Source organism: Chungangia koreensis (assembly GCF_042651785.1).
GTDB classification, from domain to species: domain Bacteria; phylum Bacillota; class Bacilli; order Bacillales_A; family Planococcaceae; genus Chungangia; species Chungangia koreensis.
Window position 1 is genome coordinate 531,346 of record NZ_JBHSEC010000019.1, and the last position, 57,113, is coordinate 588,458.

Here is a 57,113-nt window from a genome sequence, read left to right on the forward strand (position 1 = left end):
GAGTTAATCTCCAATATGGATGCTGTCCCGGAAGATATCCGTACAGCAGTTCGAAATAATGGTGGCGGTCACGCGAACCACTCATTCTTCTGGCAAATCCTTTCTCCTAATGGAGGCGGAAATCCTTCTGGTGCTTTAGCTGAAGCAATCAACAGCAAGTTCGGCAGTTTTGAAGCATTCCAAGAAGAGTTTGCAAAAGCTGCAGCTGGCCGTTTCGGTTCAGGTTGGGCATGGTTAGTAGTCGACAATGGCGAATTAGCGATTACTTCTACACCAAACCAAGACTCTCCATTAATGGAAGGTAAAACTCCAGTTCTTGGCCTGGATGTTTGGGAGCATGCTTACTACCTGAACTATCAAAACCGCCGTCCAGACTACGTAAAAGCGTTCTGGAACGTGGTAAACTGGGAAGAAGTCGGCAAACGTTACGAATCAGCAAAATAAGGAAATCTATGCAACAAAGCACACGCCTTTTACGTCATAAAGGTGTGTGCTTTTTTCATGGAGATGGTATACTACAATTTGTGTAATCTAAGGAGGTGGGTAGGCTGAGAAAGTCAACGAAGAAACGAAAAAGCCTAAAAGCAAAACAAAGACAGCATATCGCATTCCGGATGAATATATTATTCTTCTCGATCTTCATTCTATTCTCGCTTCTTATATTCCGCTTAGGATACTTACAGATTGTAAAAGGTGAAGACTATGTAAGAGCATTGGAACGGACGGAAGAAATCCCAGTTAACACCAGCGTTCCTCGAGGAAGAATTTATGATAAATATGGCCGGATTTTAGTGGATAATGAACCGAAAAATGCCATTACATATACGAAAATGCAAGATACGAAGCAGACAGATATGCTTGAAATCGCAAAGAAACTTGCAAAGTTAATCGACCTGAAGTCTGATCGTGTTACATTGCGGGATAAGCAGGATTTCTGGATTACGAATAATCGGGATGCTGCTTACGAAAAAGTTCCAGAAGATGAACAAAAGGAAATTCAGGCAATTGAGGATTTATCAGAAAAAGAGGTACAACAGGAAATAGATAAACGGGTACGCGAACGGATTACTCAAGAAGAACTTGATACTCTAACTGAAACTGATCTTGAAGTGCTAGCTATATACCGTGAGATGCTTTCTGGATACGCCTTAGCTCCACAAATTATCAAGAGTGATGTAGAGCCTGCCGAATTTGCCCGTGTATCTGAACGATTGGGAGAGCTTCCGGGAGTTAATACTACAACTGACTGGGAACGGGTCAAAAATGTACCGAAGGGAACAGTAGCAATATTAGGAGGTACAACTACCCCTCAAAAAGGGATACCTGCAGATAAGCTCGATTATTTCCTGGCCCGGGGATATTCACGTAATGACCGTGTAGGCACAAGCTATTTGGAATTCCAATACGAAGAAGTACTCCAAGGACAAAAAACAGTCGTCAAGAACTTGACCAATAGTAAAGGGCAAGTTGTGGATACCGTTCCTGTAATTGAAGGGAAACCTGGGAAGGATCTCGTATTGACGATTGATAGTGAATTACAGTTGGAAGTTGAAAAGATTGTAGAAAAAAACTTATTGGATGCTAAAAAGAAGCCGGGTACTAAATATTTGGATCGTGCATTCATCATCATGATGGATCCGAAAACTGGTGATGTACTATCAATGGTAGGAAAGCAATTATACAAAGACGAAGCAGGGAAAACTCAATTTTTAGATTACTCTTATGGAAGTTTTACAACCGCGTACGAAGCGGGTTCTGTTGTAAAACCTGCCACGATTTTAACGGCTTATCAAAATGATATTATAGAACCTGGAACAACACTAATTGACGAACCGATTAAATTGGCGGGTACGAATGGAACGAAGAGTTCTGTATTTAACCGGAGTGGCCGGATTCCTGTAAACGATTTATACGCAATTGAGCGGTCCTCAAACGTTTATATGTTCAAGATCGCCCTGTTATCAGCCGGTTTGCAATATACTCCGAATATGCCATTACGGGTGATGCCGGAGAAGCTTAACTTATTTAGAAGCGGCTTTTCACAGTTTGGTTTAGGGGTGAACACAGGAATAGACTTACCAAATGAAGTAACAGGTGTCCAAAGTGATTTAAAAGATGGTGGTAATCTGCTTGACTATACCATTGGCCAGTTTGACACATATACTCCGCTTCAATTAGCTCAGTATGTTTCAACTATTGCAAATGGTGGATATCGGATTCAGCCTCATATTGTAAAAGAGATCAGGGAACCTTCAGAAGATGGAGTTTCCATGGGACCAGTTATTCAAGAAATAGGTCCAGTCATTTTAAATAGGGTCAATAATTCTGATAATGAAATTAACCGGATTAAAGAAGGGATGAAACGGGTCTATTATGGAGACCGTGGTTCTGCCCGATCTTGGTTCAAGGACACGGATTATGTCGCAGCAGGTAAGACGGGAACAGCCCAGTCATTCGCTTATGATGAAAAGGAAAAAAAGGTTCATGAAACGTTGAATGTATCTCATATCGGATTTGCGCCATTTGATAATCCGGAAGTGGCCTATGCGATCGTTGTTCCATATGTAACGACAGATGATGATCATACTACGTATGTAAACAATATGATTGCCCGCCAAGCACTTGATAAGTATTTTGAACTAAAAGAAAAGAACATGAAAAATGGATTAATGGAAGAAGCTGTTCCACAACCCATCAAACCTTCCATTACGGATGTACGAATTCAAGAGACAGAAGAAGAAGAGGAAACTATTACGACAAATCCAGAAAACTAATGAAGAACCTGCCATTTGCAGGTTCTTTTTTTATCTTTAAAAAAGGTAATGGATGGAGAGTAGATTTATAAATAAGACTTTACAAACGTGACCCATGGTTTACAAACCCTTAACATTCCCTTTATACACCCTCAATATAAACACTTTATAGTAAGGATTGTAGTAAAAATCACACTCTATCAGGGGGTAAAACAGAATGAAATTGTTCAAGGGATTTTTAATGACATCTGTACTTGGCGGTGCACTTCTTCTTGGTGCATGCGGTAGTGACGGAGCAGCAACTGATGGCGATAAAAACAACGGAGATGGCGGTAAGGATGCTGCACAACTTTCCGGTCAAGTAAATGGTGATGGATCTTCTACTGTAGCTCCAATCATGGAAGCAGTAGTTGAAGAATACGCAGGTGAACAACCGGATGTAAAAGTTTCCGTTGGGGTTTCCGGTACAGGTGGAGGATTTGAGAAGTTCATCGCTGGAGAAACTGATTTCTCAAATGCATCTCGCCCGATTAAAGACGAAGAAGCTCAAAAGTTGGCTGATGCAGGAATTGAATATACTGAGTTGCAAGTTGCCTACGATGGTCTGACAGTGGTTGTAAATCCTGAGAACGACTGGGCTGCAGAATTGACTGTAGATCAATTGAAAAAAATCTGGGTCGAAGATGGCACTACAAAGAAATGGTCTGACATCGATCCGTCTTGGCCTGATGAGGAAATCGTTTTCTATTCCCCAGGTACTGATTCTGGAACGTATGACTATTTCGATGAAGTCATTCTTGATGGTGAAGACCTTGTGAAAAACGCTACTCTTTCTGAAGATGACAACATGCTTGTACAAGGTGTAGCTGGTGATAAAAACGCAATCGGATTCTTCGGTTATGCATACTACCTTGAAAACCAAGATAGTTTACAAGCTGTAACAATCGATGGAGTAGAACCGAATAATGAAACAATTGAATCCGGTGAATATACTCCACTTTCCCGTCCTTTGTTCGTCTATGTAAGCAACAAAGCTTATGCTGAAGATGAAGCCGTTAAAAACTTCATCGATTACTCAATCGATGTTGCGGGAGATATGGCTGAAGCAGTAGGTTATGTTCGATTGCCTGACGAAGAGTACGATAAAGCACGTGAAGCATTATCTTCAATTAAATAATACGGTTGAGATGATTGTGATGGGGAGAGTATTTCTTCCCGTCATTTCATCCGTTTTTGAAAGGAGTACTAAGGATGGCCATTAATCAAAACTCTCAGAGACCTTCTGTTCAAGATCTGATAGCTGATGCGAAAAGTAAAAGAAAAATAAAAAACGGTGAAAAGTTGGTCCCAGTCATCTTGTTATTAGTAACATTAGTGTCAATCCTAACAACGGTTGGAATTGTTTTAACTCTTATCTTTGAAACAGGCATATTCTTTTCTGAAGTACCCATCAAGGAATATTTGTTCGGAACCGAATGGTATCCTTTCTCGGGTAAAGAACCTCAGTTTGGAGTTTTACCTTTAATCGCAGGTACATTGAAAGTCACATTCATTGCTGTCCTTTTTGCAGTACCACTTGGTTTAGCGGCTGCTATTTACTTGAGTGAGTATGCGAATGACAAAACAAAACGCGTGTTAAAACCCGTATTAGAAGTTTTGGCAGGAGTCCCGACAATCGTCTATGGTTTCTTCGCTTTGACATTTGTTACTCCATTACTTCAACAAATTATCCCTTCGCTTAAAATCTTCAATGCACTTAGTGCAGGTCTTGTTGTAGGGATTATGATCCTGCCAATGATTGTTTCATTGTCAGAAGATGCTCTTTCCGCTGTACCAGAGTCGTTACGGGAAGGTGCTTATGCGTTAGGGGCAACAAAATTCGAAACATCAATTAAAATTGTTCTTCCAGCAGCTATTTCAGGTGTCGTCGCTTCGATAGTTTTAGCATCCTCCCGTGCTATTGGTGAGACAATGATCGTATCTTTGGCCGCTGGTTCGACACCGACGTGGGATATGAATATTACGGGATCAATACAGACCATGACTTCCTACATCGTTCAAGTGTCATCTGGAGATGCCGGTTATGGAACGACCATTTACTATTCTATTTATGCAGTCGGTTTTACATTGTTCCTGTTCACACTCTTGATGAACTTTATCGCAGCAAGAATTTCAAAAAGGTTCAGGGAGGAGTATTAAGATGGCCAATATCCCATTACGAACAACACCGAAACGGATTCAGACCCGAATCTTTATAAATAATTTCATTAAATTTTTATTTTTATCATCCGTTTTATTTGCTTGTGTATTATTAGGGGTTCTATTTTTCCGAATCATTTCAGAAGGGGCTGGATATTTATCTGCTGACTTCTTTCAAAATTTCGGTTCTCGATTCCCTGAAAAAGCAGGGGTTAAGGCGGCACTAATTGGATCAATCTACTTGATGCTTATAGTCGCACCTGTTTCTATGTTCATTGGAATTTGTTCTGCCATCTATTTGGAAGAATATGCAACTAAAAATAAATTCACCGACTTTTTACGTATGAACATTAGTAACTTAGCCGGGGTACCTTCAGTCGTTTTCGGTCTCTTGGGTTTGACAATCTTTGTACGGGCGTTGGCCATGGGGAATAGTCTCCTTGCAGCTGGACTTACAATGAGTCTACTGATCTTACCGGTCATCATTGTCTCCTCCCAAGAAGCGATCCGTTCAGTACCGAAAGAAATTCGTGAAGCTTCCTATGGAATGGGTGCAACGAAATGGCAGACAATTTACAGAGTTGTCCTTCCTTATGCTATCCCGGCAATCTTGACAGGTAGCATTTTGGCTCTTTCCCGTGCGGTGGGGGAAACAGCGCCGTTAGTTGTTTTGGGTATTCCGGTGATCGTGCAGTTTCTTCCTGATGGATTACTCAGCCAGTTCACTGCACTGCCTATGCAAATTTACGATTGGGCAAAACGGCCTCAAGAAGCGTTCATGTACGTTGCTTCAGCGGGAATTATTGTCTTGCTCGCTTTGTTAATCATCATGAACTCAATCGCGATCTTCTTGCGGAATAAGTATTCGAAAAGGGTATAGGGGGTATACAAATGGTACAGGTATTGGAAAGAAAACCTGAATTGATAATTGTGAGGGATCTTATGCCACATCAAGAAAATAATATTGAAAAGTCTACGGTTTATGAGACGAATAAATTGAATCTTTGGTATGGCACTCACCATGCCTTGAAAAATATCGATTTAACGTTCAAAGAACAAGAGGTAACAGCAATTATCGGTCCTTCTGGATGCGGTAAATCCACATACATTAAAACATTGAACCGAATGGTTGAATTGGTGCCTGGTGTAAAAACATCCGGAGAAATCAATTACCGTGGTCGAAATATCTTAAGTAAATCTTATGCACCGGAAGAATTGAGAACGAAGGTCGGGATGGTCTTCCAGAAGCCAAATCCGTTCCCTAAATCCATTTACGAAAATATCGCTTACGGTCCAAAAATTCATGGCATTCGTAACAAAGGGATTTTGGATGAAATTGTTGAACGCAGCTTACGTCAAGCGGCAGTGTGGGATGAAGTAAAAGACCGTCTCCATAAAAATGCATATGGGCTTTCCGGTGGACAACAACAACGGATTTGTATCGCCCGAAGTTTGGCAATTGATCCGGATGTATTGTTGATGGACGAACCAACATCAGCTCTTGACCCGATTTCAACGATGAAAATTGAGGAATTGGTTGCTGAATTGAAAAAAGACGTTTCCATCATCATTGTTACGCACAACATGCAGCAAGCAGCACGTATCTCTGAAAAAACGGCATTCTTCTTAAATGGGGAAGTGGTAGAATTCGATGATACAAATGTTGTATTCTCTAAACCAGCTGATCAGCGTACAGAAGACTACGTAAACGGAAGATTCGGTTAAGATTAACAGATGTAAAAGGGCTTACCCGTGGTAAAACGGGTGAGCCCTTATTTCATTTATTTAGTTATTGCTTCAGCAATTTCTGAAAGTGTCATTTTAGGTGTAATGGTGTATTGGCCAACCTGGATTTTTGACGATAAATCATGGTCTTCTAAATAGTTGATAAAATCTCGTTCATTTGAAAGGATTTTAGCCTTCTTTAAATTCTGGCTGATCGTGACTGGGTTTGCTCCCTTTTCGATGATAAGAAGGAAATTCCCGGCCGGGGTTTCCTCCTTTTTTGATGATGTCTTTTCCAAAGATTTTTCCGACTGTGCTTGATTTAAACTAAGTTGTACTGCTGCAAGTTCTTCTTTAGCCGTCTTCAGTTCAGCTCTTAACTCTTTCAACTCATCTTTGCTAACAAGTTCATACCCCGGTTTTGACGAAGAGGAGGTACCTGATGCTCCATTTGTATTCTGCCCATAAACGAAAACGAACGCACCTGATAAGAAGATACCGATTCCTAAAGCTCTGATCATCTTTTTCATTGTTTTACGCCTCTCGTTTCCAATACTTCGATTACTAACTCTTCAGGCATGGAAGAACGCTTGCTAATTTCATTGATACGATATCCTTGTTTATGGAGGGCAAGGATTTGATTGACGATGATTTCGTGAACTGGTTTTTTAGCTGCTGGCTTATTTGGGATTATGCTCTTGGAAACAATCGTCTGTGTATCAATCATTAGTTCTTCTTCGACAATCTTTAGGCGCCGATTCAATTTGTTTGTCTCTTCATAAAGATTAATGGATAGTTCTTCGACATCTTTTTCAACACGATTCCGGTCTTTTATGAAAAAGGATAAGGCTATAAGTATAACGCCGATTGTTAGTAATATAATTGCGATGTCTAACATAATGTCACCCCGATATTCAGTGAGAGTCTTTTTTATATTCTATCATAAGGGAAAAATTTCTTCCTTCTATTTATGGACATAGCGGACAATTATGTTATAATAGGTTAGTCGTATAAATCATGCTCAAAAAATGATAAAAGTAATCCTGTTAAGAGTGGGAGGGAATCAAATGCGCGTTAATATCACTTTGGCTTGCACAGATTGTGGTGAACGTAACTACATCTCTAAGAAAAACAAGCGTAACAACCCTGAACGTCTTGAATTGAAAAAATATTGCTCTCGTGAAAAGAAATACACTTTGCACCGTGAGACAAAATAATTGATAAAAGCCAAAGCCTTCCGGGTTTTGGTTTTTTATTTAATGGAAGGTGGACAGCAATTATGTCAAAAAAGCAGTTAAGAAAAGAAATGTTGAAACAATTGCAGCAAATGAGTGATGACCAATATTGGGATTCATCAAAATGCATTCAAACGCGTTTTTTAACTGAAGTTGATTTTTGTCCATCTGATCTAATCGGTGTAACGATTTCAAGAAAACCTGAAGTAGATACAACAGAACTGATTAAACAATTATGGGATACAGGTATCAGTGTTGCAGCTCCTAAATGCGATCCGATTTCCCGGACTATGCAATTTTATCGTATTTCCTCTTTTAACGAACTGGAGACTGTGTATATGGATTTAAAGGAACCTGATCCTAAACGAGCTGAAATGGTGGACGTTTCTGAGTTGACCTTTTTAATCGTTCCGGGTGTAGTGTTTTCACCAAGCGGTTACCGAATCGGTTTCGGTGGTGGATACTATGATCGCTTTTTGACAAAATACACTGGTCCGACGGCATCATTAGCATTCGACTTTCAATTGGTAGACAATGTTCCTTTTGAAAATCACGATATACCAGTAGATCGGTTATACACTGAAAAAAGAATAATTGATAGCAAGGGCGAATGGTAATGAGGACTGTCTATGATGTTCAACAGTTATTAAGAGCGTACGGAATTATCGTCTATACCGGCGACCGTAAAGATGATCTTCTTCTGATGGAGATGGAAGTGTTAGATTTATATCATTCAAAGTTTATTGACGGTGAAACTATGAAAAAAGCTGTCATGATCTTAAGGATGGGGTCTTAATTCGACCTAATTTGTGAAGAAATGGTGACAACGAATTTAAGTTTCGTTGTTTTTTTCATTAAAAAGGAACCATTTAAGGTTTATTCCGTCTTATAAAAGGTAAAGGTATTTTTAATGTGGAGTAAACTCTATGTAAAGCTATGGATTTTACTTGCACCAATGACTTGAAACACTTACTATATAATTTGTCTCTTAATTAAAATATGACGATTGTGGATGAGTCGAGACAAACAGGAGGATGTTAGGAATGAAAAAGATAAACAAATGGCCTAATCATTCCGTTCTATTGATTGCGATCATAGCAACTTGGATTAAAACGTATGTAGTTTACAAAACGAGCTTCAATATTAAAATTGAAAATGGCATGCAGGAATTTATTCTATTCTTAAACCCTTTGGCATTCATATTATTTGCCTATGGAATCTCGTTATACTTTAAAAGCGAAAAGGGTAGAAACCGATATTTGATCACAATCAGTTCGATTATGGCGTTCGTCTTGTATGCAAACGTTGTATTTTATCGGTTCTTTAACGACTTCATTACCTTGCCGGTATTATTCCAAACAACCAACTTTGGGGATTTAGGTTCATCAGTATTCGAAAGCATTTACATCTATGACATACTATATTTCATCGATATCGCGATTATTGTCGCAGCGATTAAATGGTTGCCAAATGCAGTACAATCTGTATCAAAATCATTATTCAGACGTTTATATTTTGTCTCCGTAATTGCTGTCCTATTCATGAACTTAGGTTTGGCGGAAGCTGAACGCCCTCAATTACTAACACGGATTTTTGACCGTGAAATGCTTGTGAAGAATCTTGGAATGTACAATTATCATCTTTTTGATGTGTATGTCCAATCCAAATCACATGCTCAACGTGTTTTGGCAGATGGCAGTGAGCTTGTTGAAGTGAATAACTACATCCGTGCGAACCAAGCGGAACCAAATCCGGAGCTGTATGGAATGGCAGAAGGCCGGAACTTAATAATGATCTCATTGGAATCGCTACAAAGCTTTGTAATTAATAATGAGATGAATGGTGAGGTAATTACACCATTCTTGAACGAACTCACAAAAGATCCAAACACTTATTACTTCTCGAACTTTTATCATCAAACAGGTCTTGGTAAAACATCCGATTCCGAGTTTATTTTAGAAAACTCGCTTTATCCGCTAAATGGTGCTGCTGTCTTTACAACAAATAGCGGTAACACATTCAATGGTATGGCACAGCGCTTGAGTGATAAGGGATATTACACAAACGTGTTACATGCGAATAACAAAAGTTTTTGGAACCGTGACATGATGTATCCGAAGCTCGGATATGACAAATATTATGATCAGGACAGCTTTGTTGTGGAAGAAGGCGAAGCGGTCAACTGGGGCATGAAAGATATTCCGTTTATGGAGCAATCGGTTGATCTCATGCAAGAGATGCCACAGCCATTCTATTCACGCATGATCACTTTGACAAACCACTATCCATTTACTCTGGATGAAGAAGACAAAATGATTCAGGAGTATGATTCGAATTCAGGAACGTTGAATCGTTATTTCCAAACCGTACGTTACATGGACGAAGCGGTTAAAGTGTTCTTTGAAGATTTGAAGGAAAGTGGGCTATATGAAAACTCTATCATTGTGATGTACGGAGACCACTACGGAATCTCTGAAAACCATAATGATGCCATGAGCAGATACATGGGAAAAGAAATCACACCATTTGAAAGTGCTCAGCTTCAAAGGGTTCCGTTATTCATCCATATTCCTGGTTACGAAGGCGGTAAAGTAATTGACGAAGTATCCGGACAGTTAGACCTGCGTCCTACGATTCTGCATATGCTTGGAATCAAAACTGATCGTGATATGCAGTTTGGTGCAGATATCTTCTCCGAAGAGCATGAAGAATTTGTTGTATTCCGCGATGGTGGATTTGTAACAGACGAAGTGGTATATACGAAAAATACTTGCTACGATAAGGCTACAGGTATTGAAATTGACGGAGCTGCGTGTGAGAAAGATACAGAGCGTGCTCAAAAAGAACTAAAGTACTCAGATCAGATTATTAATGGGGATTTACTCAGATTTTATGACAATAAAACAGGCAACCTCATTAAGCCTGATTCGGAATAAGCTATGTAAAAGAGTCATCCCGACTTCCATCTTTGGTGTCGGGATGACTCTTTTTTGTTTTTCATCATTTTCCTTTCAGAAATTTGTCGTTTTTATGAAACAAAAAAGGGAATAGTACGTACTAATAAATAGGATGTATTGGGAGGGATGACATGCGGAATTTTACACTTTTAATAATTGGGCTCATATTAGTGCTTACTGGTTGCCAACCTGAAGAGACAGAGCCGACTGATGTCATCCCGGTTCCAAATCAGCAAGTTAGCAGCGATTTAGGTGAACAGGAGAAAGAGGAGTGGGTGGCCTACACCGCCAATCCTGATTCGTTTTACCAAACATATGGCTGGTTATCTGACTCGGAAATTTTGATTGCCGAAATCGAAGAAGGAAATTACATACTAAGAAGCTATAATTTTAAAAACGGAGAGAAAAAGGATATTTTCAAAGAGAGCATGATGGTCATCAATACGAAAATTCATTCTTCAAAAGAATTTATTGCACTTCATATTTCTGAATCTCCAGCTTCAGCTATTATTAAGATTATTAAACCTGATGGCACATTAGTTGAAGAAGTTAAGGTAGAATCATCGGAATTGTATATTGACTGGAATGATGAGGATGCTTCGTTAATGATGATCACTGCATTCTATGAAGATTGGTCGTTTGATACGTTCGTCTTTGACATGAACACAAAAAATCTGACTCTTTTCGAGTCTTCAGATCCATTTGTAAAGTGGTTGAACGGGGATACTCTTTTATCTTTACAATGGTCTGAACATGCACTCAGTGGAGGGCAAATTGTTAAAATCCACTGGCGTACCGGCGAAAGCGAATTGACCGATTTGTCGAATGTTGTATTTTTTGATGCCTATAGGGGTAATCTTTTGGCGGTCCATCCGAAAGAGGATGAAAAAGAGATGATTTATAAGATTGTCGGAAGTAATGGAGAGATCGTTACGGAGTGGTCAGCACCTGCTTTGAGCAACTATTCACAATGGTTTATACCAGAAGTACAATGGCTGGTAGATGGATCGATGATTACGTTGTTACCTGTGAATCAAGGGCTGATTGATGAAACTGCACCAGAATTTCAATATGTTAAAGTGCAAAACGGGGCAGTGGAAGTTTTTGAGGAAAAAGTGGCTGAAGCAGCATTCAACTGCTCTCCGGACGGATCACTATGTCTTAGCGGATATGAGTCTGACCATATCATTCAATTTGATCCCTTCAAAGTATGGAAGTGGCTTGAGGTATAAATCGTAGTAAATAAAAAAGCTGGGCCATATCGGCTCCAGCTTTTTTATTAATGCAATTTTGGCGGATATCCTTGGTAGATGATCGTCATTACAGTGAACCAGCCGAAGATCGCCAAAGCGGCGAAATTGAAGATGATTCCCAAAACGTTCTTTTCCTTGAAGGATTGGAATGTGCCGACAGCACCAAGCACCGCGATAAGTCCTGTGATTACCATTAATAAGTTCATGGTTCAGACACTCCTTTCGACAATCAGAAAATGAATGCCGTTACTACATATACCTATTCTATTGTAAGATGATTTCTATGTTTTGTCGAGGAATAATCATGTCGTTTCTGTGAATATCGGGCAAAATGAATATGATATACTCGAATAGAGGTGATACGCATGTTAAACGTACATAGTTTACCACTTGGTCCAGTTCAAGCGAACTGTTATCTTGTTATGAATGAACGGAAAGAGAGTCTCATTATAGATCCTGGCGGTGAAGGGGAAAAGCTGATACGAAAAATCTCTTCAATTGGAGCAAAGCCTCAGGCGATCCTTCTCACGCATGCTCATTTTGACCATATCGAAGCGGTGGATCATGTTAGAGAAAAATACGGGATTCCCGTATGGATTCACGAAAGGGAAGCGAACTGGTTAACGGATCCCATGTTAAACGGATCGAAAAAGTATATCGATTTACCGAACATTAGTGTTAAGAAGGCTGACCACCTCTTTAGGAAAGAAGGACAGATGGAAGTGTCGGGATTCACATTTAATCTGCTTCATACGCCCGGACATTCACCGGGGAGTGTATCGTTTCATTTTAGTGAAGACCAAATTGCGATTGTGGGAGATACGCTATTTCAAGGGGGAGTTGGGAGAACTGACTTAGTCCAAGGGAATGAGGATCAATTGATGGAATCCATTACAAGCAAACTTTTGACGTTGGCTGATGATACCATCATCTATCCAGGTCACGGTTCTTGGACGACGCCAATGGAAGAGAGAAAGACAAATCCCTTTTTACGAACATAAAAAAACAGCCGATAAACGGCTGTTTTTTTTTTGGATCAATGTCCAGCGCCAGGAACGTGGATAAACGTTGTATAGTACGTAAATCCGACGAAGAATACTGTTAAGTAAGCAGCGAAAATATACATATACATACGTTCAGTAAGGTTCAAGAAGCCCAATAATAGGAATAAACCTGTGTTCGCCACAAAGATTAAACTCACTTCTGTCATATCACCTAAATAAAACATAACTGCAAAAATCGCTGTCCAGAAGCCCATAACCTTATACATATTGCCCATGCGTAAGCCCCTCCTTTGCAACAACACCATATTCAATATCTCCCATTCATTATAAATGATTTTTCCTGGACATGTAAACTGCTATCTATCGGAATTGTGACAAACCGGTGGAATTTCAATTTTAAACACGAAAATCACACAAAATCTGCAAAAAAGGGTTCAAAATGAATTTTTAACCCATTAATCAAAGATAAAAAACAAAGATGACAAAAGCTATTCCTTTTCTTTTAGAACCATCGTATACTCAATGCGTCGGAAGTCAGCGGTCGGTTCCGTCTCGATCAGTTGGAAAGAGGTGTTCCATGGATCAATTGGAAAGTACAGTGGAGAGAAAGAGTTTCCGTTTGCTCGAACGGGCAATTCATGCGGGAGCAAGTGACCTACATATTCTACCGGGGTACGACGAATACACACTACTTTTCAGAAGTCATACGGAAACAGTGAAGGCAGGACGACTACCTTTACTAATCGGCGATCGTGTTATTACATTCTTCAAATTTCTCTCTTCCTTAGATATAAGTGAAAAACGAAAACCCCAGAGCGGTTCATTTCAACATCAGTTTGGCGAACAGTTCTTCTCGTTCCGTGTCTCTACACTCCCTTCGGTCTATTTGAAGGAAAGTTTAGTGATCAGACTTATGCTAAGGGATTCGGCAATCCCACTCCCATCATTAACGTACAACAGCGAATCGGCAAATGTACTGCAGACGTTGTCCTCATTTAAACAAGGCTTACTTTGTTTCACCGGTCCGACCGGTTCGGGCAAAACCACCACCCTTTATTCCTTAACCAATTATTGTGTTCAACAAATGAAAAGACATGTAATTTCGTTAGAAGATCCCGTAGAGAATAGCCAATCACATTTGTTACAGATTCAAGTCAATGAAAAATCAGGTGTTTCATATGCGGCGGGACTTAAGGCGATTTTGAGGCATTCTCCAGACGTGATCATGATTGGCGAAATCAGAGACGCAGAAACGGCGAAAGCGGCTGTACAAGCAGCCCTAACAGGTCATCTTGTGATGACAACAGTACACTCAAAGGATTCCGTCGGATGTTTGTATCGACTCATGGATCTCGGTGTTAGTGCTGAAGAACTCAATCAGGTGATGATCGGGATTGCTGCACAGCGTATTGTCCAATTCCGCAACACGGCTGGAAGAGCTGATTTCGCATCCGTTTATGAAATCTTGCATGGTGATAATTTATCGGACGCTTTAGCTGATTTGTTGGCGGGAAAAGCATACCGCTTCCCGGAATATTTGACGTTGGAACATCAAATTAGAGAAGGAATTCGTAATGGCACGATTCTTTCTTAAACACTTCACATTACGAAGAATTCAAATGATAGGTCAAGAAGGTGATTTTTTAAGTCGTATTTCAGAGTTATTGGATGAAGGCTATACCATCCATGACGCTATTATGATTTTATTGCCCCACCATACTACAGAACTCCAGAAGGCTCGAAATATTACACAGGAAACGTTCAGGAATGGAAAAGGTACAGCAGAAGTTCTTGAAGCGTTTGGAATAAATCAGCATCGTTTGCTTCCAATCGCGATTGCAGAAGAGCATGGGAGGCTTGCGTCAGCTGTTAAAGCGGTTGCTGAACAGCTCAAAAGACAAGAAGTACTGAAGACCAAAGCTAAAAAGTTATTGGCGTATCCCATTATTTTGTTCATATTTATGGCTATTTTGTTCTCTATGTTTAGAATTTTTTTCCTTCCTAATATGAGGCAGCTTGGCGAGAGCAGAAGTTCAACTGGCGTGGATGATTTCGCAACGATTTCAGAAATGCTGCTAAAGGTACCGGATATCCTAATTCTAACCATGATTTTCTCTGTTAGCATTTCGTTGCTGTCATGGAAATGGTTAAACACAAAAAGTGCAAAAGAGCGCTTAAAAACCCTTTTGATGATTCCAGGTGTTTCGTATTGGGTGAAAATGTTGATCACATCCTCCTTCGCAAGGGAAGTAGGAACGATGATTCAATCCGGTATGTCTTTGCAGGATTCGTTGGAGACATTACGAAGACAAATGAATCAAACGTTTTTGCAAGTGGTTTCAGAGAAAGTAAGAAGGAAAATCGTGGAGGGGGAGAAATTGAGTAAGGCAGTTCAAATGGAGGCATTTGTTTCGGATTTCCATTCCTTTATAGAACACGGGGAATATGGTGGTCATTTAGGAAAAGAAATGATCATCTATAGTCAGCTATTGGAAGAAAAAATGGAACAAGTGAGCTTAAGGATCCTGGGCATTCTTCAACCCTTACTTTTTTCCATCCTGGCTATTTGCATCCTGTCTGCCTATTTAGCGATTCTCCTTCCAATGTACGAATTACTTAATACCATTTGATAGGGAGATGAAAGTATGAATAGAAAATTGGGGGAAGAAGGATTTACTCTTATAGAGATGATGATCGTGCTTTTAGTCATTTCCGTTTTAATTCTAATTGCCATCCCGAACGTTACAAAACATTCTGAAACGATTGATGCAAGGGGTTGTGAGGCATATATCAAAATGCTTGAAGGACAGGTGGAAGCTTATAAAGTTGATAAAAAGAAAACACCCACATCAATAGAATTATCCGGTTATATAAGAAATGATGAAAATATTTCAGTGAATAATTTAGAGTGTCCAAACGGTGAAAAATTGGAAATAAAAGATGGTAAAGTAATAAAAGTGAAAGATACTCCAATTGAAAACACTTAATAATAGAGGGTTCACATTTACGGAGTTGCTTATAGTCTTAACTATTACCTTCACCATCAGCACCGCCATTATCTTTATAGGAAAGAAATATAATGATAAAGAAATGGTTGATGGCTTCCTCAGGCAATTCACTTTAGACCTATATGCTGTCCAAAGTCATGCATTTAATGAAGGGACAAGCACGCAACTGCAATTTGTTTCAGGCGGAACTGAATATGTCGCCTTGGGAAACTCACGAAAACTCATTTTCAGAAGATCAATACCAAAAGGAGTCAAGCTGTCAGCTAATAGTCCTATGCAGGAAATCTCCTATAACAAGAATGGAACGATCGTTCACTTTGGAACCATTCAGTTCGTTACAGATCAAGGAGATATCATTTCGCTTAAACTCCAATTTGGCAGGGGGAGGGTGGCTCTACCTGAATACTAAAGGTAACTCCTTCCCGGAGACGATGTTGACGATAGCCATTCTGTTCATGATTTCAGGTGGACTGATTCCAGTCTTAGTAGATATGCAAATACAGTTAGAAGATAAAAAGCGGTCGATGCATGCGGCTGAAACCGCATACCAAGCAGTGTTAAAATTATCCGATAGAGGTGAGCGTGAAATAGATGGAACTCTTTATTCGTGGATGCTGGGGGAGGAACGGATTTGTGTTTACTACCTGACCCACAAACAAAAAGAAGAAAGTGTTTGTGTAGAAATTTCACCTTAAACGGAGAATCTGGTTATACGATGTTAGAATCCTTGCTACAACTTTCCGCTTTTCTCTTGTTCGCGCACCTTTCGTTTATCATTTTATTAACAGCAGGTAAACTGACTTCTACTGTGGGTGACGTAGAAGAAATCGAATGGGAACTTTTTTCTGCTGAACTGCTTAATATGTTATCCGGTACTGAATCAGTAAGTGTTCAACCGAACAACAGAGGAATCCTTTGTACGTTAGATGGTGATCAGTATGAAGTCACTTATTATACGGGCATGATCAGAAGACAGAAAGAAGGTAAAGGGCATGAGCCATTGCTGCTTTCTGTGCGTGATGTTCACTTCTTGATGGATGACCAGACATTATTTCTATCTGTACAATTTAAGAGCGGGAAGAAAAAGGAGAGGTCCTATGCAGTACCTTCAGGATGAGAAAGGTGTTATGTTACCTGCTGCAGTTATCCTTCTGATTGTCATTTCGGTGATTCTCCTGAATTTTTCAGTGTATTTTGATTCAAGATACCGAACGTACGATTCGTTGGAATCTCATTATCTTCGTGCTACTATAAATGAAATTAGGAAGAATTGAGTTGGATCGCCAGCAATGGTCAGATTGCAGTTAGCAGGTGGATAGATGTACAAAGTATACTTGGTCGGATATATGGGGAGCGGAAAGAGCGCAATTGGCAGAAGACTAAGCTTTGCGCTGAAGCTTCCTTATTACGACATGGATAAAGAGATTGAAAAACAGATGAATATGTCAATAAGTGAAATCTTTGCTACTTATGGCGAAGAGTACTTTCGCGATTTGGAGACGAAGTTTTTAAAAGAGTTCCGGGATGAACAGTGCATAATTTCTACTGGCGGCGGAGTCGCCATGCGTGAAGAAAATAGAAGGATCATGAAAAGAACAGGTCTTGTTTTTCATTTATGCGCTTCTTTTCCGTTTATCTGGGTTCGCATTGCCAAGGACAAAAGGAGACCCATTGTCCAGCGGTCAACTAAGGAAGAGTTGGAATCTCTCTATTACTATAGAAGGAAATATTATTTCCAAGCAGCACATATTAATATAAAAACGGACGGAATGACCTTGCGGCAAGTGACTGAAACGTTAGCATTTCATTACAAAAGGCTTAAATCCGAATGATTTGTTCATATTTTTTAAAAACGTACGTTTATATGACTTTGTTTTAAAAAAGATTGCGCTTTCTCTTAGTTGAATGTTAGGATATACTCAAGAAGTGAGATAAATCTAAACATACAACGCGGATGATGATATGGGGAGAGAACGCTTCAATGCGTCGCCGAAGGAGCAAATAACAGGTGTTATGAATCTCTCAGGCAAAAAGACTCGTATCGGACGCATCTCTGGAGAGAGCCGGTTAATCGCCGGCCACCAAAGGGGAAAGCCGGAATTATTTCGGTAAACTTTCAGGTGCCAGGACAGAGAACCCACTAACCAAGGGGGACTCTGTCTTTTTTTAATGGAAGAATGAGGGAGGAATCAGAATGGGTGAAGAATTAAAACGGACTCCACTATTTTGCTTATATAGCAATTATGGTGGGAAAACAATTGATTTTGGCGGATGGGAACTGCCGGTTCAATTCTCAAGTATTAAGGATGAACATGAAGCTGTTCGAACGCGTGCTGGTCTCTTCGACGTATCCCATATGGGAGAAATATTCGTTGAAGGTCCTGATAGCCTGAATTATTTACAAAAGCTTGTAACCAATGATGTTTCCAAGTTAACAGAGGGAAGAGCCCAATATACTGCTATGTGCTACCCTGATGGAGGCACAGTGGATGATCTACTGATTTATAAATTTAATGATGAGCGTTATTTACTTGTAGTCAACGCCTCTAACATTGAAAAAGATTTTGAGTGGATGAACAATCACGCAGAAGGTAATGTGACGATTACAAATCGCTCAGCAGAATTTGCCCTACTTGCTTTACAAGGTCCTAAGGCAGAGGGGATTTTGCAAAAAATGACGGACGTTGATTTATCAGAAGTTAAACCTTTTCGATTTGTCGAAAAAGTAGATGTGTCTGGCAGTTCCGTTTTGTTGTCCCGGACAGGATACACCGGAGAAGACGGTTTTGAACTTTATACTACTCCTGAAGCAGCCGTACGATTATGGTCGAAAATTTTAGAAGTGGGTCAAGATGAAGGAATTTTACCATGTGGTCTTGGTGCACGGGATACTCTCCGTTTTGAAGCTTGCCTGCCTCTATATGGGCAAGAATTATCAAAAGATATTTCACCGTTGGAAGCAGGCGTTTCTTTTGTTGTTAAGCTACAGAAGGAGTCGGATTTCATCGGGAAACAAGCGTTAGCTGAACAAAAAGAAGCCATCCCGCGTAAACTTGTCGGAATTGAAATGATCGACAAAGGAATTCCAAGAACCGGTTATGCTCTTTTCAAGGGAGAAGAAAAAATCGGTGAGGTGACGACTGGGACACAATCACCGACTTTGAAGAAAAATATCGGACTTGGTTTGGTGAAAACTGAATTTGCTAATATCGGTGAAGAAATAACGGTTGAAATCAGAGGAAAACAGCTAAAAGCTGTAGTAGCTGAAACACCATTTTACAAGCGTGGACAATAAACGATAGAGGAGTAGTGTAACCCTATGAAACATCGGTACTTACCAATGACGGAACAAGACCAAAAGGAAATGCTGGAGGTCATCGGCATCTCTTCCGTCGACGAATTATTTGCTGATATTCCGGAAAAAGTTAGATTCCAAGGTTTATATAATATTAAGGAAGCAAAATCTGAGGGGTCATTGTTAAAGGAACTTTCCGCACTGGCTAATAAAAACGCCGATAGTAAAAGTTTTGCTTCTTTCATAGGAGCAGGAGTGTACGATCACTATAAACCTGTAATTGTAGATCATGTCATTTCCCGCTCTGAATTTTATACCGCTTATACACCATATCAACCCGAAATCTCACAAGGAGAGTTACAGGCGATTTTTGAATTCCAAACGATGATTGCTGAATTAACTGGCATGGACTTGGCCAACTCTTCTATGTACGATGGTGGAACTGCTTTAGCAGAAGCTGGAATGCTTGCAGCTGGTCAAACTCGCCGTAAGAAAATCCTGATTTCATCTTCCGTACATCCAGAATCGCGTGATGTTGTCCGCACATATGCTGCCGGACAATCGATTGAGGTGGTTGAAATCCCACATGAAAATGGTGTGACTGATGTCGAAGCACTGAAAAATATGATTGATGATCAAACAGCAGCTGTAATGGTTCAATATCCTAATTTCTTCGGACAAATTGAAGACTTGAAGAGATTTTCTGAGATCACCCATGATGCAAAGGCGTTGTTTGTTGTTTCTGCCAACCCTCTTTCATTAGGTGTATTAACACCTCCCGGAAAATTAGGTGCTGATATTACCGTAGGGGATGCACAACCTTTCGGCATTCCAGAATCTTTCGGTGGTCCTCACTGTGGTTACTTCGCGGTTACGAACAAATTAATGAGGAAGGTCCCTGGCCGTCTTGTCGGTCAAACAAAGGACGAACAAGGCAGACGCGGTTTCGTGTTGACTTTACAGGCCCGTGAACAGCATATCCGTCGAGATAAAGCGACATCTAACATTTGCTCTAACCAAGCTCTTAACGCATTGGCAGCTTCAGTAGCTATGACTGCATTAGGTAAAAAAGGTGTAGTTGACATTGCTAAACAAAATATCGTAAAAACTCATTACGCTAAAAATGCCTTCAAACAAGCAGGTTTCGATGTGGTATTCGATGGCCATCACTTTAATGAAATTGTAGTAGACTGCAAACAGTCCGTAAAAGAAGTGAATAAGGCATTGCTTAAAAAAGGCATCATCGGTGGATATGATTTAGGTTTATCTTATCCGGAATTGGAAGGACACATGTTGATTGCCGTTACTGAACAACGTACAAAAGAAGAAATCGATGCACTTGTGCAAGAAATGGGGGCTATCCATGCATAACGAAAACCAACCACTCATTTTTGAATTGACGAAGGAAGGCCGTGTCGGCTATAGCCTGCCAGAACTTGATGTGCCGGAGATTGAACTTTCAGAACTTCTTCCTGCTGATGCTATCCGTGAAACAGAAGCAGAACTTCCTGAAGTTTCGGAATTGGATATCATGAGACACTATACAGCTTTATCCAGAAGAAACCACGGTGTGGATTCCGGTTTCTATCCGCTTGGATCTTGTACTATGAAATACAATCCAAAAATGAACGAAACAGCAGCAGGGTTACCAGGCTTTGCAAATATCCATCCATTGCAAGATGAGTCAACGGTTCAAGGCGCAATGGAGCTAATGTACGATTTACAAGAGCATTTAGTTGAAATTACTGGAATGGATGAAGTGACACTGCAACCGGCTGCTGGTGCTCATGGTGAATGGACTGCACTCATGATGATCAAAGCTTTCCATGAAGCTAATGGAGATACACAACGGACGAAAGTGATTGTACCTGACTCTGCACACGGTACAAACCCAGCTTCAGCTACTGTGGCCGGTTTCGAAACTGTGACTGTTAAATCAGACGAAAACGGATTGGTCGATCTTGAAGACTTGAAGCGTGTAGTCGGTCCTGATACAGCAGCTCTTATGTTAACGAACCCGAACACACTTGGGTTGTTCGAAGAAAACATTTTAGAGATGGCTGAAATCATCCATGGCGTTGGCGGAAAACTATACTATGATGGTGCAAACTTGAATGCTGTTATGTCTAAGGCTCGTCCCGGAGATATGGGCTTTGACTGCGTGCATTTAAATCTTCACAAAACTTTCACAGGACCTCACGGTGGAGGAGGACCAGGCTCTGGTCCGGTTGGTGTTAAGAAAGAGCTAATTCCTTACTTGCCTAAGCCAGTTTTAGTTAAGACGGAAGAAGGCTATCATTTTGACTATAACCGTCCACAAGCAATCGGACGTGTAAAACCGTTCTATGGGAACTTCGGCATTAATGTCCGTGCATACACGTACATTCGGACGATGGGTCCGGATGGCTTAAAAGCCGTAACGGAAAATGCTGTATTAAATGCAAACTATATGATGAGAAGACTTGAACCTTATTTCGATCTTCCATATAACAGACACTGTAAGCATGAATTTGTACTAAGCGGGCGCAGACAGAAAAAGTTAGGGGTCCGTACACTTGATATGGCTAAGCGTCTGCTCGACTTTGGTTACCATCCACCAACTATCTACTTCCCATTGAATGTTGAAGAAGGAATGATGATCGAACCAACGGAAACAGAGTCTAAGGAAACATTAGACGCGTTTTGCGACGCTATGATCCAAATAGCTAAAGAGGTTGAGGAAACGCCTGAAATCGTTCAGGAAGCACCTCATACAACTGTCATTAGCAGACTTGATGAAGCAACTGCGGCCCGTCAGCCGATTCTTCGTTATCAAAAAGCTGAATAAAAATTTGGCGAACCGGTGAAATCATCGGTTCGCTTTGAAATGGAAAAGAAAAAAACGCTGTCAAAACAGGTTATTGCCTGCACTGACAGCGTTTTATTATTTTGATTTCACTTTTCCTGTCCACGTTCTGAAACCGCCTTGAAGCTGGTACAGTTGCTCATACCCTTTTTTCTTTAAAAATAGGGCAGCGCGGGCACTTCCTGCACCATTTTGATCATACAGGTATACAGGCTTGTCCGGACGAATCTCTTTATAACGCATCCGCATTTGTGAGGAAGGGATATTCCGGGCACCTAAAATATGGCCAGCGTCAAAATCCTTCGGTTCGCGGACATCGATTAATTGTGCTTTTCGATACCCTTGAATAAATTCATCTTGGGAGAGACCGGATACAGCTTTCCGAAGACGTAACATGTTGATCAAAAGATAGACGATCAACCCAAATAAAATTCCAGCGATAATATATAGCGTCACAGCGACTTTCCCCTTTCTTTCTCTATTTCATTATAAAAGATTCTATAGCGGTTATTCAATTCCAATGTTAAAATGGTTTTCATAGTTCAACAAAACCTCTTAAATTTCGACTTCTAAACGGACGCACCTCTTGTTAAAAAATGTAAGCAGCCAAGGACCTTTGGCTTATTTTAATTCACCTTCATTCTACAAACCCTTGATAATTATAGCTTGTCTATTATCTTCAAAAAATAGGAAGTAAATTTGAATTGAAAATAAGATTCAATATGTAGTATCGTTGGGTATGTACATAATACAACATATAGTATTACTGCCAATTGGATAGGGAGGAATCATAGTTATGGTATTAGCTTCACACCGTTCACATCCTGAGTTAAACGTAAAGTCTTTGAATGAGGACATCGAGAGTTTCCCACAAGTACACCCGATTACACCGGATATGAAACTTACACACAAAGGCGTATCAAGACTTGTCATGATTGATAGGTATTCATTCAAAGATACGGAGAAGAAAACCTTAAAGGCAGGAGACTTCGTAGTCTTAACGGTCAAAGAAGATCCAAAATTCCCTGCACGTGGTCTGGGTTATATCGTTTCTGTTGATGCAAATAATCGCAAAGCAGAAGTATGGATTGAGGAAGATTACCGAAGTGCGATTGATGATCAAATGGAATTGGAAACAGGCATTGTAAAACGCTCCATTGACGTCATCGAAAAACCTCTTGAAGTATTTTACGAGCAAATTGCTAAAAGGAATGCATTCGGTCTTTCCAGAGTTGAAAAGACGGAAGAAAAAAGGGAAGAATGGTTCAACAAATTCTACGAACAGTTAGTTTCACTAAATTTTGTACCTGCTGGACGTGTCCTTTATGGTGCTGGTTCTGAAACAGACGTCACTTATTTTAACTGTTACGTCATGCCATTCGTGCCGGATTCTCGTGAAGGCATCTCCGATCACCGTAAACAAGTCATGGAAATCATGAGCCGTGGTGGCGGTGTTGGTACAAACGGTTCAACACTTCGTCCGCGCAATACATTGGCAAGAGGAGTTAACGGTAAGTCATCCGGATCAGTATCTTGGTTAGATGATATTGCCAAATTAACTCACTTAGTTGAGCAAGGTGGTTCCAGACGTGGTGCACAGATGATCATGCTGGCCGATTGGCACCCGGACATTGCTGAGTTTATCATTTCAAAAATGCAAAATCCGAGAATTCTTCGTTTCCTTCTTGAACAAACAGAAGATGAAACGATTAAACGATTAGCAAAAGAAAAATTGAAATTCAAACCTTTAACACAGCAAGAAGAAGCGATGTACCAAGGAATCGTCAACTACAAGCAAATCCCAGGTTTAGGTGGATTCAACGAAGCGATCATTAAGGACGCCGAAACAAAACTTCGTGACGGAGGAACATACAGTGTCCACAATCCAGAATTCCTGACGGGTGCTAATATTTCTGTTACATTGACAAAAGACTTCATGGACGCAGTAGAAAAAAATGAAGATTTTGCATTGCGTTTCCCGGCCGTTGAAGATTACACAGAAGAAGAAATGGCAATCTACAACGAAAAATGGCATGAAGTTGGAGATGTGCGTGAATGGGAAGAAATGGGCTTCAAAGTGCGGACCTACCGTACAATGAAAGCTCGTGAACTTTGGAACTTGATCAATATTTGTGCAACATACTCTGCAGAGCCGGGAATCTTCTTCATCGACAATGCAAATGATATGACGAATGCGAAAGCGTACGGTCAAAAAGTTGTTGCAACAAACCCATGTGGGGAGCAACCCCTCGCACCATATTCAGTCTGCAACTTGGCTGCTGTCAACTTAGCGCAATTTGCAGATAAAGAAACAAATTCGGTTGATATTGACCGTTTGAAAGAAACTGTACGTGTTGGCGTCCGTATGCAGGACAATGTCATAGATGCAACACCATACTTCCTTTCTGAAAACGAGAAACAAGCACTTGGCGAACGTCGGATCGGTCTTGGTGTCATGGGCTTGGCTGACCTCTTAATCTATTGCGAGAAAGAATACGGAAGCCCTGAAGGTAACGATCTCGTTGATAGAGTATTTGAAACAATTGCGGTAACAGCCTACGAAACTTCTGTCGAATTAGCGAAGGAACGTGGTAGTTTCCCATTCCTTGCGGGTGAAACGGAAGAAGAAACAGCTGCTTTACGTAAAGCATTTACACAATCCGGATTCATGCAAAAAATGCCTGAGCACTTGCGTGATGAGGTGTTAGCGAATGGAATCCGCAATTCTCACTTATTGACGGTTGCACCTACTGGTTCGACTGGTACAATGGTGGGTGTTTCTACAGGACTTGAGCCATATTTCTCATTCACTTACTACCGTAGTGGACGTCTTGGCAAGTTCATTGAAGTTAAAGCGGATATCGTAAAAGAATTCTTAGATCGTAATCCAAAGGCAGACGAGGAAAACTTGCCGGAGTGGTTCGTAACAGCAATGGAATTGGCTCCAGAAGCCCATGCGGATGTGCAGTGCATTATCCAACGCTGGGTTGACAGCTCAATCTCCAAAACTGTGAATGCTCCTCGCGGATACACGGTTGAACAGGTTGAAAAAGTGTATGAGCGTCTTTACAAAGGTGGCGCTAAAGGTGGAACAGTCTATGTTGACGGAAGCCGTGACTCGCAAGTATTGACGTTAAAAGCGGAAGAAAACTCAATGGAAGAAAATACAGATGTCCAGGAGAAGGTAACTGAGAAGCGTCCAGTCGTATTAATTGAAACGATTCAAGACCTTCGCTCTACAAATGTTACAATCGGTTCCGAAGTAGGCAACACTTGCCCAGTATGCCGTCAAGGGACAGTTGAAGAATTGGGCGGCTGCAATACATGTACGAATTGTGGTGCTCAACTGAAGTGTGGTTTATAAAATAGCGCAGGCTTGTCTTTGGACAAGCCTGTTTTTTTGCGTCTAATTTCTTGGAAAACTGTAAAGACTTCAAGAATGGAGGCGATATTTATATGAACCGTGCAGTATTATTTTGGACATCAATTGTATCTTCATCATTTTTTGTGCTTAGCTTAAAATTCTATGATGTTTTTCATTTTATCGATTGGAAACCGTTAGGATGGTCAAAAAGATATCATGTATTTGAAGAAAGTCCAGGTCTCCTCAGATGGATTGTCTTATTTTTGATTATTTTCATCTTCTCGCTATTACTATATTATTTGGCGAAATGGGCGAAAAAAGCGAAGCCTGCTATAATGTCATTGATTGTTGGCTTAATCATAGCTTTACTAATCGAGTGGATGATTCAACGTCCAAATGAGCTTGGCGAATATTTCAAAGACTTTTCTATCCCTTTTGGAGTTTTAGTACTTATAACGACTCGATTTATCGTGGAAACAGCCATTTTTAATTCTGTTAAACCGTTTTCTGATCCGAAATAAGTTGCTGGATGTTAGGGGTATGATAAAATAAAAAAGAAAATCATCTGGTGAAAGGATCACGGACATGAATATGCTTTTATTGAATGGACCGAACTTGAACCGGCTCGGTAAGCGGGAGCCCCATATTTACGGTAACGAAACTTTGGAAATGATTGAAAATCGTCTAAAATCCTTGGCAAGTCAACATGGGTTTGACTTACAGTGTTTTCAATCTAACCATGAAGGAGAACTGGTTGATCGGATCCATCTTGCGGAAGATGAGGGGTGCGACGGTATTATCTTGAATCCCGGTGCTTTTACTCATTATAGTTACGCGATTAGAGATGCTATCGCCAGTGTTGCTGTACCTGTAATCGAAGTTCATCTGTCCAACATACATAAACGGGAAGAATTCCGCCATACTTCTGTTCTCGCTGCTGAATGCGAAGGACAGATCGCTGGTTTTGGTTCCTATGGCTATGAGATGGCATTCTATTCGTTCCTTCACCGATTCAAAAGGGGAATGGAAAATGGATAAACTAACTAAACTACGCTCTGTCATGAAAGATGAGGGTATTGACTGCCTTCTTATTACAAGTTCCTTTAATCGTCGTTATATGACAGAGTTTACAGGGACTGCAGGCATTGCTGTGATTTCTCAAGAAGATGCAGTTTTCATCACAGATTTTCGGTATACCGAACAAGCTGAAAAACAAGTGAAGGGTTACCGAATTGTTCAACATTCAAAGAGTATCCATGAAGAAGCGGCAACTCAAGTGGAACAAATGGGTATCCGTACGCTTGGCTTTGAAAAGGATCACTTGAGCTATGCTCAATTTGAGATTTATGGAAAACAGATCAAAGCTGAATTGAAGCCAGTATCCGGTCTTGTTGAGAAAATTCGCTTGATTAAAACTCCTGAAGAACTTACAATTTTAAAGGCCGCAGCGAAGATTGCCGACGATGCGTACACGCATATTCTTAGCTTCATTAAGCCAGGATTAACAGAACTGGACGTTTCTAATGAACTTGAGTTCTTCATGCGAAAATCAGGAGCAACTTCATCATCTTTCGATATTATCGTGGCTTCAGGTACCCGTTCTGCATTGCCACATGGTGTAGCAACAGGCAAGGTAATTGAAAAGGGCGATATGATTACGTTGGATTATGGAGCACTGTACAATGGTTATATTTCTGATATCACGCGCACATTAGCAGTAGGTGAACCACCTGCAGAACTTAAGGAAATCTACCACATCGTACTAGATGCACAAATGAAGGCTTTAGACGGTATAAAACCGGGTATGACAGGAATAGAAGCTGATGCTCTTTGCCGTGATCACATTAAGAGTAAAGGTTATGGTGAAGCATTCGGGCATTCCACAGGACATGGTATCGGTTTAGAAGTGCATGAAGGACCTGGTTTATCGTTCCGTTCAGAAACTATTTTAGAACCAAATATGACAGTTACTGTGGAACCTGGAATTTATGTTCCAGGATTAGGCGGCGTTCGAATTGAAGACGACATCATCATCACAGAAACAGGTAATGAACGTTTGACTCATGCAACGAAGGAACTCATCATTCTATAATTTTGGAGGCACACTATGATATCAGTTAACGATTTTAAAACAGGACTTACAATTGAAGTAGATGGTGACATTTACCGTGTCATCGATTTCCAACACGTAAAACCAGGAAAAGGGGCGGCATTCGTTCGCTCGAAATTACGTAATCTGCGTTCCGGAAATGTAAATGAAAAAACTTTCCGTGCAGGTGAGAAGGTTGAAAAAGCTCAAATTGACAACCGCCGTATGCAGTACTTATATGCAAATGGTGATGATCATGTATTCATGGATAACGATTCGTATGAACAGATTGAGTTAAATGAAAGCCAGATCGAGTATGAATTGAAATTCCTTCGTGAAAATATGGAAGTTCATATCATGCAATATCAAGGAGAAACATTAGGAGTAGAACTTCCGACAACTGTTGTCCTTGAAGTAACCGAAACTGAACCGGGTATTAAGGGAGACACAGCTTCCGGCGGTACGAAACCTGCAACCCTTGAAACTGGTTTGACTGTTCAAGTACCATTCTTCATCAACGTAGGTGACAAGTTAATCATTAACACATCTGAATCTGAATACGTATCACGTGCATAACCACCTAAAAGGACCCTAATGAGGGTCCTTTCAGTTTGTTGACAAATGATTAATTATACATAAAAAGGAATGAAAATATATACTGGAGCAAACGTTCCAGGCGGACGCTTTCCGCTTCAGTCCTCTACTTCTATAGTTTCTTTTCAATCCATGAATAAAGCGAGCTACCTATATCGTTCTAAATTTTAAGAGTATACACCAAAGCAGTGCCTGCCACGAAGACTCCTGTGGGAATAGCTTGAGCTGAAGACCCCGCAGGAACCTCAGTGACGAGGAGGCTGAAGCCAAGCCCACGGAAAGCGAAGTGGTAGGCACTGCTGACTGTTTTATACATCTTTATTCAATAGAGAATGACTTTGTCTACAGTCTGTAAGGACCCTAATGAGGGTCCTTTTTTATGTCTAAAAGTTGAAGGTGTTTTTCTAAGCTTCATATCCCCATATCCCCACGCATATAGATGTAAAAACGGAGGAGGAAGCTTTACGGAACTACAAGACGTACTGAGAGTCGCCGGTGTCGGATTAGTCATCGCCTTTTTGCACCTTTTCTTCGAGCAGACAGGAAAGAAAGAATTCTCCTTTTTCATATTTTTCATCGCTTACATTTACATAACGGCAGAAATGCTCCGTTTTCTAAGGCTATTCTTCTCGGAAATCACATCATTCTTCCAATGGCTGTCGATATAGGAGAAGCATATGGAACTCCTAATTTACGTGACCATCATACTCTTATTGCTGCTTTTAATCCGGACCAGCATCCCGGTTTTGCATCCATTATATATTGTAATTTTCTTCTTCCTATTATTGGCCAAGCTGATTTTCGAGTATTTCATTCCATTTATTCAGGAATATACGTCGTTATTAGATTTGCCCTCTGCTCGCCACATCCGGTTGCTCCTATTTTCAGCATTGTTATTTTTTCTGTCGGATGCCATCTGCAAGTTGATGAAAGACATGGGCTACGATTCTATTGGAACGCTCATTCACACGTCTGTAAAAATCATTATCTTAGGCTTTTGGATAAAAGAAATCCTTTCGGTGATCGGTATTTTGTCAAAATTGCTGAGCGAATATGCGTAAAGGACTTTTCATATGATCGATCTCATCATCAATGAATTATTTGAAACCTTTCACAGTTTCTTATTAGTGATTGTGGTAGCTTTGATAGCACTCACATTAGATTTTTTATTGCCTAAATTTGCGGATTGGACAAGGTTCGTCTTTTTCTTAATATTAGGGACCTATACGATGATTCCTGCTATCGAGGCTTTCTCGTTAATGCAAGGTCTTGCGACAAAAATATCGGCGTTCTTCATGAGCCTCTATCCGGTTCTTACTGCCGGTATGGTGGCATCGGGGGGAGCGCTATCTGTAGTGAATTGGCATCCTCTCGTATTAATGATTATGCAGTTTGCTGTCGTTCTCACTGAACAATGGCTCGTACCTTTGTTGGTTGCTTCAATGATTCTGGATTACTTAACAAGGCTGCTGCCGTCTATTTCTTTCTCGAAAATGGCGGATTTAATACGGACAGGCTTACTGGCTACAGTTTCTGCCATCGTGGTCGGATATTCGATTTTCCTTTCCATTAATGGTGTCATGGCTTGGTCCGTATCCGGAATGGCAGCAGAACCTTTAAAGGTGTTACTACGCCAGAACATTCCACTTATCGGCTCTTTTCTTACGGACAGCATGAGTACAATCAGTAAGTATTCCAATGGACTGACCACCATCACTGGTACCTGGCTTATGACGGGCATTTGGACGGTCGCATTGATCCCGACATTCCAGACGCTGGCCACTGCTTTTTGCTATAAATGGACAGCAGCTTTAATCGAGCCTTTTACAGACGATGATATATCCGGTTTCTTGGATGATCTCGGTAAAGCGTTATTTGTTCTATGCGCAATCTCATTTTTAATTGCCTTCGCTTTCTTCTATACCGCTATCTTCTCAGTCGTTCTATTGAAGTTATTTACGATGATGAGGTGACAGAACTGATCACTACTTTTTTGACGGGGTTAATCGGCATCATCTTTACTGCAGTAGTCTTGAATTTTTTGATCGATGATGCTGCTGGGGAGGAAAAGTTGATTTTGTTATTCAAGATGGCTGTTGCTATATGGATTCTTTCATTTTTCCTCAAGACTTTCGGTCATAGCCTGTCTATTTAGGACATATAGTAAACCACTGGACGGTACTCGCACAGAAAGGAATGATGAACTGGTGATGTTGTGGATAAAGAAAAAAAGAAGCTTCCGCTCCCTCTTGCTGTAGCATTAATCGCCTTTGTTGCACTTTTCTTTCTGAACGGGTTAGGAAGTAAAGGCGTCTTTGGCGGAGGCGAAGAGCAGACTGGAAAAACAGTAGATGATCGGAGTTTGAAAATGGTCCTGTCAGAGATTGAAGGTGTGGGAGAAGTAGAACTTTACTTCTATCACGGTGCGAATACAGGGACTGGTAGGGCTGAAACTGACTTCTTATCAGACTATTTTTCTGGTACAAGTAGCAAAAGTGAAGAACTTGTCGGACTGTTAGTTGTAGCTGAAGGGGCGGATGATATTAAAACAAAAAAACTATTGCTGGATATTCTAACACGGGTTCTTCAGTTACCCGAACATCGCATTGTAATCGTTCCGATGAAAAAGAAAGGGGAATTCTAATGAAGGTAAAGAAAAGAGCAGTATGGTTCCTAACACTTTTAAGTTTAGCGGCAGTCATTTCCGTCTATTATTTGACTGACCAAGCAGCAAAACCATTTGACGGACTTGCCATCTTTAGCGACGACACGATGGAAAATACAGCTCTAAACGAAAATGCAGCAGCCGAGGACGGACAAACACCAGTTTTCGCACAAAGCTATCTATTTGAAGAATTAAGAATGGAAGTCCAAAATCAACGCAGCGAGTTAAATGAGCAATTGACTACCAAGATCATGTCCGATGATTTGACTGCGGAAGAAAAGAACGACGCTTGGTCCCAAATGGAAGAAATGTCACGTAAAGCATCAGGAGAAGCAATGTTGGAATTGCTAATTACATCACTTGGTTATCCAGATGCCTTTGTTAAGATAGACGACGGTAAGGTCACTGTTCGGGTAATTGCTGAAGATGGTTTCTCTAAAGCTCAAGCAAATGATATCATCTATACAGTGAAAAGCGAGTGGGCAGAAGCTGCATTAGTAGAAGTTACACCAGAAAATTAAGTAACTTTAAAAGGGCCGATTCGGCTCTTTTTTTCTTTTATTATCTTTCCAGAAAATGCCTGACGCCAGGAATTTTAGGTTATCTATTTCAAATTGAGTAGAAAAAGTCTAAAATGAGTAGGAACGTAAATTTAGACAAGGGGAGTTATCCATGTTGAAAGTTCAGGAAATCAGAGAAATCATAAAATTGATCGACCAATCATCCATTGATGAATTCACATTCGAATCAGAAGGTACAAAAGTGAAACTAAAGAAAAACACAGTATCTGTTACTCCTACTGTCGTGGCAAAGCCAGCAGTGGAGGAATCATCTGCCGTTAAAGCTGAACCAACTGAAGCAGCGTCACCGGCATCTGCACCTGTAAAAGAAGCGGCGGAACAACCTGCTGCGCAATCTCCTGCAGCTGACGAAACTTTGCATCAAATCACTTCTCCGATGGTGGGCACGTTCTACCAATCTCCATCTCCGGAAGCACAGGCTTTTGTAACGGTTGGGGACAAGGTGAAAAATGATTCGGTTGTGTGCATTGTAGAAGCTATGAAATTGTTCAACGAAATCGAAGCGGAAGTTAACGGAGAAATCGTTGAAGTGCTTGCCAAAGATGGACAGCTTGTCGAGTACGGTCAACCTCTGTTCTTAGTGCGTCAGAACTGAAAGGGGAGATCGAATTGAAAAAAGTGTTAATAGCAAATCGCGGTGAAATTGCCGTACGGATTATTCGTGCTTGTAAGGAAATGGGCATTGAGACGGTTGCCGTTTATTCGGAAGCCGACCGGGAAGCGTTGCATGTACAAATGGCTGACGAAGCCTATTGCATCGGCCCAAAACAATCGAAAGACAGCTACTTAAACTTTACAAATATTATCAGTGTTGCGAAGCTATCAGGCTGTGAAGGAATCCATCCAGGATATGGCTTCCTTGCTGAAAATGCCAGCTTCGCTGAGCTTTGTGAAGAATGTGGGATTGAATTCATCGGTCCGACTTCAGATGCGATTTCGAGAATGGGCACGAAGGACGTTGCCAGAGAAACAATGCGAAAAGCGGGCGTGCCGATTGTTCCAGGTTCTCAAGGAATTGTAGAAAATGAACATGCTGCATTAGAGATTGCGGAAGAAATCGGTTACCCAGTCATTATTAAAGCAACAGCCGGCGGAGGCGGAAAAGGCATCCGGGTGGCACGTAATCCGGAAGAACTTGTGAAAGGTGTACAGATTACTCAGAAAGAGGCGGCTGCAGCTTTCGGGAATCCTGGCGTCTATCTGGAAAAGTTCATTGAAGAGTTCCGTCATGTTGAAATTCAAGTTCTTGCTGATAAATATGGGAATACCATTCACTTAGGTGAACGAGATTGCTCCATTCAACGACGAATGCAGAAACTTGTGGAAGAATCGCCATCTCCTGCTTTGACACCGGAAATCCGCGCTCAAATGGGTGAAGCGGCAGTTAAAGCTGCGCAAGCGGTTAATTATCGCGGAGCAGGAACGGTTGAATTCATTTTTGACCATATCAACAAAAAGTTCTATTTTATGGAAATGAACACTCGAATCCAAGTGGAACATCCGGTTACCGAAATGGTGACGGGAATTGATCTCATCAAGCAACAATTGATGGTTGCTGCTGGAGAAAAACTTGAAATTTCTCAAGAAGATATCAAACTTTCCGGTTGGGCGATCGAGTGCCGGATCAATGCAGAAAACCCAATGAAAAACTTCATGCCTTCTCCAGGAAAAGTAAATATGTACTTGGCACCAGGCGGCTACGGGGTTCGTATTGACTCTGCCATGTATCCAGGGTATTCAATTCCACCGTACTATGACTCTATGGTGGCAAAATTGATAACTTACGGAGATACTAGGGAAGAGGCCGTAACAAGGATGAAACGAGCTTTAAGTGAGTTTGTAATCGAAGGTGATGGAGTAGAAACAACAATCCCGTTCCATTTAAGGTTAATGGACAATGAAGTATTCCAAAGCGGGGATTTTGATACGAAGTTCCTTGAGAAGTACGAAATCATGAAACCGTAAGGGGTGTTTTCATATGGCAGAAAAGACTGTGCAAAATTATGTGCAAATGGAACCTACAGGCAAGGAAACGCTCGGTAGAGTGGAACTTGCTCCAGAAGTTCTTGAGGTCATTGCTGGAATCGCTACAACGGAAATTGAAGGCGTAGCAGGCACGAGAGGTAACTTCGCTACTGGTGTCGTGGAAAAGTTAGGAAAGAAAATTCATGGTAAAGGGATCAAAACCGAAATGACAGAGGATGGTCTCTTTGTAGATGTCTATTGCTTTGTCAAATATGGCTATTCAGTCCCGAAAGTGGCAATGGAAATCCAAACTCAAATCAGGCAAGCTGTATTGAACATGACATCCTTAGAAGCAAAAGAGGTAAATGTACACATTACAGGTATTCATTTCGAAAAAGAAACTGCTGAGTAAAAAAGCCTTCCGTTTAATCCTTTTTGGGGTTAAACGGAAGGTTTTTAATTGGATTTGTAAGTCCACGAACATAGAAATAGGAAAAACATTCCTATGGTTGTATTATGACGGTCAGATTGATGTGTAATTTAGTGAAATATGCTATGATTAATCGTAATGAGTTAGTAAAGGGGTTTACTTAATGAAACGTCGTGAAGCACGTGAGAAAGCACTACAAACCTTGTTCCAAATGGACAATACAGGTCTGACTTTGGATGAGGCGATCATCCATGTAAATGAAGGTAAATCTAATGACTTTTTTGAAGGTCTCGTCAGAGGGACTGTGGAAAATATGTCAGAAATCGATGAATCCCTTCGTGGGAAAATTGAAAATTGGTCATTAGATCGCCTGCCTAAAATTGAAAGGACCATTTTAAGAATGTCTCTTTATGAGTTACTTTATATGAAAGATGCACCTGCAAAGGTTGTCATGAACGAAGCAATCGAGTTAAGTAAATTATACGGGGACGAGCAATCCAGCCGCTTTGTAAACGGCGTACTTTCCAAATTTTCAGCAGAATGACCTAATTGCATATAGGAGTTGACCAGCATGAGTGCAGAATTGATAAGTGGCAAGACCATCGGAGAAGAAATTCGTCAATCGATTACACAACGTGTGGATAAGTTGAAGGAACTTGGTGTAACCCCAGGACTTGCAGTTGTTTTAGTTGGTAACGATCCCGCGTCGCATACATATGTTACGAACAAACAGAAGACAAGTAAGAAACTCGGTATGCACTCTGAGTTGATTGAATTTGATGAGTCCATCAGTCAAGAAGAATTGCTGAATACGATAAACCGTCTAAATACAGATGACTCGATCCACGGGATATTGGTCCAATTGCCTCTACCTGAACATATTGAGGAGAGAGCTGTAATTGCTGCCATCGACCCTTCAAAAGACGTAGATGGTTTCCATCCTATTAATGCAGGTAAGTTAATGATCGGGGAAGAAGGCTTCATCCCTTGTACACCGTTTGGAATCATGAAAATGATTGAAAAGATCGGTTTTGACTTGAAAGGGAAACATGCTGTCGTCATCGGACGGAGTAATATTGTAGGTAAACCGATTGGACAACTTCTACTTCAACAGGATGCAACCGTTACGTATTGCCATTCGAAAACTGTGGATCTTCCTACTATTACAAAGCAGGCTGATTTATTGGTAGCAGCTGTTGGACGACCGAAGATGATCACATCAGAACATGTTAAAGAAGGTGCTGTCGTAATCGACGTTGGTATCAATCGCGATGAAAACAACAAGCTCTGCGGTGATGTGGATTTTGACGATGTGAAAGAAATTGCATCTGCGATTACACCGGTTCCTGGTGGGGTCGGTCCGATGACCATTACGATGCTGATGGCAAATACTCTCTTATCTGCTGAGAGAACTCTTCAGAAATAAATTGATAGAAAACACAGAGCTGTTTTTCGGATGAAAGACAGCTTTTTCATTCAGGAGGACGGGTTGAATGCCGGGGAATCCATATTTAAGTGTCTTAGCACTGACAAAATACATTAAACGAAAATTCGATGCTGATCCACACTTGCGTGATGTCTATGTAAAGGGTGAACTGTCCAATGTGAAATTCCATCCGAGTGGACATATTTATTTCACCTTAAAAGACGACAAAGCAAGAATCTTATCAGTTATGTTTAAGATGAATGCTGGGCGAATGAAGTTCCGTCCTGAAAACGGAATGAATGTATTGGTTCGAGGCGACGTGAATGTATATGAAGCTTCTGGCCAATATCAATTGTATGTACAGTCCATGCAACCGGACGGCATTGGTGAATTATATTTAGCATTTGAACAATTAAAAGAAAAATTGGCAAAAGAAGGCCTGTTCTCGCCACAATGGAAACAGGAAATTCCTCGTTTTCCTAAGAAAATAGGTGTAATTACAGCGACTACAGGAGCGGCGATCCGAGACATTTGCACAACATTGAACCGCCGGTATCCTTTGGCGGAAATCCTTGTTTACCCAGCATTAGTTCAAGGTGTACAAGCAGCGCCATCCATTGTAAAAGCGATAGAACAGGCTGATTCTTTTGGTGAACTGGACGTTCTGATCGTTGGGCGAGGTGGTGGATCCATTGAAGACTTGTGGGCATTCAATGAGGAAGTCGTGGCACGGGCAATTTTTTCTGCAAAAGTACCTATTATTAGTGCAGTTGGTCACGAGACTGATACAACAATTGCTGATTTTGTTGCAGACCTCCGTGCTCCGACACCTACTGCAGCCGCAGAGTTGGCTGTTCCAAGCAGGGAAGAAATCCTGCAGCGTATATTCGATCACCGCTCGAGAATGTTATCGAGTTTAAACGGAAAACTTACATCTGAAAAACGAAGATTAACAAGACTGAAAGAGTCCTATCCGCTTCAGTTTCCGGAAAGATTATACCGTCCATTTGCCGAAAAGCTTGCTCTGTTGGAAGAGCGGTTAAATAAAAATACCGAAACTTCAATAAGTAATGGACGAAGAAAATTGGAAGGGCTCACAATTCGCATGGCTGCCCATTCCCCGGAACGACAGCTTAAAGTTCATCATCAAACCTTAAAGGAATTCTCCCACCGTCTGAATCGAGCAGCACTTTCAACTTACCAGAAGGATCGAAACGCTTTTACAAATGTACTACGAACATTAAAAGTGTTAAATCCACTGAGTGTCATGGAGAGAGGATTTAGTATTGTATACTCGGATGAACAAGTCGTTAAATCTATAGCTGATTTGAAAGTGTCAGATGAAGTGAAAATCCAAATGCATGACGGACATGCGAAGGTTGCTGTCAAGTCGATTGAACACAAGAAGGAAGGAGAATTATAAATGGAAGAGAAAGAGATTCTATTTGACGAAGCGATTCTTCAACTAGAAGAAATCGTACGTAAATTGGAGCAGGGCGATGTACCGCTTGAAGATGCCATATCTCTATATAAACGGGGGATGGAGCTATCAACTGTTTGTCATCAAAAGCTTCAAAATGCTGAAAAACAATTGATATCACTTATGGATGAAAATGGTTCCAAGACTCCCTTTAATCCTGAAAACGGTGAGGGCTAAAGATGATGGATCAAAAATTGCATAACTTTATCGAGAACCAACAGAAATTGATAGATGAAGAGCTTATAGCAGGGATCAAAGAATTAAAGATTCCTACAAATCTTTCGGAATCAATGAAATATTCATTAGAAGCTGGCGGCAAACGAATTAGACCAATGCTTATCCAGTCTGTTTTAAATGATTTTGGAAAGAGTCATGCCGATGCTCTAAAGGTGGGAGCTGCTGTCGAGATGATTCATACATATTCCCTAATCCATGATGATTTACCGAGTATGGACGATGATGACTTCAGAAGAGGTAAACCAACCAATCACAAAGTATATGGTGAAGCAGTAGCAATCCTTGCCGGTGACGCATTGCTTACATATAGTTTTGGCGTTTTGGCAAGAATGGATAATATAGAAGCTGAACTGAAATTAGAGTTAATCTCACTTTTAAGTGAAACAGCTGGGGCTGAAGGAATGGTTGGAGGTCAAATTATGGACCTCGAAGGTGAATCGAAACAACTATCCCTCCAGGAGCTTGAGCAAATCCACTTACATAAAACTGGTGAACTTCTCCGCTTCTCAATTGAGGCAGGTGCTATATTAGCGGAAATAAGCCAAGAAGAGCGCCTGATCCTTAGAGAATATGCGGTTCATATTGGTCTTGCATTCCAAATTCAGGATGATATTCTGGATATAACTGGGACAATGGAGCAATTAGGTAAAACAGCTGGCAAGGACGTCATAAGTGAAAAGAGTACATATCCTTCATTGTTGACGCTAACAGGCGCTCAAGAAAAATTGCAACAACACCATGATAAGGCGTTGGAAGCTCTCGGACGACTAAGTCTACAAGATGACATGCTTCGCCGTTTTGCAGATTACATTGTGAATCGTGCAAACTAAAAAGAATGCAGGAATGTTTGTACAATCCGGCTACACTGTTATAATGAAGAAAATAATCGTTAAAGACGGATTTAACTTATAAAGGTGTGTGATGTAAGATGGATTTAACTTCGATAAAGAATCCATCCTTTCTAAAGTCAATGAATCATGAACAACTGGGTGAATTAAGCCAGGAAATCCGTTCATTTTTAATTGAAAAGCTATCAGTGACGGGTGGACATATCGGCCCGAATTTAGGCGTAGTTGAATTGACGATCGCGCTTCATAAAATCTTTGATAGTCCAAAGGATAAAATTATATGGGATGTCGGCCATCAGGCATATGTCCACAAAATTTTAACAGGCCGGGCTGACCAATTCGATACACTTCGTCAGTTCAAAGGGTTATGCGGATTTCCGAAACGGATTGAGAGCGAACATGATGTGTGGGAGACGGGACACAGTTCCACATCACTTTCTGCTGCAATGGGAATGGCCGCTGCACGCGATATTAAAAAAGAAAAGAACCATGTCATTCCAGTAATCGGGGACGGTGCGTTAACAGGCGGCATGGCGTTAGAAGCACTTAACCATATCGGAGACGCCAATACGGATATGATTGTCATCTTGAATGACAATGAAATGTCTATAGCTCCAAACGTCGGTGCAATCCACAGTGTACTAGGTAGGATGCGTACAGCTAATAAGTATAATAAGGCTAAAGAAGAGCTTGAGTATTTACTGAAAAAAATCCCAGCGGTTGGAGGCAAACTTGCATCAACTGCGGAGCGCGTAAAAGACAGTTTAAAATACTTGCTAGTTTCGGGAGTCTTCTTTGAAGAGCTTGGATTCACTTATTTAGGACCAATTGATGGCCATGACTTTGAAGACTTAGAACAAAATCTTCAATATGCGAAGAAAATGAAAGGTCCAGTTTTAGTTCATGTCATCACGAAAAAAGGTAAAGGCTTTAAACCAGCAGAAGAAGACAAAATCGGTACGTGGCATGGTACTGGACCATATAAAATGGAGACAGGTGATTTCGTCAAGGCCTCTGCTAAAGGTCCATCTTGGAGTGGCCTGATTGCCGAAACGGTTCGTAAAGTCGCAAGAAGAGATGATCGTGTTGTAGCAATTACTCCTGCAATGCCAGTGGGGTCTAAATTAGAAGGCTTCGCTTCCGAGTTTCCTGAACGCATGTTCGATGTCGGGATTGCGGAGCAGCATGCTGCGACGATGGCAGCTGGAATGGCTGCAGATGGTATGAAACCGTTCTTAGCTATTTACTCAACTTTCCTACAACGCGCTTACGATCAAGTTCTCCATGATATCGCCCGGCAAAATTTAAACGTATTTATCGGAATCGACCGTTCAGGACTTGTTGGTGCTGACGGAGAAACACATCAAGGTGTATTTGATATTGCATTCCTTCGCCATATGCCGAATATGGTCATCATGATGCCAAAGGATGAAAACGAAGGACAACATATGGTCCACACGGCTATAAGCTATGATGATGGTCCGATTGCTTTGCGCTATCCGAGAGGAAATGGTATTGGCGTACCACTCGACAAGGAGCTTCATCATATTCCGATTGGAAGCTGGGAAGTGCTCCGAGAAGGAAAGGATGCAGTGATTTTAACATTTGGAACAACGATTCAAATGGCATTTGAAGCTGCAGAAGTTCTCTCCATGCGAGGGATTGAAGTGGAAATAGTTAATGCCCGGTTCATCAAACCGTTAGATGAAGAGATGATGCACTCCATCATGAAACGTAACGTTCCAATTATCACGATCGAAGAGGCCGTATTAGCTGGTGGCTTCGGCAGTGCAGTCCTTGAGTTTGCAAACGACCATAGTTATCAAAATGCTGTAATTGATCGAATGGGCATACCTGATCAGTTCATTGAACACGGCAGTGTTGACCAGTTATTAGAAGAAATCGGCTTTACCACAACTTCTTTGATTGAACGGGTTGAAGAAAATATTAGGCCTAAGCAGCCAGATGGCAGTCCTGTGTTATGACGAAAACCGAGAAAGAACGAGTCGACGTTCTGCTGGTTGAACGAGGCTTGTTGGAGACACGTGAAAAAGCGAAAAGGGCGATCATGGCGGGACAAGTTTTTTCTAACGAAATCCGGATTGAAAAAGCCGGGGAAAAAATATCGGTTGATGCTCCTTTAGCAGTTAAAGGGAATACGTTAAAATACGTAAGCCGTGGTGGCCTAAAGCTCGAAAAGGCATTGGAAGTTTTTGATGTATCCGTTCAGGACAAGCTTGTTCTGGATATTGGTGCGTCAACAGGCGGTTTCACCGATTGTGCACTACAAAATGGTGCGAAGCATTGTTATGCACTTGATGTAGGCTATAACCAGTTGGCATGGAAAATACGGCAAGATCAGCGTGTAACCGTGATGGAACGTACCAATTTTCGTTATGTAACGGAGGAACAGCTCAAGGAAGGACGTCCAGATTTTGCGACGATTGATGTATCGTTCATTTCCCTTAAACTCATCCTTCCGGTATTGAAACAGTTGATTCAACCCGGTGGAGATGTGGTAGCTCTTGTGAAGCCGCAATTTGAGGCAGGCAAAGAGAAGGTGGGTAAAAAAGGGGTCGTCCGTGATCAGAAGGTTCACCTGGAAGTACTAACGAAAATTGCTGATTTCGCCGTGGAAACCGGCTTTAGCTTAGTCGATGCCTCTTTCTCTCCGATTACGGGCGGAGAAGGAAATATCGAGTTCCTCTATCACTTACGTTCTACTAATGATCCAACTACCTTAACTCGAGAAACACTCGAAAAGTTAATCGAAGAATCACATCAACAGTTAAAATAATTGAATAAGAACTCGATATAATCTGCTATAACGCCATCGCAATGTATGGATCCTTAGATAGTTCTAATGGATTCATCTGAGCGAAGGCGTATAGCAGATTTTTGTTTGTCAAGTTACTGAAGTTGTGGAAAGAGGTAATTGGTGGTATAAATAAACCAGTATAATTATTCATCAATATGAGGTGAAAGCAATGAATAAAGGTCAACGACATATTCGTATTCGGGATATTATTGCGAATAATGAAATAGAAACACAAGATGAGCTTGTCGAGATTTTAAAAAATGCAGGTTATAACGTCACTCAAGCTACGGTATCCAGAGATATTAAGGAGCTTCATTTAGTGAAAGTGCCTTTACAGGATGGCCGTTATAAATATAGTTTACCGGCCGATCAACGTTTCAATCCGAAACAAAAACTCCATCGTGCCTTAACGGACGCCTTTGTAAGTATAGATGGAGCAAGCCATTTCCTTGTGATGAAGACATTGCCTGGTAATGCGCACTCCATCGGTTCCCTAATTGACCATATAGATTGGGAGGAAATACTGGGGACCATTTGCGGGGACGATACTTGTCTTATTTTATGCAGGGACCAAAACGACCGTGAACTTATTAAAAACAGACTTCTTGAGATGCTATAAGGGAGGCAATTCTTATGCTTAAGGAACTCTCAATTAAAAACTTCGCCATTATAGAAGATTTAACAGTTAGCTTTACAAATGGACTGACCGTGCTGACAGGGGAAACAGGAGCAGGTAAGTCGATTATCATCGATGCCATCCATTTGCTTGCCGGCGGAAGAGGTTCTCAGGAATTCATTCGTCACGGTGCGAAGAAAGCAGAACTTGAGGGGATGTTTATCATTGATCGGCCGGATCATCCGGTCTTTTCAAAAATGGCAGATGTGGGAATTGAAAGTGATGAAGGAACGATCATCCTCCGCCGGGATCTTAATGAAAATGGTAAAAGTGTATGCCGAGTAAACGGAAAGTTAGTCACAATTGCGATTTTACGCGAAATCGGTGCCTCAATAATCGATATACATGGTCAACATGAAACACAAGAGCTAATGGATGAAAAACAACATATCCATTTGCTTGACCAATTTGCAGGTAGTACTTTGGAAAAAGCGAAAGAAAGCTATCAATCCGTTTTCCGAACATACAAAAAGTTGAAACGTGAAATGGCTTCCATGAAGGAAAGTGAGCAGCAAATTGCGCAACGAATTGATTTGTATCAGTTCCAAACGAATGAAATTGATGATGCTTCTTTACGTATTGGAGAAGAAGAAGAGCTTTATGAAGAGAGAAAACGTCTTCAAAACTATCATAAAATCTATGAAAGTATTGCAAATGCATATGAATCCTTAAATGGTGATTCGAAAGGTCTTGATTTTATTGGCTCTGCGATGAGCGAACTGGAGGATGCAGCAACAGTTGATGAACAAATTGTTGAGCATTCTGCAACTGTATCAAACGCATTTTATTCTTTACAAGATACTGCATTTTCGTTAAAAAGTTCTTTGGACTCAATGGAATTTGAACCTGAACGGCTGAATGAGGTCGAACAGCGTTTAGCTGTGCTTCAATCGATGAAACGAAAATACGGTGCATCGGTCGAAGACATTTTAATTTATCGTGAAAAAATTGGGGAAGAATTGGAGAAGCTAATTAACAGAGACGAACGTTTACAAGTGGATCAGCAAAAAATTCACCAATTAGAACAGGATCTTGAAGTTGAAGCAGAAGAGCTGACAATCCTACGTAAAAAAGCTGCGACAGAGTTAAGTAAAGCGATTCATCAGCAATTAAAAGAACTATATATGGAGAAGGCAACATTTGAAGTGCACTTTGAACAGCGTTCAATTGCTTCTTTAGACCAAACAGGTGCTGATGCCGTATCGTTCTATATTTCCACAAATGTCGGAGAGCCATTAAAACCACTTGTTAAAATTGCTTCCGGCGGTGAATTATCGCGTATGATGCTTGCATTAAAAAGCATTTTCTCAAAACACGTCGGAGTTACTTCTATAATTTTCGATGAAGTGGATACGGGAGTAAGTGGACGTGTAGCACAGGCAATTGCTGAAAAAATAGCATCGATTGCCACACATTCACAAGTACTTTGCATTTCCCATTTACCTCAAGTAGCCGCTATGTCCGATCAGCATTATCTAATTCAAAAAGAAGTAGAAGGAAATCGAACAGTCACATCAGTTAATCAGGTAGTCGGAGAAAAACGCGTGGAAGAATTGAGCAGAATGATGTCAGGTGCTGAAATTACAACAGCAACTCTTCAGCATGCTGCTGAACTTTTAAGTAATGCAGAAGAGCGTAAGATATTGGATAAATAGTGGAACGACTGCTGTAGCTGTATTCTAGCATTTTTCATAAAATGTACCTCTCATAACATTCATCAGATGTGACATAGTAAGCTTATAACGAAATGAGGGGGTGAAACATGCGATGGATTAAGCGGAGTATAGTCGTCTACTTGGCCGTTTTATTTGTTCTCTTACTGCCATTTCAAGCATTTGCGGCCAAGGCGGAGAAACTGATTCCAATGGGACATTCAATTGGCATTCATATGAATTTAAAGGGTGTTTTCGTCATTAACGATGTTCTTCTGGACGATGAGAAATGGTTAAAGGCTGGAGACGTCTTTAAGCAAATCGACAGTAAACCCATAAAGACGATGACCGATTTTGATGATGTCATAACAAATTTGCCAGAGGATCGGAAAGTTATTCTCTCCGTTAAACGTGGGAATCAAACGGTTGATCTCGAGTCATCCAAGAAAGACCTCCAAAATTTTTATCCATTTGTACGAGACCGAACCGAGGGCATTGGAACCCTAACCTATATTGACCCAGAAAAAGGGGAATATGGAGCATTAGGACATCAAATTATAGATGCAGCACTAAAATCTCCTCCTTCGTTCAGTACTGGCTCCATCTATTTGGCAACCATTGAACAAATAAAGAAAAGTGTACCTGGTAATCCGGGTTATAAAATTTCTTCCATCTTAAAAGAAGATCACCCGTTAGGGGATATTCAGTCTAATGAAATATATGGTATTTTTGGGGATTGGCAATCCTCCACTTTAACAGGAGCATTCCCGGAACCGTTGGAAATTATGCGGGAAGACGAAGTGAAACCAGGAAAGGCCACCATCTACACAACCATTGAAGGTGAAACGGTCGAACAATTTTCCATTGCCATCACCTCAGTTAAGGGAAGTTCATTCCAGTTTGAACTGACGGATAAAGAACTGATTTCGAAAACGGGCGGGATTCTTCAAGGCATGAGCGGGAGTCCGATAATTCAAAACGGAAAGTTTGCAGGAGTCATTACACATATGTTTGTTGAAGATCCATTAAAAGGTGCGGCTCTTCCAATGACGAAAATGTTGAAAAAACAGCCATAATTGAGGAAAAAGGCAAGGCCCTAAGTTAAATTAGAGCCTTGCCTTCTTTATATGCCACAACTCCTTCTCAAATTATTGGAAAAATGATACAATAGGGCGAGATTCGACAAAACGAACAAAAGAGAAAGAATATCGTCGAAATACCAAAAAACCATCCTACAATAGACTTATTTTTTGAACTTAAAAAGGATTCTGACTCGTCGTGTCGAAAAAGTGTTTATGTCACAAAGGGGCATTTGTAATGAAGCAGCTTTACGTCCAACGACAAACAATTCACAGCACAATCAGGGAGGAAATGTAAATGGAAAGTGGAAAAATTAAAATTGCTATCGCAGACGATAATCGCGATTTAATCAGGACTATGGTTTCTTTTTTTGATAACCATCCAGAAATCGAAGTAATCGGGACAGCTGCAAACGGTAAGTTATGTCTTACAATGTTAGAAGAGAAAAAGCCAGACATTTTATTATTAGACATAATTATGCCGCATCTTGACGGTTTAGGTGTTTTAGAAAACCTTCAAGAGAACGATGCGCTTTCAGATCTTCAAGTAATTATGCTTACAGCTTTCGGACAGGAAGATGTTATGAAACAAGCCGCGGAATTAGGAGCTTCCTATTTTATGCTGAAGCCTTTTGAATTTGACCGTCTCGTCCATCAAATCATGCAATTACGGGGACAATCATCGGAGAAAAAACAGCGTGATCATGCGTTAAATGGTAGTACACAGAAGAAAACAAGCCAAAAAATGATCGATACGACGATTACTGCAATTATAAAAGAAATTGGCGTTCCTGCTCATATTAAAGGATATGCTTTCCTTCGTGAGGCAATCCAAATGGTATATAATGATGTCGATCTGCTTGGCTCTATCACAAAGGTGCTATATCCAGAAATTGCCCAAAAATTCAACACTACTCCATCCCGTGTGGAACGAGCGATTCGTCATGCGATTGAAGTTGCATGGAACCGTGGGAATTACGAATCCATTTCTAAAATGTTCGGCTATACTGTCCACCACTTGAAGAGTAAACCGACAAACAGCGAGTTTATCGCGATGATTGCCGACAAAATCCGTTTGGAACATATGGCAAGCTAAGAGCTGTCATTTGAAGGGTTTTTTCGACCAAACCGACGAAATTTTATAAATTATACTCAAGTTTATTTTCATTAAACTTTTGCTTAAAGGGCCAATGAATTAGTTTGATTCGTTGGTCTTTTTCTATGTAAAATAGACGGTTACGAAATAGAAGATGACTGAAATTGAATTTCATTTGGTGGATTTTCTTACCATAACAGAGTTTATTTTTTACATATTCTTTACAGGGGTTAGGAATAATTTGTTATCATTTAATCGAAGAGGAAAAATGGGAGGATGGTCAAGGAACTCGAAGGAGGATTAAATTGAAAAAACTTATTATCGGTCTTTCTGCTGCAACTTTCATTGGAATTTTAGTTGGGTGTTCAGACGGTGATTCTCAAGTTCAATCGAAGGAAAAGGCAACTAAACCTAAAACTGAAACTGTTTACGATAAAAATGGGGACCAATTTGAAGTAATCAAAAGTGGTAACAAACTTTATGATGCTATTCATAACTCAGCACTTGTGTCAGCAAGTATTGTTGAAGATTTCAATTACGAAGAGAAAAAAGAAATGATCGATGTATTGGTCACGTACTTGAATGGTGCAGTTGAGGTTGCTGAAGGGACAAGGGAACGGCACATTAAAGAGATTCTCAAAGATTCTGCTTATGAAGTTGAAACAGCGGTCAAAGAGAAAAATCCAGATTTGCGGGATATTCTTGCACAGGTAAATTCTGCTTTGCAAAATTTAGATTCTGCATACAATCCTCTTACTCAGAAGTACGATGACGCAGGAAAAATCAATGCTGCTTCAATGGATACTAACATCATTCATTATACTGAATTTGATACTCTTCGAGATTATGTCAATCATACTTACAAAGGTCTGAAATCAGGGAAACGAACAATTGAAGATGAAATCTATCCGGCCTTAAGCTATACCAACTTTTTCGAAGATACGATTAAAGTTGATGGACTTCAAGAAGAGTTTCATATGTACCAGACTTTAGCACATAATGCAATGAACGAATGGCATGGTAAAGGCGAAGTTTCCGATGAAACTGAAGAAGCTTTCAGAGAGCAACTTGAACTCATTTATCTGGAACTTGGACTTGATTCAAAGTCTTAATTAATACTGAAATCAATACTATATAATATTGCTTAACAGATCTTGATCATGAACTATAAGTATTAAAGAGGCAGCCCAAAAAAGGCTGTCTTTTTAATATGCTTCTTTAGATACATATAAAATATAAATGACTAACTTAAACGGGATAATTTGGCATCTCACAATAAAAATTTCATGTTTCAGAAAATTTTCATCAAAAATTGACTTTGTCGTTTTATAATGGAGTTAGGGAAGCGAGCGTGTGCAAAATGATCATTGAAGAAAACGACTTTTTTAGTTTAATTGTTGAAGAGGATAGTGTATTCCTGACTGTATATAAACCTTATCCGATTAAAAAGTTTGACTCGACTATTAAAAAACATCCGCGAATCAAATTGACAAACTTTATGGAACTGAAGAAGGCGCTCGAAAAAGCGGATGAGAGCCCGGTTCCAATCGGTATTCATCTTCCTATCATTGAAATTGAAATTGACAAGGAAGCTATGAGTGCCACTGCTGTGATTAATGAAGAGCAAAAGGAAATTCTACTGAAACAGGATTATTTTAAAGAGGAACTCCGTGCGATGGCTATTGAACTCGGGATTGTATACGGCCTTAAAGAACCTGAGCTAACTACGGTCCGAGCAGGAAAGCCTTTTATCATTGCTGAAGGTTCACCAGCAGTAAAAGGAAAAGACTCTGAAATCACTTATATTGAGCGTCCGGAACGCAAACCCGTGATTCGGGAAGATGATACGGCTGATTATTATGAGATGAATTTCATTTTTGAAGTGAAATCGGGGGATTGGCTTGGTGAAAAGACAAGGCCACTTCCTGGCGTTAGCGGTAAGAATCTCTATGGTGAAACATTAAGAGCCGAGACCGGCGATGATTTGCCATTTTCTTATGATAGCAAGATTGCGTTTGAAATTGAAGAATCAGGAAAACTGATTCTACGAGCGACCAAATCGGGCGCACTTGAATATATTAATGGCATATTGACGATTCGGGATCACCTTATCATCGAAGGGGATGTCGGTGTTGAGACTGGAAATGTTCAGTTTGACGGTTCCATCAGTGTAAGAGGCACTATCATGCCTGGTTACTCCATCGTTGCTTCAAGTGATCTTGAGGTACGTGCAGCTGAAGGAGTGGTTAATGCTTCATTAATCAAGTCCACGGAAGGATCCATTTATATTCGAGGCGGTATTTTTGGCCGTGGAATAACAGTAGTAGAGGCAGAAGAAAGTATTTATGTAAAACATGCAAACGAATGCCTTTTAAAAGCAGGCGAGGAAGTCAATATCGGATTTTACGCATTAGGATCTACACTGCTCGCAAAAAATATACTAGTTGACGAACGAAAAGGTAAATTGATTGGTGGACGTGCAGAAGCTCTGTTCAAAATAACAGCATCCATTTCAGGCAATCAACATGAGCGCCGGACAGAACTGATCGTAAAAGGAATTGATAAAGATAATTTACTGGCTGATCTGCAAGTAAAAGCACACGAATTAAAATCGGTCCAACAAAATATCGATAAAGTGTCTGAAAAGGTTGAGACTCTCGAACTAATGTTGGAATCACTATCGGACGACCAGAAACACTTATATGAAACGGCAAAAGAACAACTGTCACGACTTGATGAACAATTTATGGATCTTGACCGTGAAATCCAAGCTGCACTAAATCTGATTAAATACGCGCAAAATGAGGAAATAAGAATAACGAAGGAGGCACATCCTAATACATTGATCCAAATCGGTTCAATCAATAAGCTGCTGTCCAAATCGACAGTTGGTACATTTAGAGTGGAAGATGGTGTTCTCAATGTTTAAAATTCCTGTATACGCGCACAGGGGTGCATCTGCTTATGCTTTCGAAAATACGCTAAAGGCATTTGAAAAAGCGGTGGAGCTTGGAGCAGATGGAATAGAACTTGATATTCAGCTTACTAAGGATGGAGTTCCAATCATTTATCATGACTTGAATCTGCGGAGATTGACAGGCTCCCGAAAAAAGGTAAATCAACTTTCCTATGAAAAACTCATGAAGAAAAAGATTGGAAAACCGTTCAGACGGTTGTTTCATGGTGAGAAAATAATGTCCTTACAAGAGATGATTGAATGGGCAAGTGAAAAGGGAATAGCTTTAAATATCGAATTGAAAGAATCGCTGATGGCGGAACCATTATTTGTGAAGGAGATCGTGAGAAGGTGTAAGGGACTCCCGGATGTTCATTTCTCATCATTTCATTACGAGCTTTTGGAAATTATCAAATCACAGTTTCCGCGTGTAGAAACCGCTTATATCCTTACTAAAAACTCGGATTGGGGAAATTTGAGAGGCTACCATGCAGCTGATCTGTTCCATCTTCATAAACGGAACTATAAAGAAGAAAAGCTGGACCTTCTCAACAAAAGTGGAAAGAAAGTTAGATTCTATGGCGTAGTCGGTTCCGAACCATTTATTTCGGAACCCCATCAAATTGTCAAAGGCTGGATCACGGACTATCCGGAACTAGTACTGCAGGCACAAGAAAAGGCACTTCAAAGAAGTTGAGAATTCTACTTAACTAAGTGAAAAAGACAATCCTGAAGTCATTTAAGACTTTTAGGATTGTCTTTTTTCATAGGGATTTTTCCTTTTTTACGATCGCGGTATAATACGAATCCGGCGATGAAACCGACACCTACAACCATTAATATGAAACCGATCAGGAATTGAAGCCAGCTGATATCAATCGGACCGATTCCATAGAAAGTATCTCTCATTAATTTGATTCCATAACCCGCTATGATGCCGGGAATTAGTAAAACTAAAAAGGCCAGTAATCGCGCCATTAAAACAACTCCTCTATCCAATTTCAATTTTACAATTCACCATTCGATTGTCAAGTGGATGGTCAATCATATATGATAGATAAAAAGCTTGCAAGAAGTTGCATTTGGAGGAAGGGGGTTTGAATGGAATTGCAAAAAGTATTAATTATTGGTGCGGGTGTCGGTGGATCCGCGATATTGAATTTATTAGCTGCTGTTGAAAACATGGATGTAATTGCAATTGTCGATGTAAATAGGGAAGCAAACGGATTGAAAATTGCAAAGGAATTGGGAATACCAACAGGAAAAGATTGGAGAAACTTTTTGAAAGACCAGCCTGACCTCTTGTTCGACGTGACAGGATCTCCAAGTGTTTTTGATGATATTCAACAGGAACTTCCTTCTCATACGATCCTAATACCGGGTTCGGTAGCAAGTTTGATCGTTCAATTGATGAAGGATAATATTCATTACAATGAAAAACTCCGTAAAGAAGCACATAAATATAACACGATCTTTAATTCGCTCGGTGAGGGAATGGTGGGGATCGATGTGAATGGTTCGATTAACTTTTTCAATAAAAGTGCAGAGCGGATGATTGGAGTTATCGCTGAGGAAGCGATCGGTCAAAACATAACAAAAATAATTCCGTTCAGTGAGCTTCCCAAAGTATGCAAAACCAAAAAACTTGAACTGAATAGGGAACTTACTCTTTCGAATGGGTTGAAGATTGTTACATCCCGCTTTCCACTGATTGATGAAAGCGGTTTCACTTTAGGCGCTTTTGCCATATTTCGTGATATGAGTGAAGTGATGGAGATGGCGGAAGAAATCACAAATCTTAAGGAAATTCAAACGATGCTACAAGCCATCATCCAGTCGAGTGACGACGCGATTACAGTAGTCGATCGTGAAGGTAAAGGATTAATAATTAATCCCGCTTATACGAGGATTACCGGGCTAAAAGAGGATGAAGTGATTGGAAAGCCTGCGACCGTTGATATTATGGAAGGTGAAAGTATTCACTATAAGGTGCTTCAAACAAAAAAGCCGATACGTGGAGTTAATATGAAAGTTGGAACATCAAAAAGGGACGTGATCGTCAACGTTGCACCAGTGATTGTAGATTCCGAGCTTAAAGGAAGCGTCGGGGTCATTCATGATATAACGGAAATGCGGAATTTAACTAATGAGTTAGACCGGGCCAAATCATTGATTCGAACTCTTGAATCCAAATACACGTTTGAAGATATAATTGGTGATTCACATGAAATGTCAATTTCTATTGAGCAGGCTAAATTGGCAGCTAAAACTCCGGTTACGGTTCTATTACGTGGTGAATCGGGTACGGGTAAGGAGTTATTTGCCCATGCCATTCATAGTTCGAGCGATCGAAAATATAACAAGTTCATACGTGTGAACTGTGCAGCAATTGCTGAGGAACTATTGGAGAGCGAATTGTTCGGATATGAAGAGGGCGCTTTTACCGGTGCAAGAAAGGGCGGAAAGAAGGGACTGTTTGAAGAGGCTGATCAAGGCAGTATCTTCCTGGATGAGATTGGCGAGTTGTCTTTGAATACACAAGCTAAGTTACTGCGCGTTCTTCAAGAGAATGAAATTGTCAGGGTAGGGGGAACAAAACCTGTCCCACTATCCGTGAGGATCATCGCAGCGACAAATGTAAATCTGGAAAAGGCTATGCACACAGGAACCTTTCGGGAGGATCTCTATTACAGGTTGAACCGAATGCCTATTCAAATTCCTCCTTTACGGAATCGGAAAAAGGATATCCCTCAAATAGCAGAACGGTTGCTGTTTAAATTGAACCAGGAATATGGGCGGAATATTGAAGGATTAACTGAATCCTCACTACTTCGTTTACAGTCTTACGATTGGCCTGGGAATGTCAGAGAGCTTGAAAATGTAATAAGTAGGGCTATGATCTTTATGGCACCGAATGAAAAACTATTGAGTTCAGAACATCTTTCATTTTCGCTGAATCCTCAGAACAAGGAGAATGAGTTATCTATAGAAATTGACTCGGGTCCACTAAATGACCAACTGGACCGTTTTGAGAATACAATTTTAATAGAAACTTTGAATGCGATGAAAGGCAATAAGTCTTTGACCGCTAAAAAACTTGGGATCTCACTACGCTCTCTTTATTACAAACTTGATAAATATAATCTACAATAATTGCGTGCAAAAATTTGCGCAGTTTGAATAAAATTGCAAAAGAAACTTTTATTTACTTTGACAAATAAAGCGCTTACAAAAATTAAAAGTTGGCACGCTTTTTGCTTAGTGTATAATTGAGGAGTAGAATAATTAGTACTTAGTCCTAAGAACTAATATTAAAATTCTCGTTACCTTTAGAATTTTTCAATTTACCCAAAGGGTCCGGTACTATTCCGGTTAAAACTAACTACATACAACAAGGAGGAATTTTGAAATGGAAATCTTCAAAAGTCTAGAAAAGTACGATTATGAACAGTTGGTATTTTGCCAAGATGAAACGTCTGGTTTAAAAGCGATTATTGCGATTCATGATACAACACTAGGGCCTGCACTTGGCGGAGCACGTATGTGGACATATGCAACAGAAGAAGATGCGATTGTTGATGCACTGCGCTTAGCGCGTGGTATGACATATAAAAACGCTGCTGCGGGATTGAACTTAGGCGGTGGTAAAACTGTTATTATCGGTGACCCATTAAAAGATAAGAATGAGGAAATGTTCCGTGCTTTCGGTCGTTTCATCCAAGGATTAAACGGACGTTATATTACAGCTGAAGACGTGGGTACAACTGTAGCGGATATGGATATGATCCATACGGAGACAGATTATGTAACAGGTATTTCTCCAGAATTCGGTTCTTCCGGCAATCCATCTCCTGTAACAGCTTACGGTGTTTACCGAGGAATGAAGGCTGCTGCAAAAGAAGCATTCGGTACCGATTCATTGGAAGGTAGAACAATTTCAGTTCAAGGTGTTGGGAATGTTGCTTATACACTTTGCAAATACCTGCACGAAGAAGGTGCAAGACTTATTGTAACGGATATCAATAAGAGTGCGGTTGAACGTGCGGTTAACGATTTCGGGGCAATTGCAGTAGAAGCGGATGAGATATATTCACAAGAAGCAGATATCTTCGCTCCGTGTGCACTGGGTGCCATCATTAACGATGAAACAATTCCACAGCTAAAAGCACGTGTGATCGCGGGTTCAGCAAATAACCAACTGAAAGAAGAGCGTCACGGAGATTTAATACATGAACTTGGAATCGTGTACGCACCTGACTATATCATTAATGCCGGCGGTGTTATTAATGTAGCGGATGAATTGAATGGCTATAGCCATGAACGTGCCATGAAGAAAGTGGAAGCACTTTACGACACGATCGAAAAGGTAATTTCCATTTCTAAACGTGATGGCATTCCTACTTATATCGCAGCAGACCGATTGGCCGAAGAACGTATTGCTCGTATGGCTAAATCCCGCGGTCAATTCCTGCAAAACGGAAAACATTCACTGTCTTCCCGTGGTTAATCAGTTAGGGAATTTTGCGAAGGAGGCTTACGTATGGCGAAAGAATATGACGTAGTAATAGTAGGGGGAGGCACCGGCGGTTATGTAGCCGCCATCCGTGCATCTCAACTCGGCTTGAAGACTGCACTTGTCGAAAAGGATTTAGTGGGTGGAACATGCTTACACAGAGGCTGTATCCCTAGTAAAGCCCTCTTGCGAAGTGCAGAAGTGTATTCCACTTCTAAAAATCATGCAGCTGAATTCGGTGTGGACATTCAACATGTCAGCCTTGACTTTAGTCGCGTGCAAAAAAGGAAAGATGGAATTGTCCAGCAACTTCATAATGGTGTGAAAGCACTTATGAAAAAAGGAAAGATTGATGTATTCGAAGGGACAGGCCGCATTTTAGGTCCTTCCATTTTTTCTCCTATGCCTGGAACTATTTCTGTAGAAATGAACTCCGGTGGAGAAAATGAGATGCTGATTCCTAAAAATGTCATTGTGGCAACGGGCTCTCGACCGCGTACATTACCGGGCCTCAATATTGATGGTGAGCATGTTTTAAGTTCCGATGAAGCACTTCAAATGACTGAACTTCCCTCTTCCATGATCATTGTGGGTGGTGGAGTCATTGGAATCGAATGGGCATCCATGCTAAACGATTTCGGTGTGGAAATAACCGTCATTGAATATGCTGATCGGATTATACCGACAGAGGATCAGGACGTTTCGAATGAAATGAAAAAACTTCTTTCGAAGAAAGGCATTAAATTTATAACAGGCGCTAAAGTGAAACCTGAAACATTGGTGATTGAAAAGGGCAATGTAACTATTTCAGCGGAAGTTTCTGGCTCTGATCAAACCTTCAACGCAGAAAAAATGTTAGTATCTGTCGGACGACAGGCTAATATTGAAGGCATTGGACTAGAAAACACAGATATTGTCGTTGAAAAAGGATTTATTCAAGTGAAAAATACATTCCAAACAAAAGAATCCCATATATATGCAATCGGAGACGTAATCGGTGGACTTCAGCTTGCACACGTTGCTTCTCATGAAGGAATTACAGCTGTTGAGCATATTGCGGGTAATAAGACCGAACCGATAGATTACACGAAAGTATCACGCTGCATCTATTCCAGTCCAGAAGCTGCAAGTGTCGGATTGACCGAACAGCAGGCAAAAGATGAAGGATTTGAAGTCAAGGTCGGAAAGTTCCCATTTAAGGCGATTGGTAAGGCTTTAGTGTTCGGTGAGTCGGACGGCTTTGTGAAAATTATTGCGGATGCACAAACGGATGATGTGTTAGGTGTCCATATGATCGGACCACATGTGACCGATATGATTTCCGAAGCAGGTCTTGCTATGGTATTGGATGCTGCAGCTTGGGAAATCGGTCATACGATCCATCCACATCCAACGTTAAGCGAAATTATGGGAGAAGCTGCTTTAGCTGTTGAAGGCAAAGCAATCCATATGTAAAGGGAGGAAATGAGATGACAAATCGTCATGAAGCAATCGGTTTGACGAATGATGATGTATTGAAAATGTATGAAGAAATGCTTCTTGCTCGTCGAATTGATGAGCGTATGTGGCTTTTGAACCGTGCAGGTAAGATTCCTTTCGTCATTTCATGTCAAGGCCAGGAGGCTGCACAAATCGGTGCTGCTTTCGCCTTAGATAACGCGAAAGATTATATCGCACCATATTACCGGGATATGGGGGTTGTTCTTCATTTCGGTATGACTCCGAAAGAGTTGATGCTCTCTGCTTTCGCAAAAGCAGAAGATCCAAACTCAGGCGGACGCCAAATGCCTGGCCACTTTGGACAGAAAAAGAATCGGATTTTAACGGGGTCATCTCCTGTTACAACACAAGTTCCGCATGCAGTTGGAGTGGCACTTGCTGCCAAGATGCGCGGGGAAGATTTCATCACATTTGTAACATTAGGGGAAGGTTCCTCTAACCAAGGTGATTTCCACGAAGGCTTAAACTTTGCAGGGGTTCATAAATTACCGACAATCATAATGGTTGAAAACAATAAATATGCCATCTCCGTGCCATATGACAGACAGGTAGCCGCAGAAAATATTTCTGATCGCGCTATCGGTTATGGTATGCCTGGAGTTACAGTGGATGGTACAGATCCATTAGAGGTTTACAAAGTCGTCAAGGAAGCAGCAGACCGTGCACGTAATGGAGAAGGACCGAGCCTCATCGAAACGGTATGTTATCGTTTAACGGCACACTCATCTGATGACGATCATCGTGTATACCGTACTGATGAAGAATTAGCTGCAGAAAAAGAGAAAGATCCGATTCTCTTATTCTCTGCTTATTTGAGAGAGAATGGAGTTTTAACAGAAGATGTCGAGCAGAGTATGGAACAGCGTATTAAAGACGTTGTCAATGAAGCGACAGATTATGCGGAAAACGCACCTTACGCTGAGCCTGAGCATGCACTTCGTTATGTGTATGCAGAAGACGGGGGGAATAACTAATGGCCGTTATGTCGTATATCGATGCCATCACTTTGGCGATGAAGGAAGAGATGGAACGCGATGACCGCGTATTTGTTCTTGGTGAGGACGTCGGAAAAAAAGGCGGGGTCTTTAAAGCAACTCAAGGATTATACGATCAGTTTGGGGAATATCGAGTTTTGGATACTCCACTAACTGAGTCTGCCATTGCAGGAGTAGGAATCGGAGCTGCCATGTATGGACTTCGTCCCATTGCAGAAATGCAATTTGCTGATTTCATCATGCCTGCAGTGAACCAAATCATTTCCGAAGCATCCAGAATCCGGTATCGTTCCAATAATGATTGGTCCTGTCCGATGGTTGTCCGTGCACCATTCGGCGGGGGTGTCCATGGTGCCCTTTATCACTCACAATCGGTAGAAGCAGTATTTGCAAACCAACCTGGATTAAAAATTGTCATCCCTTCAACTCCATATGACGCTAAAGGGTTGTTAAAAGCAGCGATCCGTGATGAGGATCCTGTGTTATTCTTCGAACATAAACGTGCCTATCGACTCATTAAAGGCGAAGTACCCGAAGATGACTACGTATTACCAATCGGAAAGGCAGATGTAAAACGGGAAGGCGAAGACATTACAGTTATTACTTACGGTCTATGTGTACATTTTGCTTTACAAGCTGCAGAACGATTAGCTGAAGATGGCATTTCTGTCCATGTTCTCGATTTACGTACAGTCTATCCATTAGATCAGGAAGCGATTGTCGAGGCTGCTTCTAAAACAGGTAAAGTATTGTTAGTAACTGAAGACAATAAAGAAGGAAGTATCATGAGTGAAGTGGCAGCAATCATTTCTGAAAACTGCTTATTTGATCTCGATGCTCCGATCAAACGTCTTGCAGGTCCTGATGTTCCCGCGATGCCATATGCACCAACAATGGAGAAATTCTTCATGTTGAATCCGGATAAAGTCGAAAAAGCGATGCGTGAATTAGCTGAATTCTAATGGGAAGGAGGAATTATCATGGCATTCGAACAAATCAAAATGCCGCAGTTAGGGGAATCCGTTACGGAAGGAACCATTGAAAGATGGCTCGTCAAACCTGGTGATGTGGTAAATAAATATGACCCGCTTGCAGAAGTGAATACTGACAAAGTGACGGCTGAAGTACCTTCTTCCTTCACAGGAACGATTAAAGAACTAATCGCACAAGAAGGAGAGACGTTAGAGGTAGGAGCCGTAGTCTGCACGATTGAAACAGAAGGCGGAAACAGTGAATCCAAAACGGAAGCGGTTCCGGCGAAAGAAGAAGTTGCAAATGAAATGCCGGCTGCAGGTTCTCAAAAACCAGCCTCTCCTTTAAAGCGTGATCAAGAGTCAAAAGCGCGGTACTCTCCAGCTGTTCTGCGACTTGCACAAGAACATGACATCGACTTAACCCTTGTTAACGGTACTGGAATGGGTGGCCGTATAACAAGGAAAGACCTACAAAAACTTATTGAAAGTGGAACAATTCCTACCCCACAAGGTGGCCCGGCTCAAGGAGAACCCGCACAATCAGCTGCAGCTCCAAGTAGCCAACCAGAATTGAAAACAACTCCGGCACCTACTCCGATTCAATCATCTGCTGGAGATATTGAAATACCGGTATCTGGTGTCCGCCGCGCAATTGCGAACAACATGGTAAAGAGCAAACACGAGGCACCGCATGCATGGATGATGGTCGAAGTAGACGTCACCAGCTTAGTCAAATACCGTGACTCATTGAAGAATGAATTCAAGCAAAAAGAAGGATTCAATTTAACTTACTTTGCCTTTTTCGTAAAAGCTGTCGCTCAAGCATTGAAAGAGTTCCCGATGATGAATTCCATGTGGGCAGGCGACAAGATCATTCAGAAGAAAGATATTAACTTATCAA

62 protein-coding genes and 1 riboswitch (2 of these 63 only partly in view) are annotated in these 57,113 nt (G+C 40.8%); of the genes, 56 read left to right on the plus strand and 6 right to left on the minus strand.

The genetic code is table 11. The features are described 5' to 3' along the window. The 6 genes from sodA to pstB form a co-directional block, all read left to right on the plus strand. Window positions 1–444, plus strand: partial view of a superoxide dismutase SodA gene (gene sodA / locus ACFOZY_RS11860; protein ID WP_378155687.1) — the 3' portion only. Its footprint begins 165 nt before the window's first position; only the last 444 of its 609 coding nucleotides appear in the window; its start codon lies off the left edge, out of view; the stop codon is at window positions 442–444. A gap of 95 nt (window positions 445–539) precedes the next feature. After that, window positions 540–2,774 carry a peptidoglycan D,D-transpeptidase FtsI family protein gene (locus ACFOZY_RS11865; RefSeq protein WP_378155689.1) on the plus strand — a complete coding sequence of 745 codons (2,235 nt, stop codon included), beginning with the start codon at window positions 540–542 and terminating at the stop codon, window positions 2,772–2,774. Between the two features lie 196 nt (window positions 2,775–2,970). Then, the gene (locus ACFOZY_RS11870; protein WP_378155691.1) at window positions 2,971–3,930 is read left to right on the plus strand and encodes a PstS family phosphate ABC transporter substrate-binding protein; all 960 of its coding nucleotides are present in this window, start codon (window positions 2,971–2,973) and stop codon (window positions 3,928–3,930) included. 74 nt (window positions 3,931–4,004) lie between these two features. Further along, a complete protein-coding gene (pstC, locus tag ACFOZY_RS11875; protein ID WP_378155693.1) occupies window positions 4,005–4,952 on the plus strand; it encodes a phosphate ABC transporter permease subunit PstC in 948 nt (315 codons plus the stop codon). 1 nt (window position 4,953) lies between these two features. Then, entirely contained in the window at window positions 4,954–5,832 is an 879-nt protein-coding gene (gene pstA, locus ACFOZY_RS11880; protein ID WP_378155695.1) for a phosphate ABC transporter permease PstA, read from the plus strand. Window positions 5,833–5,894: 62 nt separating this feature from the next. Then, window positions 5,895–6,677: a phosphate ABC transporter ATP-binding protein PstB gene (gene pstB / locus ACFOZY_RS11885; RefSeq protein ID WP_378156151.1), complete on the plus strand. Its 783-nt coding sequence runs from the start codon at window positions 5,895–5,897 to the stop codon at window positions 6,675–6,677. Between the two features lie 56 nt (window positions 6,678–6,733). On the opposite strand, the gene ACFOZY_RS11890 is transcribed toward pstB, so the two are convergent. Then, window positions 6,734–7,207: a hypothetical protein gene (locus ACFOZY_RS11890; protein WP_378155697.1), complete on the minus strand. Its 474-nt coding sequence runs from the start codon at window positions 7,205–7,207 to the stop codon at window positions 6,734–6,736. Beyond that, window positions 7,204–7,575, minus strand: coding sequence for a hypothetical protein (locus ACFOZY_RS11895; protein WP_378155698.1), 372 nt, complete (start codon window positions 7,573–7,575; stop codon window positions 7,204–7,206). Before ACFOZY_RS11895 ends, ACFOZY_RS11890 begins: the two co-directional genes overlap by 4 nt. A gap of 169 nt (window positions 7,576–7,744) precedes the next feature. Here ACFOZY_RS11895 and rpmG point away from each other — a divergent pair, with 169 nt between their 5' ends. From rpmG to ACFOZY_RS11920, 5 genes are all read left to right on the plus strand, one after another. Further along, window positions 7,745–7,894 (plus strand): 50S ribosomal protein L33, encoded by a 150-nt coding sequence (gene rpmG, locus ACFOZY_RS11900; protein WP_008408521.1) that lies wholly within the window; start codon window positions 7,745–7,747, stop codon window positions 7,892–7,894. A gap of 62 nt (window positions 7,895–7,956) precedes the next feature. Further along, the gene (locus tag ACFOZY_RS11905) at window positions 7,957–8,529 is read left to right on the plus strand and encodes a 5-formyltetrahydrofolate cyclo-ligase (protein ID WP_378155702.1); all 573 of its coding nucleotides are present in this window, start codon (window positions 7,957–7,959) and stop codon (window positions 8,527–8,529) included. Then, window positions 8,529–8,708, plus strand: coding sequence for a YqgQ family protein (locus ACFOZY_RS11910; protein ID WP_378155704.1), 180 nt, complete (start codon window positions 8,529–8,531; stop codon window positions 8,706–8,708). Before ACFOZY_RS11905 ends, ACFOZY_RS11910 begins: the two co-directional genes overlap by 1 nt. 247 nt (window positions 8,709–8,955) lie before the next feature. Further along, the gene (locus ACFOZY_RS11915) at window positions 8,956–10,848 is read left to right on the plus strand and encodes an LTA synthase family protein (RefSeq protein WP_378155706.1); all 1,893 of its coding nucleotides are present in this window, start codon (window positions 8,956–8,958) and stop codon (window positions 10,846–10,848) included. Window positions 10,849–11,000: 152 nt separating this feature from the next. Further along, window positions 11,001–12,101, plus strand: coding sequence for a YqgU-like beta propeller domain-containing protein (locus ACFOZY_RS11920; RefSeq protein ID WP_378155708.1), 1,101 nt, complete (start codon window positions 11,001–11,003; stop codon window positions 12,099–12,101). 47 nt (window positions 12,102–12,148) lie between these two features. Here ACFOZY_RS11920 and ACFOZY_RS11925 read toward each other — a convergent pair whose 3' ends face one another. Further along, window positions 12,149–12,328, minus strand: coding sequence for a DUF2759 domain-containing protein (locus tag ACFOZY_RS11925; protein ID WP_378155710.1), 180 nt, complete (start codon window positions 12,326–12,328; stop codon window positions 12,149–12,151). A 159-nt stretch (window positions 12,329–12,487) separates the two neighbouring features. On the opposite strand from ACFOZY_RS11925, the gene ACFOZY_RS11930 reads away from it, so the two are divergent. Next, window positions 12,488–13,123, plus strand: a complete 636-nt coding sequence (locus tag ACFOZY_RS11930; RefSeq protein WP_378155712.1) for an MBL fold metallo-hydrolase — start codon at window positions 12,488–12,490, stop codon at window positions 13,121–13,123. A gap of 35 nt (window positions 13,124–13,158) precedes the next feature. Here the strand turns inward: ACFOZY_RS11930 and ACFOZY_RS11935 are convergent, their stop codons facing one another. Then, a complete protein-coding gene (locus ACFOZY_RS11935) occupies window positions 13,159–13,401 on the minus strand; it encodes a DUF2626 family protein (RefSeq protein WP_378155714.1) in 243 nt (80 codons plus the stop codon). Between the two features lie 302 nt (window positions 13,402–13,703). Here ACFOZY_RS11935 and comGA point away from each other — a divergent pair, with 302 nt between their 5' ends. The 10 genes from comGA to gcvPB all read left to right on the plus strand — a co-directional run bounded on the left by comGA (window position 13,704) and on the right by gcvPB (window position 22,256). Beyond that, window positions 13,704–14,720 carry a competence type IV pilus ATPase ComGA gene (gene comGA, locus ACFOZY_RS11940; RefSeq protein ID WP_378155716.1) on the plus strand — a complete coding sequence of 339 codons (1,017 nt, stop codon included), beginning with the start codon at window positions 13,704–13,706 and terminating at the stop codon, window positions 14,718–14,720. Further along, window positions 14,701–15,756, plus strand: a complete 1,056-nt coding sequence (comGB, locus tag ACFOZY_RS11945; RefSeq protein ID WP_378155718.1) for a competence type IV pilus assembly protein ComGB — start codon at window positions 14,701–14,703, stop codon at window positions 15,754–15,756. The genes comGA and comGB overlap by 20 nt, the downstream gene beginning before the upstream one ends. Window positions 15,757–15,771: 15 nt before the next feature. Further along, window positions 15,772–16,113 carry a competence type IV pilus major pilin ComGC gene (gene comGC, locus ACFOZY_RS11950; RefSeq protein WP_378155720.1) on the plus strand — a complete coding sequence of 114 codons (342 nt, stop codon included), beginning with the start codon at window positions 15,772–15,774 and terminating at the stop codon, window positions 16,111–16,113. Then, the gene (locus ACFOZY_RS11955; RefSeq protein ID WP_378155724.1) at window positions 16,100–16,543 is read left to right on the plus strand and encodes a prepilin-type N-terminal cleavage/methylation domain-containing protein; all 444 of its coding nucleotides are present in this window, start codon (window positions 16,100–16,102) and stop codon (window positions 16,541–16,543) included. The genes comGC and ACFOZY_RS11955 overlap by 14 nt, the downstream gene beginning before the upstream one ends. Before the next feature lie 22 nt (window positions 16,544–16,565). After that, window positions 16,566–16,829, plus strand: coding sequence for a hypothetical protein (locus tag ACFOZY_RS11960; RefSeq protein WP_378156165.1), 264 nt, complete (start codon window positions 16,566–16,568; stop codon window positions 16,827–16,829). Continuing rightward, a complete protein-coding gene (gene comGF, locus ACFOZY_RS11965) occupies window positions 16,742–17,251 on the plus strand; it encodes a competence type IV pilus minor pilin ComGF (RefSeq protein WP_378155727.1) in 510 nt (169 codons plus the stop codon). The genes ACFOZY_RS11960 and comGF overlap by 88 nt, the downstream gene beginning before the upstream one ends. 202 nt (window positions 17,252–17,453) lie before the next feature. Beyond that, entirely contained in the window at window positions 17,454–17,966 is a 513-nt protein-coding gene (locus tag ACFOZY_RS11970) for a shikimate kinase (protein ID WP_378155729.1), read from the plus strand. Between the two features lie 122 nt (window positions 17,967–18,088). Then, a riboswitch (glycine riboswitch) is annotated at window positions 18,089–18,182 on the plus strand. Window positions 18,183–18,328: 146 nt separating this feature from the next. Next, window positions 18,329–19,429, plus strand: a complete 1,101-nt coding sequence (gcvT, locus tag ACFOZY_RS11975) for a glycine cleavage system aminomethyltransferase GcvT (protein ID WP_378155731.1) — start codon at window positions 18,329–18,331, stop codon at window positions 19,427–19,429. A gap of 24 nt (window positions 19,430–19,453) precedes the next feature. Continuing rightward, window positions 19,454–20,800, plus strand: a complete 1,347-nt coding sequence (gene gcvPA, locus ACFOZY_RS11980) for an aminomethyl-transferring glycine dehydrogenase subunit GcvPA (protein ID WP_378155733.1) — start codon at window positions 19,454–19,456, stop codon at window positions 20,798–20,800. Continuing rightward, entirely contained in the window at window positions 20,793–22,256 is a 1,464-nt protein-coding gene (gene gcvPB / locus ACFOZY_RS11985) for an aminomethyl-transferring glycine dehydrogenase subunit GcvPB (RefSeq protein WP_378155736.1), read from the plus strand. Before gcvPA ends, gcvPB begins: the two co-directional genes overlap by 8 nt. 96 nt (window positions 22,257–22,352) lie before the next feature. Here the strand turns inward: gcvPB and ACFOZY_RS11990 are convergent, their stop codons facing one another. Further along, window positions 22,353–22,670, minus strand: a complete 318-nt coding sequence (locus ACFOZY_RS11990) for a rhodanese-like domain-containing protein (protein ID WP_378156153.1) — start codon at window positions 22,668–22,670, stop codon at window positions 22,353–22,355. Between the two features lie 400 nt (window positions 22,671–23,070). On the opposite strand from ACFOZY_RS11990, the gene ACFOZY_RS11995 reads away from it, so the two are divergent. The 28 genes from ACFOZY_RS11995 (at window position 23,071) to ACFOZY_RS12130 (ending at window position 48,927) form a co-directional block, all read left to right on the plus strand. Continuing rightward, the gene (locus tag ACFOZY_RS11995) at window positions 23,071–25,638 is read left to right on the plus strand and encodes a vitamin B12-dependent ribonucleotide reductase (RefSeq protein WP_378155738.1); all 2,568 of its coding nucleotides are present in this window, start codon (window positions 23,071–23,073) and stop codon (window positions 25,636–25,638) included. A 92-nt stretch (window positions 25,639–25,730) separates the two neighbouring features. Then, a complete protein-coding gene (locus ACFOZY_RS12000) occupies window positions 25,731–26,159 on the plus strand; it encodes a hypothetical protein (RefSeq protein WP_378155740.1) in 429 nt (142 codons plus the stop codon). A gap of 64 nt (window positions 26,160–26,223) precedes the next feature. Next, a complete protein-coding gene (aroQ, locus tag ACFOZY_RS12005) occupies window positions 26,224–26,676 on the plus strand; it encodes a type II 3-dehydroquinate dehydratase (protein ID WP_378155742.1) in 453 nt (150 codons plus the stop codon). Further along, complete coding sequence (locus ACFOZY_RS12010; protein ID WP_378155745.1) at window positions 26,669–27,730, plus strand: M24 family metallopeptidase; 1,062 nt, start codon at window positions 26,669–26,671, stop codon at window positions 27,728–27,730. The genes aroQ and ACFOZY_RS12010 overlap by 8 nt, the downstream gene beginning before the upstream one ends. Before the next feature lie 15 nt (window positions 27,731–27,745). Then, complete coding sequence (gene efp, locus ACFOZY_RS12015; protein WP_378155747.1) at window positions 27,746–28,303, plus strand: elongation factor P; 558 nt, start codon at window positions 27,746–27,748, stop codon at window positions 28,301–28,303. 350 nt (window positions 28,304–28,653) lie between these two features. Further along, a complete protein-coding gene (locus ACFOZY_RS12020; protein ID WP_378155749.1) occupies window positions 28,654–28,989 on the plus strand; it encodes a SpoIIIAC/SpoIIIAD family protein in 336 nt (111 codons plus the stop codon). 9 nt (window positions 28,990–28,998) lie between these two features. Then, window positions 28,999–29,382, plus strand: a complete 384-nt coding sequence (locus tag ACFOZY_RS12025) for a hypothetical protein (RefSeq protein ID WP_378155751.1) — start codon at window positions 28,999–29,001, stop codon at window positions 29,380–29,382. A 12-nt stretch (window positions 29,383–29,394) separates the two neighbouring features. Further along, window positions 29,395–30,294 carry a stage III sporulation protein AE gene (locus ACFOZY_RS12030; protein ID WP_378155753.1) on the plus strand — a complete coding sequence of 300 codons (900 nt, stop codon included), beginning with the start codon at window positions 29,395–29,397 and terminating at the stop codon, window positions 30,292–30,294. Next, on the plus strand, window positions 30,291–30,476 hold the full coding sequence (locus ACFOZY_RS12035) for a hypothetical protein (protein ID WP_378155755.1): 186 nt from the start codon (window positions 30,291–30,293) through the stop codon (window positions 30,474–30,476). The genes ACFOZY_RS12030 and ACFOZY_RS12035 overlap by 4 nt, the downstream gene beginning before the upstream one ends. A 60-nt stretch (window positions 30,477–30,536) precedes the next feature. After that, window positions 30,537–30,965 (plus strand): hypothetical protein, encoded by a 429-nt coding sequence (locus tag ACFOZY_RS12040; RefSeq protein WP_378155757.1) that lies wholly within the window; start codon window positions 30,537–30,539, stop codon window positions 30,963–30,965. Beyond that, on the plus strand, window positions 30,965–31,507 hold the full coding sequence (locus tag ACFOZY_RS12045) for a SpoIIIAH-like family protein (RefSeq protein WP_378155759.1): 543 nt from the start codon (window positions 30,965–30,967) through the stop codon (window positions 31,505–31,507). The genes ACFOZY_RS12040 and ACFOZY_RS12045 overlap by 1 nt, the downstream gene beginning before the upstream one ends. A gap of 151 nt (window positions 31,508–31,658) precedes the next feature. Then, window positions 31,659–32,162: an acetyl-CoA carboxylase biotin carboxyl carrier protein gene (gene accB / locus ACFOZY_RS12050; protein WP_378155761.1), complete on the plus strand. Its 504-nt coding sequence runs from the start codon at window positions 31,659–31,661 to the stop codon at window positions 32,160–32,162. Between the two features lie 8 nt (window positions 32,163–32,170). Next, on the plus strand, window positions 32,171–33,532 hold the full coding sequence (accC, locus tag ACFOZY_RS12055) for an acetyl-CoA carboxylase biotin carboxylase subunit (protein ID WP_378156155.1): 1,362 nt from the start codon (window positions 32,171–32,173) through the stop codon (window positions 33,530–33,532). 13 nt (window positions 33,533–33,545) lie between these two features. Next, window positions 33,546–33,944, plus strand: coding sequence for an Asp23/Gls24 family envelope stress response protein (locus ACFOZY_RS12060; RefSeq protein WP_378155763.1), 399 nt, complete (start codon window positions 33,546–33,548; stop codon window positions 33,942–33,944). A gap of 181 nt (window positions 33,945–34,125) precedes the next feature. After that, window positions 34,126–34,506: a transcription antitermination factor NusB gene (nusB, locus tag ACFOZY_RS12065; RefSeq protein ID WP_378155765.1), complete on the plus strand. Its 381-nt coding sequence runs from the start codon at window positions 34,126–34,128 to the stop codon at window positions 34,504–34,506. 27 nt (window positions 34,507–34,533) lie between these two features. After that, window positions 34,534–35,388 (plus strand): bifunctional methylenetetrahydrofolate dehydrogenase/methenyltetrahydrofolate cyclohydrolase FolD, encoded by an 855-nt coding sequence (gene folD, locus ACFOZY_RS12070; protein ID WP_378155767.1) that lies wholly within the window; start codon window positions 34,534–34,536, stop codon window positions 35,386–35,388. Window positions 35,389–35,455: 67 nt separating this feature from the next. Beyond that, window positions 35,456–36,811, plus strand: coding sequence for an exodeoxyribonuclease VII large subunit (xseA, locus tag ACFOZY_RS12075; protein ID WP_378155769.1), 1,356 nt, complete (start codon window positions 35,456–35,458; stop codon window positions 36,809–36,811). After that, window positions 36,812–37,045, plus strand: a complete 234-nt coding sequence (locus ACFOZY_RS12080; RefSeq protein ID WP_378155771.1) for an exodeoxyribonuclease VII small subunit — start codon at window positions 36,812–36,814, stop codon at window positions 37,043–37,045. Between the two features lie 2 nt (window positions 37,046–37,047). Further along, window positions 37,048–37,935 carry a polyprenyl synthetase family protein gene (locus ACFOZY_RS12085; protein WP_378155773.1) on the plus strand — a complete coding sequence of 296 codons (888 nt, stop codon included), beginning with the start codon at window positions 37,048–37,050 and terminating at the stop codon, window positions 37,933–37,935. Window positions 37,936–38,033: 98 nt separating this feature from the next. Further along, window positions 38,034–39,938 carry a 1-deoxy-D-xylulose-5-phosphate synthase gene (gene dxs, locus ACFOZY_RS12090; protein ID WP_378155775.1) on the plus strand — a complete coding sequence of 635 codons (1,905 nt, stop codon included), beginning with the start codon at window positions 38,034–38,036 and terminating at the stop codon, window positions 39,936–39,938. Beyond that, a complete protein-coding gene (locus ACFOZY_RS12095; protein WP_378155777.1) occupies window positions 39,935–40,750 on the plus strand; it encodes a TlyA family RNA methyltransferase in 816 nt (271 codons plus the stop codon). The genes dxs and ACFOZY_RS12095 overlap by 4 nt, the downstream gene beginning before the upstream one ends. A gap of 190 nt (window positions 40,751–40,940) precedes the next feature. Further along, window positions 40,941–41,390, plus strand: a complete 450-nt coding sequence (ahrC, locus tag ACFOZY_RS12100; protein WP_378155779.1) for a transcriptional regulator AhrC/ArgR — start codon at window positions 40,941–40,943, stop codon at window positions 41,388–41,390. A 14-nt stretch (window positions 41,391–41,404) separates the two neighbouring features. Next, a complete protein-coding gene (recN, locus tag ACFOZY_RS12105) occupies window positions 41,405–43,102 on the plus strand; it encodes a DNA repair protein RecN (protein WP_378155781.1) in 1,698 nt (565 codons plus the stop codon). Between the two features lie 107 nt (window positions 43,103–43,209). Continuing rightward, entirely contained in the window at window positions 43,210–44,175 is a 966-nt protein-coding gene (locus ACFOZY_RS12110; protein ID WP_378155783.1) for a SpoIVB peptidase S55 domain-containing protein, read from the plus strand. A 301-nt stretch (window positions 44,176–44,476) separates the two neighbouring features. Continuing rightward, window positions 44,477–45,274: a sporulation transcription factor Spo0A gene (gene spo0A, locus ACFOZY_RS12115; protein ID WP_378155785.1), complete on the plus strand. Its 798-nt coding sequence runs from the start codon at window positions 44,477–44,479 to the stop codon at window positions 45,272–45,274. Window positions 45,275–45,579: 305 nt separating this feature from the next. Next, window positions 45,580–46,386 (plus strand): hypothetical protein, encoded by an 807-nt coding sequence (locus ACFOZY_RS12120; RefSeq protein WP_378155787.1) that lies wholly within the window; start codon window positions 45,580–45,582, stop codon window positions 46,384–46,386. Window positions 46,387–46,634: 248 nt separating this feature from the next. After that, window positions 46,635–48,203: a DUF342 domain-containing protein gene (locus ACFOZY_RS12125; protein ID WP_378155789.1), complete on the plus strand. Its 1,569-nt coding sequence runs from the start codon at window positions 46,635–46,637 to the stop codon at window positions 48,201–48,203. After that, window positions 48,196–48,927, plus strand: a complete 732-nt coding sequence (locus tag ACFOZY_RS12130) for a glycerophosphodiester phosphodiesterase (protein ID WP_378155791.1) — start codon at window positions 48,196–48,198, stop codon at window positions 48,925–48,927. The genes ACFOZY_RS12125 and ACFOZY_RS12130 overlap by 8 nt, the downstream gene beginning before the upstream one ends. Window positions 48,928–48,965: 38 nt before the next feature. Here the strand turns inward: ACFOZY_RS12130 and ACFOZY_RS12135 are convergent, their stop codons facing one another. Continuing rightward, window positions 48,966–49,208 (minus strand): DUF2627 domain-containing protein, encoded by a 243-nt coding sequence (locus tag ACFOZY_RS12135; RefSeq protein WP_378155793.1) that lies wholly within the window; start codon window positions 49,206–49,208, stop codon window positions 48,966–48,968. Between the two features lie 123 nt (window positions 49,209–49,331). Here ACFOZY_RS12135 and ACFOZY_RS12140 point away from each other — a divergent pair, with 123 nt between their 5' ends. From ACFOZY_RS12140 to ACFOZY_RS12165, 6 genes are all read left to right on the plus strand, one after another. Beyond that, the gene (locus ACFOZY_RS12140; protein ID WP_378155795.1) at window positions 49,332–51,383 is read left to right on the plus strand and encodes a sigma 54-interacting transcriptional regulator; all 2,052 of its coding nucleotides are present in this window, start codon (window positions 49,332–49,334) and stop codon (window positions 51,381–51,383) included. A gap of 256 nt (window positions 51,384–51,639) precedes the next feature. Next, window positions 51,640–52,737 carry a branched-chain amino acid dehydrogenase gene (bcd, locus tag ACFOZY_RS12145; RefSeq protein WP_378155797.1) on the plus strand — a complete coding sequence of 366 codons (1,098 nt, stop codon included), beginning with the start codon at window positions 51,640–51,642 and terminating at the stop codon, window positions 52,735–52,737. 33 nt (window positions 52,738–52,770) lie between these two features. Beyond that, window positions 52,771–54,198 (plus strand): dihydrolipoyl dehydrogenase, encoded by a 1,428-nt coding sequence (lpdA, locus tag ACFOZY_RS12150; RefSeq protein WP_378155800.1) that lies wholly within the window; start codon window positions 52,771–52,773, stop codon window positions 54,196–54,198. A 14-nt stretch (window positions 54,199–54,212) separates the two neighbouring features. After that, a complete protein-coding gene (locus tag ACFOZY_RS12155; RefSeq protein WP_378155802.1) occupies window positions 54,213–55,217 on the plus strand; it encodes a thiamine pyrophosphate-dependent dehydrogenase E1 component subunit alpha in 1,005 nt (334 codons plus the stop codon). Continuing rightward, on the plus strand, window positions 55,217–56,200 hold the full coding sequence (locus tag ACFOZY_RS12160; RefSeq protein ID WP_378155804.1) for an alpha-ketoacid dehydrogenase subunit beta: 984 nt from the start codon (window positions 55,217–55,219) through the stop codon (window positions 56,198–56,200). Before ACFOZY_RS12155 ends, ACFOZY_RS12160 begins: the two co-directional genes overlap by 1 nt. An 18-nt stretch (window positions 56,201–56,218) precedes the next feature. Next, window positions 56,219–57,113, plus strand: the 5' portion of a protein-coding gene (locus tag ACFOZY_RS12165; protein WP_378155806.1) for a dihydrolipoamide acetyltransferase family protein. It continues 410 nt past the right edge of the window; 895 of the gene's 1,305 nt are visible here — the first part of the coding sequence; the start codon lies at window positions 56,219–56,221; its stop codon lies off the right edge, out of view.

What these genes read in the sequence shown, in the direction of transcription:
- ACFOZY_RS12030 (WP_378155753.1), top strand. Translation starts at nt 29,395, where the DNA reads ATGATCGATCTCATCATCAATGAATTATTTGAAACCTTTCACAGTTTC.
- ACFOZY_RS11960 (WP_378156165.1), top strand. Translation starts at nt 16,566, where the DNA reads ATGTTGACGATAGCCATTCTGTTCATGATTTCAGGTGGACTGATTCCA.
- pstA (WP_378155695.1), top strand. Translation starts at nt 4,954, where the DNA reads ATGGCCAATATCCCATTACGAACAACACCGAAACGGATTCAGACCCGA.
- comGB (WP_378155718.1), top strand. Translation starts at nt 14,701, where the DNA reads ATGGCACGATTCTTTCTTAAACACTTCACATTACGAAGAATTCAAATG.
- ACFOZY_RS12010 (WP_378155745.1), top strand. Translation starts at nt 26,669, where the DNA reads ATGGATAAACTAACTAAACTACGCTCTGTCATGAAAGATGAGGGTATT.
- ACFOZY_RS12125 (WP_378155789.1), top strand. Translation starts at nt 46,635, where the DNA reads ATGATCATTGAAGAAAACGACTTTTTTAGTTTAATTGTTGAAGAGGAT.
- ACFOZY_RS11890 (WP_378155697.1), bottom strand. Translation starts at nt 7,207, where the DNA reads ATGAAAAAGATGATCAGAGCTTTAGGAATCGGTATCTTCTTATCAGGT.
- ACFOZY_RS11905 (WP_378155702.1), top strand. Translation starts at nt 7,957, where the DNA reads ATGTCAAAAAAGCAGTTAAGAAAAGAAATGTTGAAACAATTGCAGCAA.
- aroQ (WP_378155742.1), top strand. Translation starts at nt 26,224, where the DNA reads ATGAATATGCTTTTATTGAATGGACCGAACTTGAACCGGCTCGGTAAG.
- dxs (WP_378155775.1), top strand. Translation starts at nt 38,034, where the DNA reads ATGGATTTAACTTCGATAAAGAATCCATCCTTTCTAAAGTCAATGAAT.
- efp (WP_378155747.1), top strand. Translation starts at nt 27,746, where the DNA reads ATGATATCAGTTAACGATTTTAAAACAGGACTTACAATTGAAGTAGAT.
- nusB (WP_378155765.1), top strand. Translation starts at nt 34,126, where the DNA reads ATGAAACGTCGTGAAGCACGTGAGAAAGCACTACAAACCTTGTTCCAA.
- gcvPA (WP_378155733.1), top strand. Translation starts at nt 19,454, where the DNA reads ATGAAACATCGGTACTTACCAATGACGGAACAAGACCAAAAGGAAATG.
- ACFOZY_RS11930 (WP_378155712.1), top strand. Translation starts at nt 12,488, where the DNA reads ATGTTAAACGTACATAGTTTACCACTTGGTCCAGTTCAAGCGAACTGT.
- bcd (WP_378155797.1), top strand. Translation starts at nt 51,640, where the DNA reads ATGGAAATCTTCAAAAGTCTAGAAAAGTACGATTATGAACAGTTGGTA.
- ACFOZY_RS12060 (WP_378155763.1), top strand. Translation starts at nt 33,546, where the DNA reads ATGGCAGAAAAGACTGTGCAAAATTATGTGCAAATGGAACCTACAGGC.
- ACFOZY_RS12095 (WP_378155777.1), top strand. Translation starts at nt 39,935, where the DNA reads ATGACGAAAACCGAGAAAGAACGAGTCGACGTTCTGCTGGTTGAACGA.
- ACFOZY_RS12155 (WP_378155802.1), top strand. Translation starts at nt 54,213, where the DNA reads ATGACAAATCGTCATGAAGCAATCGGTTTGACGAATGATGATGTATTG.
- ACFOZY_RS11895 (WP_378155698.1), bottom strand. Translation starts at nt 7,575, where the DNA reads ATGTTAGACATCGCAATTATATTACTAACAATCGGCGTTATACTTATA.
- ACFOZY_RS11970 (WP_378155729.1), top strand. Translation starts at nt 17,454, where the DNA reads ATGTACAAAGTATACTTGGTCGGATATATGGGGAGCGGAAAGAGCGCA.
- ACFOZY_RS11995 (WP_378155738.1), top strand. Translation starts at nt 23,071, where the DNA reads ATGGTATTAGCTTCACACCGTTCACATCCTGAGTTAAACGTAAAGTCT.
- ACFOZY_RS12085 (WP_378155773.1), top strand. Translation starts at nt 37,048, where the DNA reads ATGATGGATCAAAAATTGCATAACTTTATCGAGAACCAACAGAAATTG.
- ACFOZY_RS11910 (WP_378155704.1), top strand. Translation starts at nt 8,529, where the DNA reads ATGAGGACTGTCTATGATGTTCAACAGTTATTAAGAGCGTACGGAATT.
- ACFOZY_RS11990 (WP_378156153.1), bottom strand. Translation starts at nt 22,670, where the DNA reads ATGTTACGTCTTCGGAAAGCTGTATCCGGTCTCTCCCAAGATGAATTT.
- folD (WP_378155767.1), top strand. Translation starts at nt 34,534, where the DNA reads ATGAGTGCAGAATTGATAAGTGGCAAGACCATCGGAGAAGAAATTCGT.
- ACFOZY_RS12020 (WP_378155749.1), top strand. Translation starts at nt 28,654, where the DNA reads ATGACTTTGTCTACAGTCTGTAAGGACCCTAATGAGGGTCCTTTTTTA.
- ACFOZY_RS11920 (WP_378155708.1), top strand. Translation starts at nt 11,001, where the DNA reads ATGCGGAATTTTACACTTTTAATAATTGGGCTCATATTAGTGCTTACT.
- ACFOZY_RS11925 (WP_378155710.1), bottom strand. Translation starts at nt 12,328, where the DNA reads ATGAACTTATTAATGGTAATCACAGGACTTATCGCGGTGCTTGGTGCT.
- ACFOZY_RS12135 (WP_378155793.1), bottom strand. Translation starts at nt 49,208, where the DNA reads ATGGCGCGATTACTGGCCTTTTTAGTTTTACTAATTCCCGGCATCATA.
- comGA (WP_378155716.1), top strand. Translation starts at nt 13,704, where the DNA reads ATGGATCAATTGGAAAGTACAGTGGAGAGAAAGAGTTTCCGTTTGCTC.
- pstC (WP_378155693.1), top strand. Translation starts at nt 4,005, where the DNA reads ATGGCCATTAATCAAAACTCTCAGAGACCTTCTGTTCAAGATCTGATA.
- ACFOZY_RS11870 (WP_378155691.1), top strand. Translation starts at nt 2,971, where the DNA reads ATGAAATTGTTCAAGGGATTTTTAATGACATCTGTACTTGGCGGTGCA.
- xseA (WP_378155769.1), top strand. Translation starts at nt 35,456, where the DNA reads ATGCCGGGGAATCCATATTTAAGTGTCTTAGCACTGACAAAATACATT.
- lpdA (WP_378155800.1), top strand. Translation starts at nt 52,771, where the DNA reads ATGGCGAAAGAATATGACGTAGTAATAGTAGGGGGAGGCACCGGCGGT.
- ACFOZY_RS12045 (WP_378155759.1), top strand. Translation starts at nt 30,965, where the DNA reads ATGAAGGTAAAGAAAAGAGCAGTATGGTTCCTAACACTTTTAAGTTTA.
- comGC (WP_378155720.1), top strand. Translation starts at nt 15,772, where the DNA reads ATGAATAGAAAATTGGGGGAAGAAGGATTTACTCTTATAGAGATGATG.
- ACFOZY_RS11935 (WP_378155714.1), bottom strand. Translation starts at nt 13,401, where the DNA reads ATGGGCAATATGTATAAGGTTATGGGCTTCTGGACAGCGATTTTTGCA.
- rpmG (WP_008408521.1), top strand. Translation starts at nt 7,745, where the DNA reads ATGCGCGTTAATATCACTTTGGCTTGCACAGATTGTGGTGAACGTAAC.
- ahrC (WP_378155779.1), top strand. Translation starts at nt 40,941, where the DNA reads ATGAATAAAGGTCAACGACATATTCGTATTCGGGATATTATTGCGAAT.
- ACFOZY_RS12000 (WP_378155740.1), top strand. Translation starts at nt 25,731, where the DNA reads ATGAACCGTGCAGTATTATTTTGGACATCAATTGTATCTTCATCATTT.
- spo0A (WP_378155785.1), top strand. Translation starts at nt 44,477, where the DNA reads ATGGAAAGTGGAAAAATTAAAATTGCTATCGCAGACGATAATCGCGAT.
- ACFOZY_RS12160 (WP_378155804.1), top strand. Translation starts at nt 55,217, where the DNA reads ATGGCCGTTATGTCGTATATCGATGCCATCACTTTGGCGATGAAGGAA.
- accB (WP_378155761.1), top strand. Translation starts at nt 31,659, where the DNA reads ATGTTGAAAGTTCAGGAAATCAGAGAAATCATAAAATTGATCGACCAA.
- ACFOZY_RS11915 (WP_378155706.1), top strand. Translation starts at nt 8,956, where the DNA reads ATGAAAAAGATAAACAAATGGCCTAATCATTCCGTTCTATTGATTGCG.
- pstB (WP_378156151.1), top strand. Translation starts at nt 5,895, where the DNA reads ATGCCACATCAAGAAAATAATATTGAAAAGTCTACGGTTTATGAGACG.
- gcvPB (WP_378155736.1), top strand. Translation starts at nt 20,793, where the DNA reads ATGCATAACGAAAACCAACCACTCATTTTTGAATTGACGAAGGAAGGC.
- ACFOZY_RS12140 (WP_378155795.1), top strand. Translation starts at nt 49,332, where the DNA reads ATGGAATTGCAAAAAGTATTAATTATTGGTGCGGGTGTCGGTGGATCC.
- recN (WP_378155781.1), top strand. Translation starts at nt 41,405, where the DNA reads ATGCTTAAGGAACTCTCAATTAAAAACTTCGCCATTATAGAAGATTTA.
- ACFOZY_RS12110 (WP_378155783.1), top strand. Translation starts at nt 43,210, where the DNA reads ATGCGATGGATTAAGCGGAGTATAGTCGTCTACTTGGCCGTTTTATTT.
- ACFOZY_RS12130 (WP_378155791.1), top strand. Translation starts at nt 48,196, where the DNA reads ATGTTTAAAATTCCTGTATACGCGCACAGGGGTGCATCTGCTTATGCT.
- ACFOZY_RS12025 (WP_378155751.1), top strand. Translation starts at nt 28,999, where the DNA reads ATGGAACTCCTAATTTACGTGACCATCATACTCTTATTGCTGCTTTTA.
- gcvT (WP_378155731.1), top strand. Translation starts at nt 18,329, where the DNA reads ATGGGTGAAGAATTAAAACGGACTCCACTATTTTGCTTATATAGCAAT.
- ACFOZY_RS12080 (WP_378155771.1), top strand. Translation starts at nt 36,812, where the DNA reads ATGGAAGAGAAAGAGATTCTATTTGACGAAGCGATTCTTCAACTAGAA.